This window comes from Haloferax marinum (assembly GCF_009674625.1).
In the GTDB taxonomy this organism is placed as follows: domain Archaea; phylum Halobacteriota; class Halobacteria; order Halobacteriales; family Haloferacaceae; genus Haloferax; species Haloferax marinum.
Window position 1 is genome coordinate 1,728,761 of sequence record NZ_WKJQ01000001.1, and the last position, 57,671, is coordinate 1,786,431.

Annotated in this window: 55 protein-coding genes (2 of these 55 running past the window's edge); 37 read left to right on the plus strand and 18 right to left on the minus strand. The window is 62.7% G+C overall.

The features are described from left to right. The 5 genes from GJR99_RS08920 to GJR99_RS08940 form a co-directional block, all read left to right on the plus strand. On the plus strand, positions 1 to 616 hold the 3' portion of the coding sequence (locus GJR99_RS08920) for a uroporphyrinogen-III synthase (RefSeq protein WP_151111316.1). The gene continues 128 nt to the left of window position 1, outside the view; the window shows 616 of its 744 coding nt (coding positions 129–744); its start codon lies off the left edge, out of view; its stop codon occupies positions 614 to 616. Beyond that, positions 613 to 1,836 (plus strand): MFS transporter, encoded by a 1,224-nt coding sequence (locus GJR99_RS08925; RefSeq protein WP_151111318.1) that lies wholly within the window; start codon positions 613 to 615, stop codon positions 1,834 to 1,836. Before GJR99_RS08920 ends, GJR99_RS08925 begins: the two co-directional genes overlap by 4 nt. Positions 1,837 to 1,922: 86 nt before the next feature. Beyond that, positions 1,923 to 2,654: an enoyl-CoA hydratase/isomerase family protein gene (locus GJR99_RS08930; RefSeq protein ID WP_151111320.1), complete on the plus strand. Its 732-nt coding sequence runs from the start codon at positions 1,923 to 1,925 to the stop codon at positions 2,652 to 2,654. A gap of 133 nt (positions 2,655 to 2,787) precedes the next feature. Then, positions 2,788 to 3,813 (plus strand): PstS family phosphate ABC transporter substrate-binding protein, encoded by a 1,026-nt coding sequence (locus GJR99_RS08935; RefSeq protein ID WP_151111322.1) that lies wholly within the window; start codon positions 2,788 to 2,790, stop codon positions 3,811 to 3,813. A 183-nt stretch (positions 3,814 to 3,996) separates the two neighbouring features. Next, positions 3,997 to 5,415, plus strand: coding sequence for a DHHA1 domain-containing protein (locus GJR99_RS08940; protein ID WP_151111324.1), 1,419 nt, complete (start codon positions 3,997 to 3,999; stop codon positions 5,413 to 5,415). Positions 5,416 to 5,447: 32 nt separating this feature from the next. Here GJR99_RS08940 and ppk2 read toward each other — a convergent pair whose 3' ends face one another. Continuing rightward, positions 5,448 to 6,275: a polyphosphate kinase 2 gene (gene ppk2 / locus GJR99_RS08945; protein ID WP_151111326.1), complete on the minus strand. Its 828-nt coding sequence runs from the start codon at positions 6,273 to 6,275 to the stop codon at positions 5,448 to 5,450. A gap of 325 nt (positions 6,276 to 6,600) precedes the next feature. On the opposite strand from ppk2, the gene GJR99_RS17965 reads away from it, so the two are divergent. The 4 genes from GJR99_RS17965 to GJR99_RS08965 all read left to right on the plus strand — a co-directional run bounded on the left by GJR99_RS17965 (position 6,601) and on the right by GJR99_RS08965 (position 9,392). Beyond that, a complete protein-coding gene (locus GJR99_RS17965) occupies positions 6,601 to 6,741 on the plus strand; it encodes a DUF7557 family protein (RefSeq protein WP_449405223.1) in 141 nt (46 codons plus the stop codon). 299 nt (positions 6,742 to 7,040) lie between these two features. Further along, a complete protein-coding gene (locus GJR99_RS08955) occupies positions 7,041 to 7,358 on the plus strand; it encodes a DUF5783 family protein (RefSeq protein WP_151111330.1) in 318 nt (105 codons plus the stop codon). Between the two features lie 42 nt (positions 7,359 to 7,400). Beyond that, positions 7,401 to 7,772: a NifU family protein gene (locus tag GJR99_RS08960; protein WP_151111332.1), complete on the plus strand. Its 372-nt coding sequence runs from the start codon at positions 7,401 to 7,403 to the stop codon at positions 7,770 to 7,772. 78 nt (positions 7,773 to 7,850) lie between these two features. Beyond that, entirely contained in the window at positions 7,851 to 9,392 is a 1,542-nt protein-coding gene (locus tag GJR99_RS08965) for a sulfatase (protein WP_151111334.1), read from the plus strand. A 71-nt stretch (positions 9,393 to 9,463) separates the two neighbouring features. On the opposite strand, the gene GJR99_RS08970 is transcribed toward GJR99_RS08965, so the two are convergent. The 5 genes from GJR99_RS08970 to GJR99_RS17445 all read right to left on the minus strand — a co-directional run bounded on the left by GJR99_RS08970 (position 9,464) and on the right by GJR99_RS17445 (position 15,998). Continuing rightward, on the minus strand, positions 9,464 to 10,360 hold the full coding sequence (locus GJR99_RS08970; protein ID WP_151111336.1) for a ketopantoate reductase family protein: 897 nt from the start codon (positions 10,358 to 10,360) through the stop codon (positions 9,464 to 9,466). A gap of 51 nt (positions 10,361 to 10,411) precedes the next feature. Next, a complete protein-coding gene (locus GJR99_RS08975) occupies positions 10,412 to 10,699 on the minus strand; it encodes a DUF7130 family rubredoxin-like protein (protein WP_151111338.1) in 288 nt (95 codons plus the stop codon). A 471-nt stretch (positions 10,700 to 11,170) separates the two neighbouring features. Then, positions 11,171 to 15,316, minus strand: a complete 4,146-nt coding sequence (locus GJR99_RS08980) for a DNA-directed DNA polymerase II large subunit (RefSeq protein WP_151111340.1) — start codon at positions 15,314 to 15,316, stop codon at positions 11,171 to 11,173. 3 nt (positions 15,317 to 15,319) lie between these two features. Then, entirely contained in the window at positions 15,320 to 15,739 is a 420-nt protein-coding gene (locus tag GJR99_RS08985; protein WP_151111342.1) for a PPC domain-containing DNA-binding protein, read from the minus strand. Between the two features lie 91 nt (positions 15,740 to 15,830). Continuing rightward, positions 15,831 to 15,998: a DUF7556 family protein gene (locus GJR99_RS17445; RefSeq protein WP_191967096.1), complete on the minus strand. Its 168-nt coding sequence runs from the start codon at positions 15,996 to 15,998 to the stop codon at positions 15,831 to 15,833. 234 nt (positions 15,999 to 16,232) lie between these two features. Here GJR99_RS17445 and GJR99_RS08990 point away from each other — a divergent pair, with 234 nt between their 5' ends. The 21 genes from GJR99_RS08990 (at position 16,233) to argF (ending at position 39,057) form a co-directional block, all read left to right on the plus strand. Continuing rightward, entirely contained in the window at positions 16,233 to 18,080 is a 1,848-nt protein-coding gene (locus GJR99_RS08990) for an ABC transporter substrate-binding protein (protein ID WP_151111344.1), read from the plus strand. A 214-nt stretch (positions 18,081 to 18,294) separates the two neighbouring features. Beyond that, positions 18,295 to 19,344 (plus strand): ABC transporter permease, encoded by a 1,050-nt coding sequence (locus tag GJR99_RS08995; protein ID WP_151111346.1) that lies wholly within the window; start codon positions 18,295 to 18,297, stop codon positions 19,342 to 19,344. A 6-nt stretch (positions 19,345 to 19,350) separates the two neighbouring features. Continuing rightward, the gene (locus tag GJR99_RS09000; protein ID WP_151111348.1) at positions 19,351 to 20,790 is read left to right on the plus strand and encodes an ABC transporter permease; all 1,440 of its coding nucleotides are present in this window, start codon (positions 19,351 to 19,353) and stop codon (positions 20,788 to 20,790) included. Next, positions 20,787 to 21,866 carry an ABC transporter ATP-binding protein gene (locus GJR99_RS09005; RefSeq protein WP_151111350.1) on the plus strand — a complete coding sequence of 360 codons (1,080 nt, stop codon included), beginning with the start codon at positions 20,787 to 20,789 and terminating at the stop codon, positions 21,864 to 21,866. Before GJR99_RS09000 ends, GJR99_RS09005 begins: the two co-directional genes overlap by 4 nt. Further along, a complete protein-coding gene (locus tag GJR99_RS09010) occupies positions 21,863 to 23,197 on the plus strand; it encodes an ABC transporter ATP-binding protein (protein ID WP_151111352.1) in 1,335 nt (444 codons plus the stop codon). The genes GJR99_RS09005 and GJR99_RS09010 overlap by 4 nt, the downstream gene beginning before the upstream one ends. A gap of 3 nt (positions 23,198 to 23,200) precedes the next feature. Beyond that, positions 23,201 to 23,623 (plus strand): DUF7555 family protein, encoded by a 423-nt coding sequence (locus GJR99_RS09015; protein WP_151111354.1) that lies wholly within the window; start codon positions 23,201 to 23,203, stop codon positions 23,621 to 23,623. Between the two features lie 55 nt (positions 23,624 to 23,678). Beyond that, positions 23,679 to 24,290: a DUF7529 family protein gene (locus tag GJR99_RS09020; RefSeq protein ID WP_151111356.1), complete on the plus strand. Its 612-nt coding sequence runs from the start codon at positions 23,679 to 23,681 to the stop codon at positions 24,288 to 24,290. Positions 24,291 to 24,392: 102 nt separating this feature from the next. Further along, positions 24,393 to 25,247, plus strand: coding sequence for a CBS domain-containing protein (locus tag GJR99_RS09025; protein WP_151111357.1), 855 nt, complete (start codon positions 24,393 to 24,395; stop codon positions 25,245 to 25,247). Continuing rightward, positions 25,240 to 27,024: a glycine--tRNA ligase gene (gene glyS / locus GJR99_RS09030; protein ID WP_151111359.1), complete on the plus strand. Its 1,785-nt coding sequence runs from the start codon at positions 25,240 to 25,242 to the stop codon at positions 27,022 to 27,024. The genes GJR99_RS09025 and glyS overlap by 8 nt, the downstream gene beginning before the upstream one ends. 7 nt (positions 27,025 to 27,031) lie before the next feature. Next, entirely contained in the window at positions 27,032 to 27,634 is a 603-nt protein-coding gene (locus GJR99_RS09035; protein WP_151111361.1) for a diacylglycerol/polyprenol kinase family protein, read from the plus strand. 83 nt (positions 27,635 to 27,717) lie between these two features. Further along, entirely contained in the window at positions 27,718 to 28,203 is a 486-nt protein-coding gene (locus tag GJR99_RS09040) for a cation:proton antiporter regulatory subunit (RefSeq protein WP_151111363.1), read from the plus strand. Continuing rightward, positions 28,203 to 29,402, plus strand: coding sequence for a cation:proton antiporter (locus GJR99_RS09045; protein ID WP_151111365.1), 1,200 nt, complete (start codon positions 28,203 to 28,205; stop codon positions 29,400 to 29,402). The genes GJR99_RS09040 and GJR99_RS09045 overlap by 1 nt, the downstream gene beginning before the upstream one ends. Positions 29,403 to 29,733: 331 nt before the next feature. After that, positions 29,734 to 30,951 (plus strand): argininosuccinate synthase, encoded by a 1,218-nt coding sequence (locus GJR99_RS09050; protein ID WP_151111367.1) that lies wholly within the window; start codon positions 29,734 to 29,736, stop codon positions 30,949 to 30,951. 1 nt (position 30,952) lies between these two features. Then, positions 30,953 to 32,419: an argininosuccinate lyase gene (gene argH, locus GJR99_RS09055; RefSeq protein WP_151111369.1), complete on the plus strand. Its 1,467-nt coding sequence runs from the start codon at positions 30,953 to 30,955 to the stop codon at positions 32,417 to 32,419. 326 nt (positions 32,420 to 32,745) lie between these two features. Beyond that, on the plus strand, positions 32,746 to 32,925 hold the full coding sequence (gene lysW, locus GJR99_RS09060; protein WP_151113920.1) for a lysine biosynthesis protein LysW: 180 nt from the start codon (positions 32,746 to 32,748) through the stop codon (positions 32,923 to 32,925). A 2-nt stretch (positions 32,926 to 32,927) separates the two neighbouring features. Further along, complete coding sequence (gene lysX / locus GJR99_RS09065) at positions 32,928 to 33,803, plus strand: lysine biosynthesis protein LysX (RefSeq protein ID WP_151111371.1); 876 nt, start codon at positions 32,928 to 32,930, stop codon at positions 33,801 to 33,803. After that, positions 33,800 to 34,843, plus strand: coding sequence for an N-acetyl-gamma-glutamyl-phosphate reductase (gene argC, locus GJR99_RS09070; RefSeq protein ID WP_151111373.1), 1,044 nt, complete (start codon positions 33,800 to 33,802; stop codon positions 34,841 to 34,843). The genes lysX and argC overlap by 4 nt, the downstream gene beginning before the upstream one ends. A 71-nt stretch (positions 34,844 to 34,914) precedes the next feature. Further along, a complete protein-coding gene (locus GJR99_RS09075; protein ID WP_151111375.1) occupies positions 34,915 to 35,844 on the plus strand; it encodes an acetylglutamate/acetylaminoadipate kinase in 930 nt (309 codons plus the stop codon). 58 nt (positions 35,845 to 35,902) lie between these two features. Next, on the plus strand, positions 35,903 to 37,042 hold the full coding sequence (locus GJR99_RS09080; RefSeq protein WP_151111377.1) for an aspartate aminotransferase family protein: 1,140 nt from the start codon (positions 35,903 to 35,905) through the stop codon (positions 37,040 to 37,042). Continuing rightward, on the plus strand, positions 37,039 to 38,121 hold the full coding sequence (locus GJR99_RS09085) for a [LysW]-lysine hydrolase (RefSeq protein WP_151111379.1): 1,083 nt from the start codon (positions 37,039 to 37,041) through the stop codon (positions 38,119 to 38,121). The genes GJR99_RS09080 and GJR99_RS09085 overlap by 4 nt, the downstream gene beginning before the upstream one ends. A gap of 36 nt (positions 38,122 to 38,157) precedes the next feature. Next, on the plus strand, positions 38,158 to 39,057 hold the full coding sequence (gene argF / locus GJR99_RS09090) for an ornithine carbamoyltransferase (protein ID WP_151111381.1): 900 nt from the start codon (positions 38,158 to 38,160) through the stop codon (positions 39,055 to 39,057). Positions 39,058 to 39,078: 21 nt separating this feature from the next. Here argF and GJR99_RS09095 read toward each other — a convergent pair whose 3' ends face one another. Further along, positions 39,079 to 39,543: an ester cyclase gene (locus GJR99_RS09095; RefSeq protein ID WP_151111383.1), complete on the minus strand. Its 465-nt coding sequence runs from the start codon at positions 39,541 to 39,543 to the stop codon at positions 39,079 to 39,081. Positions 39,544 to 39,661: 118 nt separating this feature from the next. Beyond that, complete coding sequence (locus tag GJR99_RS09100; protein WP_151111385.1) at positions 39,662 to 40,126, minus strand: histidine kinase; 465 nt, start codon at positions 40,124 to 40,126, stop codon at positions 39,662 to 39,664. Between the two features lie 178 nt (positions 40,127 to 40,304). Here GJR99_RS09100 and GJR99_RS09105 point away from each other — a divergent pair, with 178 nt between their 5' ends. Both GJR99_RS09105 and GJR99_RS09110 read left to right on the plus strand, forming a co-directional pair. Continuing rightward, on the plus strand, positions 40,305 to 42,509 hold the full coding sequence (locus GJR99_RS09105) for an ATP-dependent DNA helicase (protein WP_151111387.1): 2,205 nt from the start codon (positions 40,305 to 40,307) through the stop codon (positions 42,507 to 42,509). Between the two features lie 75 nt (positions 42,510 to 42,584). Next, entirely contained in the window at positions 42,585 to 43,961 is a 1,377-nt protein-coding gene (locus GJR99_RS09110; RefSeq protein ID WP_151111389.1) for a cytochrome P450, read from the plus strand. Between the two features lie 33 nt (positions 43,962 to 43,994). Here the strand turns inward: GJR99_RS09110 and GJR99_RS09115 are convergent, their stop codons facing one another. Continuing rightward, positions 43,995 to 44,492 carry a 2'-5' RNA ligase family protein gene (locus GJR99_RS09115; RefSeq protein WP_151111391.1) on the minus strand — a complete coding sequence of 166 codons (498 nt, stop codon included), beginning with the start codon at positions 44,490 to 44,492 and terminating at the stop codon, positions 43,995 to 43,997. A gap of 121 nt (positions 44,493 to 44,613) precedes the next feature. Further along, positions 44,614 to 44,808, minus strand: coding sequence for a DUF7554 family protein (locus GJR99_RS09120; protein ID WP_151111393.1), 195 nt, complete (start codon positions 44,806 to 44,808; stop codon positions 44,614 to 44,616). A gap of 153 nt (positions 44,809 to 44,961) precedes the next feature. Between GJR99_RS09120 and GJR99_RS09125 the strand changes: the two genes are divergently transcribed. After that, on the plus strand, positions 44,962 to 46,176 hold the full coding sequence (locus tag GJR99_RS09125; protein ID WP_151111395.1) for an SPFH domain-containing protein: 1,215 nt from the start codon (positions 44,962 to 44,964) through the stop codon (positions 46,174 to 46,176). Between the two features lie 219 nt (positions 46,177 to 46,395). Here the strand turns inward: GJR99_RS09125 and GJR99_RS09130 are convergent, their stop codons facing one another. The 5 genes from GJR99_RS09130 to uvrB all read right to left on the minus strand — a co-directional run bounded on the left by GJR99_RS09130 (position 46,396) and on the right by uvrB (position 51,175). Next, positions 46,396 to 46,533, minus strand: a complete 138-nt coding sequence (locus GJR99_RS09130) for a hypothetical protein (protein WP_154325968.1) — start codon at positions 46,531 to 46,533, stop codon at positions 46,396 to 46,398. 145 nt (positions 46,534 to 46,678) lie between these two features. Beyond that, on the minus strand, positions 46,679 to 47,116 hold the full coding sequence (locus GJR99_RS09135) for a universal stress protein (protein WP_151111397.1): 438 nt from the start codon (positions 47,114 to 47,116) through the stop codon (positions 46,679 to 46,681). 54 nt (positions 47,117 to 47,170) lie between these two features. Continuing rightward, on the minus strand, positions 47,171 to 48,256 hold the full coding sequence (locus GJR99_RS09140) for a sulfite exporter TauE/SafE family protein (protein ID WP_151111399.1): 1,086 nt from the start codon (positions 48,254 to 48,256) through the stop codon (positions 47,171 to 47,173). A 410-nt stretch (positions 48,257 to 48,666) separates the two neighbouring features. Beyond that, positions 48,667 to 49,089 (minus strand): NUDIX hydrolase, encoded by a 423-nt coding sequence (locus tag GJR99_RS09145; protein WP_151111403.1) that lies wholly within the window; start codon positions 49,087 to 49,089, stop codon positions 48,667 to 48,669. Position 49,090: 1 nt separating this feature from the next. Next, a complete protein-coding gene (gene uvrB, locus GJR99_RS09150) occupies positions 49,091 to 51,175 on the minus strand; it encodes an excinuclease ABC subunit UvrB (protein WP_151111405.1) in 2,085 nt (694 codons plus the stop codon). 89 nt (positions 51,176 to 51,264) lie between these two features. On the opposite strand from uvrB, the gene GJR99_RS09155 reads away from it, so the two are divergent. Next, on the plus strand, positions 51,265 to 51,534 hold the full coding sequence (locus tag GJR99_RS09155) for a DUF7553 family protein (protein WP_151111407.1): 270 nt from the start codon (positions 51,265 to 51,267) through the stop codon (positions 51,532 to 51,534). 935 nt (positions 51,535 to 52,469) lie between these two features. Here the strand turns inward: GJR99_RS09155 and GJR99_RS09160 are convergent. Continuing rightward, positions 52,470 to 53,075 (minus strand): transcription antitermination protein, encoded by a 606-nt coding sequence (locus tag GJR99_RS09160; RefSeq protein ID WP_151111408.1) that lies wholly within the window; start codon positions 53,073 to 53,075, stop codon positions 52,470 to 52,472. A 163-nt stretch (positions 53,076 to 53,238) separates the two neighbouring features. Then, positions 53,239 to 54,099 (minus strand): sulfurtransferase, encoded by an 861-nt coding sequence (locus GJR99_RS09165; protein WP_151111410.1) that lies wholly within the window; start codon positions 54,097 to 54,099, stop codon positions 53,239 to 53,241. Between the two features lie 252 nt (positions 54,100 to 54,351). Between GJR99_RS09165 and GJR99_RS09170 the strand changes: the two genes are divergently transcribed. Next, complete coding sequence (locus tag GJR99_RS09170; RefSeq protein ID WP_151111412.1) at positions 54,352 to 55,128, plus strand: sulfurtransferase; 777 nt, start codon at positions 54,352 to 54,354, stop codon at positions 55,126 to 55,128. 84 nt (positions 55,129 to 55,212) lie between these two features. Here the strand turns inward: GJR99_RS09170 and GJR99_RS09175 are convergent, their stop codons facing one another. Then, on the minus strand, positions 55,213 to 56,244 hold the full coding sequence (locus tag GJR99_RS09175) for an AI-2E family transporter (protein WP_151111414.1): 1,032 nt from the start codon (positions 56,242 to 56,244) through the stop codon (positions 55,213 to 55,215). Positions 56,245 to 56,373: 129 nt separating this feature from the next. On the opposite strand from GJR99_RS09175, the gene GJR99_RS09180 reads away from it, so the two are divergent. After that, a complete protein-coding gene (locus GJR99_RS09180; RefSeq protein ID WP_151111416.1) occupies positions 56,374 to 57,513 on the plus strand; it encodes a thiamine ABC transporter substrate-binding protein in 1,140 nt (379 codons plus the stop codon). A gap of 69 nt (positions 57,514 to 57,582) precedes the next feature. Continuing rightward, positions 57,583 to 57,671 carry the beginning of an ABC transporter permease gene (locus GJR99_RS09185; protein ID WP_151113921.1) on the plus strand. Its footprint extends 1,645 nt past the window's final position, so only the first 89 of its 1,734 coding nucleotides appear in the window; the start codon lies at positions 57,583 to 57,585; the stop codon falls past the right edge of the window.

The following is a 57,671-nucleotide window of genomic DNA, read 5'->3' on the forward strand; positions in this document are numbered from 1 at the left end:
CTCCACGCCGGAACCGGCCGAGTTCGTCGTCCTCACGAGCAAGACGGGCGTCGAACTGCTCGACGAAGCAGGGTGGACCCCAGGCGACGCAGTGCTCTGCTGTATCGGCCCTGCGACTGCCGGTGCCGCCCGCGAGGCAGGGTGGACCGTCGACCGAGTTCCGGACGAATACACGTCCGCAGGGCTGGTCGAACACCTCGCACCCGACGTCGACGGCAAGACAGTCGAAGTGGCCCGAAGTGACCACGGGAGTCAGGTCCTCCTCGTCGGCCTCCGCGACGCCGGTGCCGACGTCCACGAGACGGTCCTCTACCGACTCGTGCGCCCCGAAGGGTCGGGGAAGTCGGCGGTCATGGCGGCCGACGGTGACCTCGAAGCGGCCCTGTTTACCTCGTCGCTGACGGTCGAACACTTCCTCGAGGCCGCCGCCGAACGCGGCATCCGCGAGGAAGCTATCGCCGGCCTGAATCGCGCCGTCGTCGGCGCAATCGGCGCACCGACCCGTGAGACGGCGGCGTCACACGGCATCGACGTGGACGTCGTCCCCGACGAGGCGACGTTCGAAGCGCTCGCCTGCGACGTGGTCGAGATGGCGGCACCAACCTACCACGAGTGACGCGAACCGGCCACAGTGAGGAGACGACGGGTGCGGCGAGCGCGAATGCGTCCGTAACCGACGGGTCGTGGCGGGCCGTCGCGACAGTCACCGGGTGGCAAACTGCGGCCAGTCTCTGTTACTACACCATCTTCGCCGCGACGGGATTCGTCCGCGACGCGTTCTCACTGTCGGAGTCGCTCGTCGGTGTCTTTCTGACCGCTGCTCTGCTCGGCTACACGTTCATGTTGTTCCCGACCGGTGCAGCAGTCGATGGCTTCGGCGAGAAACCGGTGATGGTCGTCGGCCTCCTCGCCCTCGCCGTCGCACTCGTCGGCGTCTCGTTCGCACCGCCGTCCTACGCGCTGTTGTTGGGGACTGCTGCCCTCCTCGGCGTGGCGTACTCGACGGCGATGCCGGGGTCGAATCGCGGTATCGTCGCCGCCGCACCCGCCGGAAGCAAGAACCTCGCGATGGGGTTGAAACAGGTCGGTGTGACGTTCGGAAGCGGTGCGTCGTCGCTCATCGTGACGGGTATCGCCGTCGTCGCGGCGTGGCAGGTCGGCTTTTGGGTAATCGCCGCCGTCGCAGTCGGGTACGCAGTCGTCTTCGCCGTTCAGTACGACGGAGTCCCCGGAACGGGCAGACTCGAGTGGCCGCAAGTCGGTGGACTGAGTGGGAACCGGGCCTACGTCGCTCTCGTCGGCGCAGGGTTGTTCATCGGTGCGTCCATCTTCTCGATGCTCGGCTACACCGTCCTCTACGTACAAGACGTGGCCGGTGCGGCCCCGGCAATCGCGGGAGGCGTTCTCGCGGCGACGCAGGTGACCGGGAGCATCGGTCGTATCGGTGCCGGAAGCATCGCCGACAGACTCGGTGGCGCACACGGTGCGGCGACTGTCGCACTCGTGCAACTCGCAGGGGCTGTCCTCTTGTTCGCCCTCCTGGCCATCGCGGGCGGGTCGCTCGCACTCACAGTCGTCGTGTTCGTCGCCCTCGGCCTCACTATCCACGGGTCGACGGGTGTGTTTTACTCCTGTCTGAGCGGCGTCGTCGCCGACGACGACATCGGTGCGGCGACTGCCGGCGGACAGACCGCAATCAACACCGGAGGACTGCTCGCACCGCCGATTTTCGGCATCATCGTCGAGTCAGTCGGGTACGGTGCTGGGTGGGCGTTCGTCGCGGTGGCGACGGTGGCGGCGGCGGGACTGCTGTTCGTCGTCACGCGCCGTCTGTAATCGAGACGGGACGCGCATCGAGACGGGACACGCGTTCCGATATGTGAACCCGCAGACTATTCGTGCTCGTGTACGCACTGTGAGCCATGTTACGATACGACACTCGCGGCGACGCCAGTTGGCTCACACTCGACCGGCCCGAGAAGAAGAACGCACTGCACCTCGATGGCTGGTACGAACTCCACGAAGGCCTCGAACGAGCGGCCGACGAGTCGCGCGTGGCCGTTCTCACTGGCGTCGAAGACGTGTTCTGCGCCGGTGACGACATCTCACTCATCGATGACGCGGAGACGGCAGCGGACGTCGAAGAACTGACCGACAGCCTCTACGACGTGCTGTTCGGCATCGAATCGTTGGACGTTCCCGTCATCGCGGCGGTCAACGGCCTCGCCTACGGTGGCGGGTGCGAACTCGTGGCCGCGTGTGACCTCGCCGTCGCCGTCGAGGACGCGACGTTCGCACTCCCCGAAACGAAAATCGGCGCGTATCCACCCTACGTGGTCGAGCGCGTGGCCGAGACAGTCGGGAAGAAACGGCTCATGGAACTCGCGCTGACGGGCGACCCGATTGGAGCGGAGACGGCGGCCGACTGGGGACTCGTCAATCGCGTCGTCTCGGCAGACCAACTGACCGAGTCTGTCACCCAGTTCGTCGAGTCGATTGCCGCGTCGCCGCGGCGGTCGACCGCTCTCACGAAGCAAAACGCGACAATCGGGGCGGCGAGTCCGGGGACGCGCGAACGAATCCGCGGGTCGTTCCAACAGATTCGCGCCGACGACGACTGCCGGGCGGCGACACGGCGGTTCTTCGAGCGATGAACGAGGTGTAAGTAGTCTAACGAGGTTCGTCTGGGAACGCTTCGATATCGCTATCCTCCGAGATATATACCAACAATACCCTATATATATCTAATAGCAGGGTACTTGAGTAAATCTGCAGTCGTCAACGATGATGACGCGAAAGACGGACGACGTCGTTTCACGCCGAAAGTTCTTGATTGCCACCGGCGCAGCCGGAGTCGCTGGTCTCGCTGGCTGTACAGAGGGCAACAGCGAGGCAGATTCCGAAGCCACCGACGCAGAGAACGCCGAGTCCAACACGGACACGCTCTCGGGAGCGATCGACATCGCGGGTTCGTCGACTGTCTTCCCTCTCGCGACGGCGATGGCCGAACGCTTCCAGAAGGAACACTCGGAAGTCAACATCAACATCCAGTCCACTGGCTCCGGTGGTGGCTTCGCGAACTACTTCTGTACCGGCCAGACGGACTTCAACAACGCGTCGCGTCCCATCAAATCCGAAGAAGAAGACCACTGTTCCAGTGAGGACGTCGAACCGGTCGAACTGAAGGTCGCGACCGACGCGCTGACGGTCATCGTCAACAACGACAACGACTTCATCGGCGAGGGACTCACCGTCGAACAGCTCGAGACCATCTTCTCCGCCGATTCGAAGCCGGCGACGTGGGCCGACGTCGACTCCGAGTGGCCCGACGAAGAGATAGAAATCTTTGGTCCCACTGACGCCTCCGGTACCTACGACTACTTCATCGAGGCAATCATCGGCGAGGACGGCCCAGGCCACCGCCAGGACTACTCTGCGACCGAACAGGACCGAACCATCATCCAGGGTGTCGAAGGCTCCGAGTTCGCCATCGGCTACATGGGTTACGCCTACTACAGCGAAAACACCGACGCTGTTCAGGCAGTCGCCATCGACGACGGTGATGGCTACGTCGAACCGTCGCTCGACACTGCGCTCTCTGGTGAGTACACGCCGCTGTCGCGCCCGCTGTTTACCTACCCGGCAAAGGGCGCGCTCGCGGATGACCACGTCGCCGCGTTCGCTCGCTACTGGATGGAGAGCTCTACGAACAAGGAAATCGTCGCCGACGAAGTCGGCTACGTCCCACTGGCCGAAGACGAGCAGTCCGAGATGCTCGACAAACTCGATTCGGCCATCGAAGCGGCTAACTAGCGTCTCTCTTCAGCACGTCGGCTGAACCCCCGCGCGCTTTGCGTCGCACAACAGGCCCACCGGCGAAGCTTTTTGTACCGAGACGGGACCACTGCACTCCATCGTGAACGACAGTCGAACCGATGGGGCCCCTGCCAAACTGCCAGTGTTTATGCCGGTGACGGCGTGAGTACCCAACAACTGATGGAAGGACCCGTCCCCGACCTCACCGAGCACGCCGCGGCGTGTGCAGACCGACTCCGCGACGCCGACCGAGTGCTCCTCGCTTCGCACATCGACGCCGACGGGTTGACCAGCGCCGGCATCGCCTCGACGGCGCTCGAACGCGCCGGGATTCCGTTCGAGACGGTGTTCTGTCGCCAACTCGACGAGGCCGCCATCGCCGACATCGCGGCGACCGACTACGACACCGTCCTGTTTACCGACTTCGGGAGCGGCCAACTCGACGTCATCGCCGACCACGAGTCGGCGGGCGACTTCCACCCAGTCATCGCAGACCACCACCAACCTGCCGAGGGAGTCGAGACCGAACACCACCTCAATCCACTGTTGTTCGGTCTCGACGGTGCGACCGAACTCTCCGGTGCGGGTGCGAGTTACGTCCTCGCGCGCGCACTCGAACCCGAAGGCGGAGACAATCGTGACCTCGCCGCCCTCGCGGTCGTCGGCGCCGTCGGCGACATGCAAGATACGAACGGGACGCTCACCGGTGCGAACGAAGGCATCGTCGAGGAAGGAATCGACGCGGGCGTCGTCGAAGAAGGGACAGACATCAGAATCTACGGCCGACAGACGCGTGCACTCCCGAAACTCCTCCAGTACGCGACGGACGTGCGCATCCCCGGTATCTCGAACAACGAGGCCGGTGCGATCGAGTTCCTGACCGAACTCGACGTGCCCGTCCGCGACGACGACGGCGAGTGGAAACGGTGGGTCGACCTCACGGGTGACCAACGGCAGGCACTCGCCAGCGCGCTGATTCGGCGGGCCATCGCCAGCGGCGTCCCCGCCCACCGAATCGACGACCTCGTGGGGACGACGTACGTCCTCTCACGGGAAGCAGAAGGAACCGAACTCCGTGACGTGAGCGAGTTTTCGACGCTCCTGAACGCGACCGCACGGTACGACCGGGGCGACGTCGGCCTCGCCGTCTGTCTGGGTGACCGGGACCGTGCCCTCGACAGAGCGCGCCGACTCCTCCGAAACCACCGCAAGAACCTCTCGAACGGGCTTCAGTGGGTGAAAGAACACGGCGTGGCCGTCGAAGAGAACCTCCAGTGGTTCGACGCCGGCGACGAGATTCGTGAGACCATCGTCGGCATCGTCGCCGGGATGGCCGTCGGAACCGACGCCACCCGAAACGGAATCCCCGTCTTGGCCTTCGCAGACGACGAAGACGGACAGGTGAAAGTCTCCTCGCGCGGGTCGTACGTGATGGTCAAAAACGGCCTCGACCTCTCGGTGGTCATGCGCGAGGCGTCACGAGCAGTCGGCGGCGACGGCGGTGGGCACAACGTCGCCGCGGGAGCGACGATTCCGAAGGGGTCGGTCGACGAGTTCATCGCCGAAGCCGACCGCATCGTCGGCGAGCAGTTAGCCTAACGAGTGCAGCCCCGACCGGTTCGTCCGGGCAGTCAGTCGTCTACCGGATTCGACCCGAACCTCGAAGGGACCCAGTTTTGGTCGTCGATAGGCGGTCGTTCGTAGTCGACGTCCTGTCTCGGTGGGAGTTCGATAGGGTCGGGCGTCAGGTCTTCGTACGGAATCTGGTCTAAGAGGTGTGAGATGCAGTTCAGTCGCGCGTGGCGTTTCACGTCCGCGTGGACGACGTTCCACGGTGCTTCGTCGATGTCGGTGTGTTCGAACATCGCGTCTTTGGCCTTCGAGTACTCGACCCACTTCGAGCGCGCTTGGAGGTCCATGGGACTGAGCTTCCAGCGACGCTTCGGGTCCTCGTTGCGTTTCTGGAAGCGCCGTTCTTGTTCTTCGTCGCTGATGGAGAACCAGTATTTGATGAGGACGATACCCGACCGAACGAGCATTCGCTCGAACTCGGGACAGGTTCGCAAGAACTCTTCGTACTCCTCGTCTGTGCAGAATCCCATCACGTGTTCGACGCCCGCCCGATTGTACCAACTGCGGTCGAACAGCACCATCTCGCCTTCGGTCGGGAGTTGCTCGACGTAGCGCTGGAAGTACCACTGGCCTTGCTCGCGTTCGGTCGGTTTTCCGAGTGCGACGACGCGCGCAACTCGCGGGTTGAGTCGGCGGGTGATTCGTTTGATGACCCCGCCTTTTCCTGCCGCGTCGCGCCCCTCGAAGACGACGCAGACGCGGAGGTTCTCCTCCGTAATCCAATGCTGGAGTTTGACGAGTTCTTCCTGCAAGTCGTTCAACTCGCGTTTGTACTGTTTCTTCTTCAGAACTCCCCGCTTGTTGTAGCGGTCCGCGTCACTCGTCATGCCACCAATATGTTCCTCGTGAACAAATACCAATAGGGAACGGTAGTGGTGGCCGTCGCAGAGCGTGGATCGAACACCGATTCGATATCGCAGCATGTAGTTTATCACCCGGACCAGACTTTGCGGAAAAACGGCTCCACAGTCACTCGAGAAGCGCCACGACATCCCAAATCCGCGAAATCCTCATATCATATGCTCGTGTATGTCATGGTACCGGCCCGCATGGCCGGCGAGGGGCAAGACGATGGCGACCGCGAGACCAAACCGCTTCGAATACGATTACCCGGTCGGCTACGAACCGGAGGTACAAACAGAGACGGTCGAGTTGGACCGTCGAACCGTCGAACGACTCGACGCAGTGCGCGAAGAAGACGAGTCGTACGACGAACTGATCAACGAACTCGTGTCCATCTTCACGGCGAGCGAACTATTCGCCGCCCGTGTGGACACGCCACTCATCGAGTGACGCACTGCCTCGTCACTCTATTTTCATCGCGGACTCACCCAGACCGATAGGTACCCACAGCGACTCACAGTTGCTCTCGGGGGCTCAGGTAATCGGACAATAGTAGACTAATTCTGCAACCCTCAGAGGGCCCAGACAGCTACGAGACAGGCTGAGAACCCCCGAATCGAGAGAAGAGAGGATTTGTCGAGCGTTCTGCGAAGCCGTTCGATAAATTGCCGGCCGCTATACGAAACGTCGAGATTCGGGGACACCGGCCAACCGTCCGATTTTTTGCCGGCAGCGAGGTAGGGCAGAGTATGACCGACTTCGACCCGGAGAAGTTCGAAGACAAGTACGTCCACTACTTCCCACAGCTCCAGCGCGCGTACAAGAACGCCTTCAACACGATGAACGACGAGTACGACTCGACGCTCATCCACGGCATCGACCAGCAGATTCTCAACGAGTCCGAACCGTTCTACGAGGACGGCGACTTCTACGTCGAACTCCCCGAAAACCCGGCCGAGCGACTCACTGCGGTCGTCGTCGACGACGACAAACTCGAGGCCGTCCTCGACCGGTATCTGGACGAGATTCACGCCGAACTCCGGCGTGTCTTCGGCGTCGAAGCGTAACCGAACCAAAGGCCTAAGCCCATTCACCCCGAACGCGCGGTTATGAGCACGGAGACGCAGGACGGCGAGGACGACCTCAAAGAGCGTGTCGTGAACTTCCTCCGTCGGAACTTCCCGCAGATTCAGATGCACGGTGGCAGCGCGGCCATCCGCGACCTGGACCGCGAGTCCGGCGAAGTCACGATTCTTCTCGGTGGCGCGTGTTCCGGGTGCGGTATCTCCCCGATGACCATCCAGGCCATCAAGACCCGTATGGTCAAGGAGATTCCCGAGATCAACGAAGTCCACGCCGACACCGGCATGGGCGGCGACATGGGTGGCGAGAGTCGCGGCGGGTCGCCGTCGTTCCCCGGCGAGACCAGCAGTGACACGACCGACATCGAAGACGACCAAGGCCCACAGGCCCCGTTCTAAGGCGGACTCGCTGGCGTTTCTTTTCGACCCGCGTTAGAGAACAGGAGTTTTATCGGCGACCACATCACACCCACGGGTATGACTGCCGAGTCGCCCGAGAACGTTCTCTTCGTCGTCATGGACACGGTCCGGAAAGACCATCTCACGCCGTACGGCTACGAGCGCCAGACGACGCCGGGCCTCGAACGATTTGCGGAGGAGGCGACCGTCTTCGAACAGGCCGTTGCGCCCGCACCGTGGACCCTCCCGGTTCACGCCTCGCTCTTTACTGGGATGTACCCGAGTCGACACGGGGCCGACCAGGAGAACCCCTATCTCGACGGTGCGACCACACTGGCCGAGACGCTCTCGGCGGCCGGATACGACACCGCGTGTTACTCCTCGAACGCGTGGATTACCCCGTACACACACCTGACAGACGGGTTCGCAGAACAGGACAACTTCTTCGAGGTCATGCCGGGAGACTTCCTCTCTGGCCCGTTGGCGAAAGCCTGGAAGACGATGAACGACAGCGAAACCCTCCGCGCGCTCGCCGACAAACTCGTCAGCCTCGGCAACACCGCCCACGAGTATCTCGCGGGCGGTGAGGGTGCCGACTCGAAGACGCCCGCAGTCGTCGACCAGACCATCGACTTCGTCGACGACTCCGACCAGTTCTTCGCGTTCGTCAACCTCATGGACGCCCACCTCCCGTACCACCCGCCCGAGGAGTACAAAGAGGAGTTCGCACCGGGTGTCGATTCGACCGACGTGTGCCAAAACTCCAAGGAGTACAACGCGGGCGCGTACGAGATAGACGACCAGGAGTGGGAAGACATCCGCGGCCTCTACGACGCCGAAATCGCCCACATCGACGACCAACTCACGCGACTGTTCGACTACCTGAAAGAGACCGGCCAGTGGGACGACACCATGGTCGTCGTCTGTGCTGACCACGGCGAACTTCACGGCGAACACGGCCTCTACGGCCACGAGTTCTGCCTGTACGACCCGCTCGTCAACGTCCCGCTCATGGTCAAACACCCGAAACTCGGCGCTGGCAGACGCGAAGACCAGGTCGAACTCGTCGACCTCTATCACACGGTCCTCGACGCACTGGGTGTCGAAGGTGGTGAACCCGCCAGCCCTGGTGACGACGTCGTCGCACTCGACCGAACCCGGTCGCTCCTCTCTGTAGATTACCGCGAGTTCGCCGGCGTGGACGACGCAGACCCCGGCCAACACCACGATGGCGAGTACGCGTTCGTCGAATACTCCCGCCCCGTGGTCGAACTCAAGCAGTTAGAAGAGAAGGCGTCCAGCGCCGGTATCGACCTCTCCGAAGACTCGCGGTTCTACTCGCGAATGCGGTCTGCTCGCCGCGTCGACGCCAAATACACGCGTATCGACCGCATTCCGGACGAAGCCCACCGACTCGACTCTGACCCTGACGAGACGGAGAACCTCGCCGATTCGGACGACGAAGCCATCGCCGAGACCGAGGCCGCACTCTCCGCGTTCGAAGACGCCATCGGCGGTGCGTGGACCGACGCGCTCGACACCGACGTGTCGGACGACTCGGTCGACCAGATGGACGACGAAGCACAAGAGCGACTCCGCGACCTGGGCTACCTCGAATAAGCGAAATCGGCCGTTTGACCCCGACTTGCCACGTTATCGAACTTACTGCGTTATCGCAGTCCCTTTCCCCGTTATCGCAGTCCCTTTCCGCGTTCCCACGCACGCAACAGCGCCGTGAGCGTCTGATTCGTCGGTACCTCGAATTGGTGTTTTACGGCCGTCTCGACGACTGCCCCGTTGATAGCGTCCACTTCGGTTCGCTTCCCCGAGTCGACGTCCTGGAGCATCGACGAGTGGTTTGCTGCTGTTTTCTCGACGACCCGGTCGATAGCCTCACGAGCCACACGGTTCGGGAGGCGAACACCCTCTAATCGGGCGATACGAGCAGTTTCACGGGCGGCACGATGGGCAACGTCGTGAGCCTCGTCGGTCGCCAACGCGCCGTTTTCCACCCTCGCGAGTGCAGTGACGGCGTTGATGCCGGCGTTGACGGCGAGTTTCTCCCATCGCCGACGGGGCATATCCGAGGCGACGAGTGTGTTGATATTCGCGTCGCGGAACGCCTTGCCAGCGCGCTCGGCGACCGGGGACGTCCCCCCGTCGAGCGCGCCGAGGACGACGCGACCGACGCCCGTACACTCGACACGACCAGGAGCGACGAGGCGCGCACCGTACGTGACCGTTCCCGCGAGAACGGGCACGTCGAGGTGGGATTCGAGGAGTTCCTCGGTGAGGCCGTTTTGCAGTGAGAGGACGGCATCGACGTCGCACGCCGCGAGTGCCTCGGCGGCCGCGAGCGTGTCGAACGATTTGACGGTCACCAGTGCGAGGTCGGCGTCGTGACCCGTTTCTGTAGTCGTTGCCGTGGGTGTGACGTGTCCAGACTCGGCACCGACGACGTCGAGGCCAGTCTTCGAGACGCGTGCGACGTGTCGGTCTCGGCCGACGAGCGTCACGTCGTGGACCGACGCGAGGAGGCCGCCGACGAGGGTTCCGAGGCTACCCGCGCCGAAGACGAGGATACGCATGGCTACAGGTTCTCGTCGGGCGATAAAAATCGATGAGTCTCGTGGGACGACTCAGTCTTCGGTCCAGTAGTAGATGTGTTCGCGTTTCGCGCCGCAGTTCGGGCAGGTGTCGGGCAACGCCTCGATGTCTCCCATCTCGCCGCAGTCGCTGCACCGCCACATCAACTCAGCCTCCCCGAACTCGTGGCCGGCGCGCTCGTGCTCGATAGACATTCCCGCGAGTCCCTCGCGAGTCGTGACGAAGAACCCGTCCTCGTCGAAGCCGCGGATGTGGCCGATTTTCGTCCCATCCTCTGTATATACCGCCATTCCGACGGTTGGCTGTGTCTCGGTAGCCATATGTGAACAATGGGCACGCACGTGGTAAAATTGAATGGCCAGCCACAGCCTCAGGCGGGCTTGCATCGTGCCCGGTATAAGTGATAAACCATATAGTGCGATATAAAATCGGTCGGCGGGCGCGAATCCGCTCTCGAATGTCTGGTAGAGCAGTCGCCCTCGCAACCGGGGTGGGGTTGTTCGCTCCCACGATGGGGCGATAGCTGTGTCTCATCTGCATCTCGTCAGGACGGACCCCAACACACCCCAACGCGACGGGAGTGGGGGATGTTCAGTGGTATCTCTTCACGCGCGCCGAACAAACACTAGAGGTCAGTGCACGAGAGTGGACACGAATGTACGACATTCAGAAAATCAGATAGATAGTGGAACATCAACGACCAGAAGTGAGGGCCGCGGACCAGATAGTGCACGTCGTCCGTGACGCTGGCAACGTGGCCTGTGACGTTGACAACGTCGTCCGACAGTTGGCTACATGAAGTCCGCGATGCCGGACTGTTTGTTTTTGTCGTTCTCGAAGATAGATTCGAGGCTCTTTTCGAGCACTTCGAGCCGCTGTTTGGTGTAGTCCCGGCAGTTGAACTCCTCTGCCACCTCGATAGCGACGTCCATGTACTTGTTCACAGACCCCTGGTGGACCGTGAGGTTCACCCGACCACCGCACTCGCGGCACTCCCCCGTGAGGGGCATCCGGCGGTACTTCTCGCCACAGTCGAGACAGCGCGTCTCCTGTCTGGAGAACGCGCGAAGGTTCCCGATGAGGTCGGGTAGGAAGTGCCCCTCGATGACGCGTTCTGCCACGTCAGTCTCGTCGACGGCGCGGAGTTTCCGCGCGAGGAAGAGCTGGGCGTCCATCTTGTCCATCATCGACCCGAGCGTCTTGTACGCAGAGAGGTCCGGGCCGGCGGCGATGTTCGTCGTGTCGTGGGTGTGGTCGAACCCGGTGTACTCGCGGTCGGTGCCGAGGAACTCCTCCGCGATGGTGACTTCGTCTTCCCAGTCGTCTGGGTCTTCCATCCGGAGGGTCGCTTCGTAGAAGTCGCGGGGGTACTGCCGGACGATGTCCATGTTGTGCGCCTCGTCGTCGATCTCCGAGGGGTCGATGCGCGAGGACATCACGAGTGGGGCGTCCATCTGCCCACCGCGTTTGTCCGGGAGGAATTCTTTCGAGAAGTTGAGAAGTCCGTCCATGAGGAGCATCACGCAGTCTTCGTCCCCGTCGCATTGCCCGACGTAGAGGTCGTGTGCGACGAGTGAGTTCGTCTCCTCGACAGTCAATGAGTAGGTGTGTTCGACATCGCTTTCGACGTATTCGACAGACACGACTTCGTCGAGCCACGTGTCACCGCCGTCAGCGAAGAGCGGTTCCGACTCTGAACCGACAGGTGCTGAGTCAGGGGCTTTCGGTGACGGAACAGCATCGCCCTCGTTGAGTTCGTGTGCAGAGATGCGTTCGAGCCGGTCGTCAGTCGCCCGAATCATCGTATGGTCCGGTGTGACCGTCAATTCCCTCCCAGCGCGAGTTTCGATTCGAACGAGTTGGTCCGGTGCGACGTGTTTAGACACCGCTTCGACTGGTTTGACAGTCTCTCTGCCGTCTCTGGTGAGCGATGGGACGTACACGTCACCATCGAGTTCCTGAACCAGCGTCCCGAAGTCGTCAGTTCTCGGTTCGTCAAGGCGTTCTTCGACCAGTGTCTGAACGTCGCCGAAATGCCAGTCACCAGTTTCGTCCTGGTACCAGACTTCAGTCTCGGGATGGAAACAATTCCTCCGTTTCGCGGCGTGGAAGTACGGATGCGCATATCCGACCGCTGCTGTCGTGAATCCGACGACGCGGCCGACGACTGCCGCGGACGTGTGCGGGGCCATCCCGAAGACGAGTTCGCCGATGAGGTCGTCGCGTTCGTCCATCTGATAGAACGGGTCGAGACCGTAGAACGTCTCTAAGAGGTCGTCGACGAAGTTCGCGGTCTGCATCATGTGCTTCGCCGCGCCGTTCGAGAGGACGATGTCCTGTACTTTGAGTTCGACCAGTTGGTCGTCGAACCGGAGCGGTTCGCCGTCGATGTCGGTCTCGTAGCCGAGTTCGCGGAAGTGACCGGCCGTCACGTCGAGTTCCTGTGGGCGAACCGCCGTCACGGGCAGGTCGGTCATGTCGTAGCGGACCGTTCCGTCTTTGAACGACGACACGTCGTGTTTCGCCCGGAGAACACCTTTCTCGATGGGTTCGGGCGTCTTGTTCGAGGAGGTGAGTCCCTTGACGCCTTTCAGAATCTTGAACGAGGATTCGCGTTCGCCGACGTTTTCGAGTGCGCTTCGGTACTCGGTGTTCAGGTCGATATCCTGCCACTCGACGCTCTCGACTTCCCACTCACAGCGGTCACAGTAGACGCGACCCGATTCGTCGGGTTGGACGACGGTTCCACAGTCGTCACACTCGTAGTGAGGGTCGGTGTGGGCACCACACGATTCGCACTTCGGTTTGAATCCGAACGCGCCGCAGTCGGGGCACGTCCGCTTGCCGACGCGAACCGAGATGTGGCCGCGTTTTCCGGAGTCGCCGAAGGTGCGGGCGGCATCGCCGACGTCGCGTTGACTGCCACCGGCCTCACCGATGGGAAAGAGCGTGTGGACTGCCGGCGAGAGGTCACGGCGCTCGGACTTCTCCGGACGACCCATCCGGTTGCCGATTCGAGTCGGTGCGCGCTCACGGACCGTGAAGGGAGCGACTTCGTTGACCGCCTCGATCGCGTTGGTTCCGTCGTCCCACTCGCGGGCGCGGGCCGACAGGTCGTCGAGTTCCCACGTCCGTTCTCGGTCGTCTGTGAGACCGAGGGTTCGCGCGAGCGGTCGCCAGACGGGGACGCGAAGCGTCTCGTCTGTCTGTCGGTGTGCGACGAGGAGATGTTCGAGTGCCTCTCGGATGTCGGGGGTGTTTTCGAGGACGAGCGTGCCGGCGTCGCCGTGTTCGGGTTCGTTGTCGGCACCGACACTCACACCGGCGCCGCCGTCTGTTTCGGCGGCGACGACGTCGCCGGCAGCGACAGTGTCGGCCAGGGCGTCGAATCGTTCGACCGAGATATCGTGCCAGAGATACGTGAACGCGGGATGGAGCGGTGCGTCGTACTCGGTCGCCCAATCGAGTGCCACGTCGACGTCCGGGTCTTCGAGGTCGATAGTCGGGTCGTCACGCAGTGCCTGGACGTTGGCGTCTGTGGCTTCGAAGTCCTGAATCCACCACTCGAAGACGTACGACGCGGGTGCCAGCGGGTGGTTGTTCTCGACGAACTCGCCGAAGTTGACGAGATACTCACCGAGGTCAAGAATCTTCTCGACCCCGTTTTGGAGCTCTTCGGCCTCTTCGGGGTCGTCGATACGGCGAACGTCGCCGTTGGCGAGTCTGACCGTCGGTCCCTCGATGGAGTCGACGGGGACGACACCACCTGCTTTCCCCGGTCGTTCGGTCTTTATCTGGGTTCCAGTCGCGATGAAGTCGTCGACGATGTGCATCGTCGCGGGGTGGACGCCCGCGGTTGCGAACCCGTGATTTCGGGCGCGGCCGTACCGGAGTCGGAACCCACCGGGTGCGGAAGGGTGGCCGAAGACCGGGCGGCCGGCGATGAGGTCACGCAGGAACTTCGTCGCGGGTTCGACGCGAACAGAGCCTTCCGGGTCGGCGTCGCCAGCGTCGTCAGCGACCGCCTCCTCCGGGGCGTCTGCGTCGTCTTCGTCACCGTCGTCTGCGTCGGCGGCCGCGTCGTCACCGTCGTCTTTGCCAATCGTGCCGTCGATGAGGTCCTGTAACCACGGCCAGTCGACTTCGTCGAGTTGGCGGGTGTAGCGCTGAATCTTCGGGGCCTTGAGTGCGATACCTTCGGCCATGACGAGACACATCCCACCGCGAGCGGAGTTGGTATCGACGCGTTCGAGGTCGCGATAGCCCGAGACTTCCTCGTCGCCCGTCGCCTCGCCGTCGAGCATGATGGGCATGTTCTCGGCGATGAAGCGCGTCTCTTTGTCCTTCGGCGAGTACTGCAGTCCGGTCTCTTTGTCGTAGAGATTTATCTCTTCGACGTAGCGTTCGGCCTCGTCGTTTCGCGTCTTGTACTCGTCGATGCCGAGGAGCGACCGGGCGTAGTCGGCCACGAGCACGGAGAGTGCCTGTGCAGTCCCACCCGCAGAGCGAATCGGGCCGGCGTAGTAGACGTTGACGAACTCGGTGCCGTCGTCGTTGTCGAGAATCTCGACGCGGTCGATTCCCTCGATTGGTGCGGCGACGACACCCTCGGTGAGGAGGGCGACGGCGGTGCGAACCGCACCCTCGACTTTGCCCTCGCGGGAGTCGTAATCACCGACGTTGCCGTCGACGAAGTCGGTCACGAGTTCGAGAGCGGCCTCTTCGCGGGACATCTGCCCTTCGAGTTCGCGGACACGCTCGGCGACGCCGTCGATGCCGAGGATGTTCTCGACACGGTCGGCCATGTCCTTGGCGACCGGAATCTCGACTTCGGTCTTCGGGTCGTGCCCTTGCGCCTTCGCGGCGCGTGCGAGGTCGAAGGCTTCGTCCAGGCGGTCTTCGATGCGCGCGAAGTAGCGCTCGTCCTCCTCTCGCACGGTTTAGAGCCAGAGGTCGAGGTCGGTCACGTCGTCGTGGGCGCGTTCGAGCGGTTCGTCGAACGCGCGGAGGTTCACCTCACCGGCGAAGACGGTTGCCGAATCGAGGTGGCCCGCGAGCGACTGGCCGCTCCGTCGAGAGAGCACCGCGTGGGTGTGCGCGAACGGTTCGCCGTCGAGCAACGAGACGTTGCCGACGCAGGCGGCGACTTCGAGCGGTTCGTCGAACGTGACAGATTGATACTCCTGGTCGTCCTGGTCGTAGAACCAGATTTCGGCGTCCTGTACCGCACCCATCGCGTTGAACCACGCGGACTCGATATCCTTCCGCGCGCAGAACTCCTCAATCTCTTCGCGCCAGTCCGCACCGTGTTCGAGGCGTGCGAGATACTCCTCGCTGACTGTCACCGCTCGAGCGTTCATGCTACGTACCACGAGCGAGTCGGACTAAAATGTAAATGGTCTCGCCTGCAACGTGGCAGACGAACCGAGTCGAGAACCGATGCCGAAGCGATTATCGCCAGTCGTCGAGTGCGACTGCGTCGGTTACGTCGGCCGCGAGCCAAGCGTCGTCGCGGGAGATATCCGCAATAATAAGACGCTGGCCCGTCTGGGTGCTGTCCACCGAGGCCATAACCTCAGCGCCCGAGTCGTCGACGGAAACCTTCGCATCCGGCGTCATGTATGATACGTAGTGACACCCCTATATAAGTTGCCCGAAACGGAAGGCACGGCATCGACTGACACACCATTCTGTCGTTCGAGAAACTAGTTTGGAAATCAAACTGTTCGTTTGAGCATTTCTCGTGGCAGAATTCGCCGTTTGGGCACGGAACTACACCCCGACGTACCCATCCTATTTCAAACGAATCGAATACGGTAAGTTTATCCACAAGGACTGGGAAGATTGGTCCGAATGCCAGACACTAACAAACTCTCGCGACGTCGTTTCCTGAAGGCAACGGGTGGGGCCGCTACGGCCGCTGCTCTCGCCGGGTGTACCGGCGGCGGTGACGGTGACGGAGATACGACCACCGAAGACACCGGTGGCGAAGAGACCACGACCGCAGCCGAGACGACGGAAGAAGAGCAGTCCGGCAACGAACTGTCCGGATCTATCTTCCAGAAGATCAGCAGTGGTACGATTACCACGTTCGACCCTGTCGCTGCGACTGACACTGCCTCCGGGCAGGTCATCCAGCAGATGTTCGACTGTCTGATGTCCTATCCGGACGGTCTCCCGACGGTCGAGAACGAACTCGCCGCGGACTACGAGGCGTCCGACGACTTCACGACGTACACGTTCCAGCTCGAAGACGCGACCTACCACGACGGTCGCTCGGTCAAGGCTGCTGACTTCGCCTACGCGTGGGAACGTCTCGCGTCGTCGTCGAACAGCCGTCGTGCGTACTTCATCCTCGACTCCATCGGTATGGAGCACGAGACTGACGGTGAGGGTAACTACGTCCCCGGTTCGCTCGGCGTCGAAGCCACGAGCGACACCGAACTCGTCGTCAACCTCAAAGAGCCGTTCCACGACACCCTCGAGATGCTCGCGTACACCTCGTTCGCCGCACTGCCGGAAGGCATCGTCGGCGACATCGAGGGCTACGACGGCGAGATGGAGTACACCGACTTCGCCAGCAAGAACCCGATTGGCTCCGGTCCGTTCGAGTTCGCATTCTGGGAGAAGGGTACCGCAGCAGCCGTCACCAAGTACGACGACTACTACGGCGACGTCGCACAGGTCGACAACGTCCGCTGGCAGGTCATCGAGGACGACACGGCACGGTACAACTACGCGATGAACGAGAACGCAGACTACTTCGGTCTGCCCACCGCGCAGTACGACCCTGGTAAGATCCAGGTGGACAATGTCGACGAGTTCGGTCGTGAGGTCGGTAAGTACGGCCCAGTCCGTAACGGCAAGACGGTCAACTACGTCGGCGTCCCGACCCTGTCCATCTTCTACGTTGGCTTCAACATGAAGAAGGTCCCGAAGCCGGTTCGCCAGGCGTTCGCGTACGTCATGAACCAGGACCAGATGGTCGAGGAAGTGTTCAAGGGACGCGGCTCCCCGGCGTACATCTTCACGCCGCCGACCATCTACCCAGGTGGCGCAACGGAAGCCCGCGACAAGATCGAGGCCGACTACCCGTACGGTGTCGGCGAGACCAACATCCAGGCAGCCCGCGAGGTCATGGAAGAAGCTGGCTACAGCGAGGACAACAAGTTCGAAGTCCAGTGGACCCAGTACAACTCCGACACGTGGGAGGAGATGGCGAAGATTCTGCGCGACCAGCTCGCGTCGGCTCACGTCAACATGAAGATCCAGAAGGCCGACTTCTCGACGCTCCTCGAGCGTGGCCGCAACGGTCAGCTCGAAGCGTACACCCTCGGCTGGATCGCCGACTGGCCAGCAGCGGACAACTTCCTCCAGCTGCTCAACCCGCCGCAAACTGACACGTCGCAGCCAGGCCCGATCTCGTACGTCAACTGGACGTCCGACAACGGCGACGCCTACCAGAAGGCGACCGACGCCTACCAGCGCGTCGTCAACAACCCGTCGCCGACCGACGACGCCCAGGCAGTCCGTGACGAAGCCTACGTCGAAATCGAGGAATCCAACTGGGAAGACGTCGCGATGCTCAACGTCTTCAACCGCAAGGACGAACGGTTCTGGTACGACACCCTCAACATCGAGCCGTTCGGTGGCATGGGCCCGAGCCGCCAGAAGCTCAACAAGGTTACCCTCAACCGGTAATCTTCCCCTTCCGCGGGGACGTTTCGGCGTCGACATCGAACAGAGAACGCTCAAAAATTTTTGACACGCGTACAGTTAGTTACTGGTATCCACCAGATTCATCTAAAACAACTGGGGAAAGTTCGATATTGGGACTGGGAAGCGCAAGACATATCCATCCCACTCATTAAACCCTTACAATAATGTCCGCTCGAACGGTCTGCGAGGTGATGCCATGAGTCGATGGCAGTACTTCCTTCGCAGGGTACTGATGTCGATTCCAGTCGTCATCTTCGGGACGACGATTACGTTCGCCCTCATCCGCTTAGGTCCACTCGACCCCGTATCAGCAATTCTGGGGACGCAGTACAACCCTCAAGCGGCCGAGCAAATCCGAACCAACCTCGGGTTGAACCAACCGCTCTGGAGTCAGTATTTCGACTTCATGTACCGGCTGTTTACCTTCCAGCTCGGTCAGTCGTGGGTCATCGCACCAGGGACCACGGCGTACGAACTCATCCAAGTGTACGCTCCCCGGACGATTTGGCTCGGCTTCTGGTCGGTCCTCATCGCCCTGTTCGTCGGGATTCCGCTCGGCTTCTACGCCGGGTTGAACCCGAACACGCTGTCGGACTACGTCGCGTCGTTCGGCGGAATCGTCTGGCGTGCGATGCCGAACTTCTGGTTGGCGATTATGCTCGTCACTGCACTCTCACAGACGGGGCAGTGGACGAACGGGTTCTTCACGTGGCAGACGTGGATCGTGAAGACGAACGTCGTCACGCCACCAGCGCTCGGCTTCTTCCAAGACCCGATACAAGGATTCCTCGCTGACCCTGGTGGGTGGTTCAACTCGTTCCTCAAAGCGACGAAGCAGATTGCACCCGCAGCGCTCGTTCTCGGGTCCGCATCGATGGGTAACGAGATGCGTATCGGTCGGACGGCAGTTCTCGAGACCATCAACTCGAACTACGTCGAGACCGCGCGTGCGAAGGGTGTCTCGGGCCGGTCGCTCGTCTGGAAGCACATCTTCCGGAACGCGCTCATCCCGCTCGTTCCCATCATCACGGGTGAGGCGTTCTTGCTCCTCGGCGGGTCCGTCTTCGTCGAGACTGTCTTCGCGATCAACGGCCTCGGATGGCTGTTCTTCAACGCCGCCATCAACGGTGACCTTCCGCTCATCGGGACGCTGATGTATATCTTCATCCTCATCTTGGTCGGAACGAACATTCTCCAGGACTTCCTGTACACGGTTATCGACCCGCGCGTCGGGTACGAGGGGTGAATCACAGTGAGCACACAAACTGAAACCGAAATTCCGCTTCGACAACGAGTCGCTGAGAATCCCCAACCCGCGCTGGTTTGGGCCGCAATCGGTGCGGTCCTCGTCGGCGTCGAACTTGGCGCAATCCTTCAGGTCGTCGTCGCCATCGGTGGCGTCATCGTCAACCTGGTCCCAGGCGACCCCGGTGCCGCACTGGTGACGTCGCTCCAAGAGTCACTCAAGGGAATCCCGACACTCGTCTCACGCGAGTTCATCCCGAACCAGGGCTACTGGAACGGGTCTGAGTGGGTCGGGACGTTCCTCGGCCTCTCACCCGGTCAGGCGTGGGCAGTTCGGTTCGTCGTCGTCTACGCGTACGCCTTCGCCGTCCTGGGCTGGCTCTGGGACGGGTACAAGCGCTACCGGCAGTACTACCGCCGCGCAGACTGGACACCGCGTGACGACGTCGTCAATCGGTTCCGCGGCCACACCTGGGGGCAGTTCGGTCTCGTCATCACCATCGCGTTCGTCGTCATGGCCGTGTTCGCGCCCGCACTCGGGCCGACCACGATGGAGCAGAACATCCTCCAACCGTACGACTACGAGATAAACTACTTCGACGAAGAGAGCCAGACCGTCGAGACGGCCCTCGTCGGTGAGGCGAACATCGGGTCCGGTTCACAGGGCGCCGGTGACGAGAACGTCGCACCGATGACCTACGACGACTACGGCAGATTCCATCCATTCGGCACAGCGACCAACGGGAAGGACTTGTTTACACAGGTGGTGTTCGGGGCGAGGATATCGCTCACCATCGCCACCGTCGCCATGGGTATCGCCGGCATCATCGGACTCTCGTTGGCGATGATTACGGCCTACTACAAGGGTCTCGCTGACCTCGCAATCGTGTTGGCGAGTGACTCGATTCAGGCACTGCCGGTCATCATGGTCCTCATCCTGATGCTCGTCATCTTCCAGAACACCTGGGTGAGAGACCTGTACGACGGTGCTGTGCTGATTATCCTCATCTTCAGCCTCGTCTACTGGCCGTTCATCTGGCGGTCGATACGTGGTCCCGCGTTCCAGGTCTCCGAGCAGGACTGGATCGACGCCGCGAAATCGTTCGGACAGACACCGGGACAGGTCATGCGCAAGCACATGGCCCCGTACGTGTTCAGCTACATGCTCATCTACGCGTCGCTCAGTCTCGGTGGCATCATCATCAGCGTCGCCGGCCTCTCGTACCTCGGTCTCGGCATCACGGCACCGACGCCCGAGTGGGGCCGCCTCATCGCCGACGGTCAGCAGTACGTCGCGAGTCCCTCGTGGCACATCTCGCTGATTCCGGGTGTGCTCATCACGCTCGTCGTGACGGGACTGAACGCCTTCGGTGACGGCATCCGCGACGCCATCGACCCGCAGGCCGACACCGGTGACGAGGCCGCGGCGACAGGAGGTGGCGCATGAGCACCGAACAGCCGACCGAGACACGCCAGAAGGGCGAACCGATTCTGTCGGTCGAGAACGTTCGAACCTCGTTCTACACCGACAAGGAAGTCATCCGCGCCGTCGACGGTGTCTCGTTCGACATCTACCGCGGTGAGACGGTCGGTATCGTCGGTGAGTCCGGGTCTGGGAAGTCCGTCACGGCGCGCTCTATCATGCGCCTCGTCGACAACCCCGGCCGCATCGAAAACGGCCGAATCATGTACGACGGCGAGAACCTGCTGGACAAGAAGCCAAAGCAGATGCGCGCCATCCGTGGCGGCAGCATCGCGATGGTGTTCCAGGACCCGCTGACGAGTCTGAACCCCGTCTACACCGTCGGTAACCAGATCAAAGAGTCGCTTCGCCTGCACCGTGGCATGAGCGGGAAGGAGGCGACGAAGGAGGCCATCGAACTGCTCGAAGCAGTCGGCATCCCCGACGCCCACCGTCGTATCCGCGAGTATCCGCACCAGTTCTCCGGTGGGATGCGCCAGCGTGCCGTCATCGCGATGGCGCTCGCGTGCGACCCCGAACTGCTCATCTGTGACGAACCGACGACGGCACTCGACGTGACCATCCAGGCGCAGATTCTGGAACTCCTCGAAGACATCCAGGAAGAACGCGACCTCGCGATCATGTTCATCACTCACGACATGGGTGTCATCGCAGAGATTGCAGACCGCGTCAACGTGATGTACGCGGGTGAAATCGTCGAGAGTGCGCCAGCCGTCGAACTGTTCGAATCACCGAAACATCCCTACACGCAAGGCCTGCTCAACTCCATCCCCGGACAGGGACTCGAAGAAGGAGGCCGTCTGTCGACCATCGAAGGCGACGTGCCGACGCCGAACGAAGAACCGACCTACTGCCGGTTCGCACCTCGGTGTCCCAAGGCGTTCGCAGAGTGTGACACGGTGCATCCGGTTCCGGTCGAAGTGGGCGACGACTCGACGCAACATCAGGCGTCGTGTCTCCTCTACCCGAAGAATCTCTCGAAGGAGGAGGCGCTCGACGTCCACCGCGAGCGCGGTGCGAAGGGAGGTGACCAGCGATGAGTACGACGTCTACTGAAGAATCGAAGATGACCCGTGAGACCCAAGAGACGCTCCTCGAAGTCGACGACCTCAAGACGTACTACGAGGACGGCGGCCTGCTCAACAGTAATCCAGTGAAGGCTGTCGACGGCGTATCGTTCGAAATCACCCGCGGCGAGACGCTGGGTCTCGTCGGTGAGTCTGGGTGTGGGAAGTCCACGCTCGGCCGGACGTTGATGCGCCTCGAAGAAGCGACCGCGGGCGAGGTGAAACTCAACGGGACGGACATCACGACGCTGTCGGGTGCGGACCTCAAGCAGTTCCGCAACGACGTGCAGATGGTGTTCCAGGACCCCGATTCGAGCCTCAACGAGCGGATGACCGTCGGTGAAATCATCCGCGAACCGCTCGACGTCCACGACTGGAAGACGCCGGACGAGCGCCGAGCGCGCGTCCGCGAACTCCTCGAGACGGTTGGCCTCCAAGAAGAGCACTACTACCGCTACCCCCACCAGTTCTCCGGTGGGCAGCGCCAGCGTATCGGTATCGCCCGTGCGCTCGCGCTCGAACCCGAGTTCATCATCCTCGACGAACCGGTGTCCGCGCTCGACGTGAGTGTCCAAGCGAAGATTCTCAACCTGCTCGAAGACCTGCAAAACGAGTTCGGCCTCACCTACCTCTTTATCGCCCACGACCTCGCGGTCGTCCGCCACATCTGTGACCGCGTCGCGGTGATGTATCTCGGCAACATCATGGAGATTGGCCCGGCGGACGAGATGTTCGAGTCGCCGGCCAACCCGTACACGCACGCGCTGTTGTCGTCGATTCCCGAACCGGACCCGACGGTCGCACGCGACCGAATCACTCTCCGTGGGACGCCGCCGAGTCCGCGCGACCCACCGGCAGGCTGTCCGTTCTCGACGCGGTGTCCGGTGAAGATTCGGCCCGACCAGTACACCGACCTCGACGACGACGTCTGGGAGCGCATCGAAGTGTTCCGCGAAGTCCTCCGCGAACGGTCGCGCGCCGAACTGTCGTTGTCCGACCGCGTCCGGAAACTGATTGGCCGCGAAACCGTGCAGGCGGGCATGGACGACACGCTCACCGAACTGTTCGGTGGACTCTCCGTGCCGGTGTCGGTCATGGACCACCTCAAGGAGGCCGCAGACTACGCCGAAAACGGCGACGAAGACGCCGCACGGGCGTATCTCCGCGAGGAGTTCGGCAGTGTCTGTGACAGTGAGCGTCCCGACCAACTCGGTGTCGGTGACCGTGGCCGACTGAGTCTCTGTCACCGCCACGACGAGCAGTACGACGAACCCGCGGCCGTCTTCGAAACGCTCGTCCAGTAATCGATGGAGTTCGACCCACGCCGAATCGGTGTCAAAACCATCGACGCAGTGGTCTACGCTGTCGTCCTCACCGGCGTGGTGTTCACCCTCACCGCAACCGTGAGCGTCGGGCTCGGCGGTGGGTTGCCGGGCGCGAAGTGGCTCATGTTCTTTCTCGGATTCACCATGCTCGCGTACGCGTCACTGAAACTTCGCCCGAAAGCCGCGTGGAAAGGCGGGCGCGACGACGGCGGACTGTTCTCCGGGAGCGACGAACCCGTCGGCGTCGAGAAACTCGTCGGTGGACTCCTCGATACGGTGCTGCCGGCGTCGCTCCGACCCGAACCGAACGAGCGACCGTCCAGCGGGGTGAAACTCTTCCTCGCGGCGGTCTGTATCCTCGCCACGTCGTTCCTGATGGAAGTCGTCTTCGGCATCAACTACTGACATCGCGTCCCCTGTTGTTCGATGCCTTTTACCATATCCGTCGTCCACCACAGGTATGGTCGAGACTGGAGACGAAGAGGTCGAAAACGCCGAACGCATCGCGGGCGAAGCAGACCGTCGCCGCGAAGCGTGGGGTGCGACCCTCGACGACATGACCGCGCTGGCCGACGAGTACGAAGCAGACGGATGGGAGACCGTCCGTATCGCCGCCGGGAGTACCGGCACGTTCGGTCCCGGTGACGCGAAAGCTGACGACGAGTCGTTCGGTATCGCCTACGTCGTCCCCGGAAACAAGGCCGAAGAAGTCTCCGAACTCTTCGAGAAGTCCTCGTTCCCCGAGTACGAAGTCTACCGCGCGGAGAACGACGGTCTCGTCTACATGGTGACCGCCCTACTCGCGCCCGACATCGAGACTGCCGTGTTCGTCGCCGGCGCGTGGGAGCAACGGACCGCACTCAACTGCGCAAAAGCCGCCATCGAACACGGGCGAATGTACAGTTATCTCCAGAAACTCGATGGAACCCTGGTCGGCGTCGTCGAACACGACGACCCAGAGAAGTTCTTCCCCAACCTCGACGCGATTCGCCGGTACGCTCCGAACGCTGGCGACGACGAATCGGCAGATGACGCCGATTCGACCGACGAAACCGACGACGCAGACGCCTAACACACCGGGCACAAACGGGGCTGGTTTCTCTCTCAGACGTGGTGTGTCAACTAGTCGAGAGCGTTCGCAGAGTACATTAGGCGTGGGGGTGAAAGCGGGGGTATGAAAGTAGCCGACGCGATGACGCCCGGTGAGAAGGTCGTGACCGTGTCCCTTCCGGGCACCCGCGACGACGTTCTGGAGTACCTCCAAGAGCGTGGCTTCTCCTCTGTTCCCGTCGTGAAAGAGAACGACGAGGGCGCGACGTACCGTGGTCTCATCTCCCGAGAAGACCTCATCAAGCACCCGGACGAAGACCAACTCGCAGTACTCGTCCGCGAAGTGCCGACCGTCAGCGCCGACGACGACCTGGAAGAAGCGGCGGCGACGATGGTCTCGGAAGGCGCACGCCGACTGCCCGTCGTCGATGGAGACACCATCGAGGGCATCCTCACCGTGACCGACGTGGTTCGTGCCATCGCCCGCGGCGACATCGACGGCGAGACCATCGTCGGTGACCTCGCCTCGCGCGACGTGAACACCACGTACATCGAGACGCCCCTCCCAGTCGTCGAGCGCGAGATTTACTACGCGAACGTCCCCTACGCAGTCGTCCTCGACAAAGAGGCCTCGCTGGCTGGCATCGTCACCGAAGTCGACATCATCGAAGTCGCCCGCGTCGTCGAAGGCGAGGCAGGCACCGGTGACTCCGTCGCCAACCAGGACGACGAGTGGATGTGGGAAGGAATCAAGGCCGTCGGCAACCGGTACATCCCGACGCGGAACGTCGAGATTCCGGCCGAACCGGTCTCGAAGTTCATGACCGAGAACCTCGAAACCGTCTCGACGAGCGTCAACGCCAAAGACGCCGCGCAGATGATGATTCGCGAGGACATCGAGCAGATTCCGATGGTGACCGGCGACGAACTCGTCGGCATCGTCCGCGACATCAACCTGCTGGAGGCACTGTATGAGTGAGGGTGCTGAATCGGCCGCACTCGCCGAACTGGCGAAGCGTCGTGGCTTCTTCTTCGGCTCTTCGGAGGCCTACGGCGGTGTCGGCGGCTTTTACACCTACGGCCCACAGGGTGCGGCGCTGAAGTCGAACGTCGAAGAGGCGTGGCGCGAGCGCTTCGCCGTCCAGGAGGGCAACCTCGAGATAGAGGCTCCGACCATCATGCCCGAACCGGTCTTCGAGGCGTCGGGTCACCTCGACGGCTTCGACGACATGCTCGTCGAGTGTGCCGAGTGTGGCGAATCCCACCGTGCAGACCACCTCATCGAGGACAACTCCGAGTTAGAAGACGCGGAGACGCTCTCGCCCGAAGAGGCCGCCGAGAAGATTTCGGACCTCGGACTCGTCTGTCCGAACTGCGGTGCCGAACTCGCCGGCCAGTCCGTCGAGGAGTTCAACCTGATGTTCGCGACGAACATCGGCCCCGGTTCGAAGACGCCCGGCTATCTCCGCCCAGAGACGGCACAGGGTATCTTCGTGGAGTTCCCGCGCATCAAAGAGTACGCGCGCAACAGTCTGCCGTTCGGCGTGACCCAGATTGGCCGCGCCTACCGCAACGAGATTAGCCCGCGGAAGAACATCGTCCGCACCCGCGAGTTCACGCAAGCGGAGTTAGAACACTTCGTCGACCCCGAACGCGACGAACCCGACCTCTCGTCGGTCGAAGACGTGGAGGTTTGTCTCTACCCAGCGACCGAACAGGAGAGAGACGACGGCGAATACGTCGAGACGACCATCGGCGCGGCAGTCGACGAGGGCATCGTCGCCAACGGTTGGATTGGCTACTTCCTCGGCATCGCCCAAGAGTGGTACGAAGACATCGGCGTGGACATGGACCGCTTCCGCTTCCGCCAGCACCTCGCCGGTGAGCGTGCCCACTACGCCGCCGACTGTTGGGACGCAGAGAGCGAAGTCGACGGCGACTGGATAGAGATCGCTGGCTTCGCCTACCGCGGCGACTACGACCTGTCGAAACACGGCGAGCACGCCGACGACGACTTCACCGTCTTCCAGCAGTACGACGAACCCAAGACGGTCGAACGCGCCGTCGTCGACCCCGACATGGCGACGCTCGGCCCGGAGTTCGGTGCACAGGCCGCCGACGTATCCGACGCACTGGAGACGCTCGCCCAGCGTGACCCCGACGCCTTCGACGCCGACGAAGTGACCCTCGACGTCGACGGCGAGGAAGTCACCGTCGACACCGACGTGGCGAACTTCTCGGTCGAGACGCAGACCGAAGCGGGCGAACACATCACCCCGCACGTCGTCGAACCGTCGTTCGGTGTGGACCGCACAGTGTACACGCTCCTCGCGCACGCGCACGAGAAAGACGAAGTCGACGGCGAAGAGCGAACGTTCCTCTCGCTGTCGCCCACCGTCGCACCGACGAACGTCGGTGTCTTCCCGCTCGTCAGCAACGTCGAGGAACTCGTCGAACTCGCAGACGACGTGGCCGACGAACTCCGTGCGGCCGGGTTCGCCGTCGCCCACGACGACTCCGGCAGCATCGGTCGTCGCTACCGGCGACAGGACGAAGTCGGCACGCCGTTCTGTATCACCATCGACCGCGACGGCATCGAAGGCGAGGGCCCGACGACGGTGACGATTCGCGAGCGTGACTCCGGCCGGCAGGTTCGTCTCTCGGTCTCCGACCTCGTCGAGACGTTCGTCGGTCTCCGCGCTGGTACCACGTCGTTCGACGACGTGCTCGACGCGAACGAAGTCGTCGAGGCCTGATGCATCCGTGGGCCGCCTGGGTACCGCCGAGATAAAACGGCGACTGGTCCACGCCAGCGGGTCGGGGGTGCCGCTGTTGTACATCCTCGGCATCGTCGACTGGCAGACGCTGGGCTATCTGTTCGTCGTCGCGTCGGTCGCCGTGACGGTCCTCGAACTGTTCCGTCTCTACGGAGACCTCGAGTGGCGTATCTTCGACGAACTCACTCGCGAGTACGAACAGGACAACGTCGCCGGCTACGCACTCTACACGTACAGTCAGGCGTTCGTCGCACTCGTCTTCGCGCCACACGTCGCCGTTCCGGGGATGCTCATGCTCACCATCGGCGACCCGATAAGCGGCCTGCTGGGGTCTGCGCCGGTCGGTGAGATGAAGTCGTTCAGCACGCTCGCGGTGATGTTCACCGTCTGTTTCGCCCTCACCGCACCGTTCGTGATTCCGGTGGCGGGCGTCGTCGGTGGCAGCGTCGCGGCGGCAGCAGGTGCGCTTGGCGCGACGGCCGCCGACGGCGTAAAGCCCGTCGTCGCAGGCTACGTCGTCGACGACAACCTGTCGATTCCGCCGGTTTCCTGTACGGCCATCGCGGTGGCGCTGTTCGTCGTCGCCTGAGCGTCGGGCAGTTCGCTCGCTGCGGCGGGTGGTCGTCGTGGGAGAACGCGATTTTATTTCGTCGGGTCGCTAACGTTCCGGTCGTGACTGTCTACGAGAGTGACCTTCCGGGCGTCGGAAAGAAGCACGAGGTCGAACTCGATGACGGGTCCCGACTCGTCATCGTGACGCACAACACCGGGAAACGAGAGGTCTTCCGTCGTGAGAGCGCCGACAGCGACTCCGAGAGGCTGTTCGAACTCAGCGACGACCTCGCCCGACAGGTCGGGACGCTCCTCGAAGGGGCGTACTTCCAACCCGTCAAGACGACCGACATCGAGACGCTCCTCGGGGGCAACACACTTCTCGAGTGGGTCGAAGTCGGGACAGAGTCCGACGTCGCGGGCAAGACACTCGGTGAGAGTGACCTCCGACAGGTGACCGGCGCGTCGGTCATCGCAATCGAGCGCGGCGACGAGGTCATCACCTCTCCCGGTGGTGATGCCGTCATCGAAGCGGGGGACATGCTCGTCGTTATCGGGCCGCGTGATGCCTGCCGCGACTTCGTTTCACTCGTGAAAGGAGTCTGATGGCGGCGGAACTCCTCGAATTCGGCTATCTGTTCGTCGTCCTCGCGCTCACCGGCGCGGTCGCACTCAAACTCGGCCTGTCGGTCATCCCGCTGTACGTCGTCGGCGGGGTCGTCGTCGGCCCCTACGTCGCCGGCCGGTTCGGACTGCCCTACGTCGCCAACGGCGAGGTGGTGGCGCTCCTCGCAGAGGTCGGAATCGTCCTCTTGTTGTTCTTCCTCGGACTGGAGTTCAGTCTCGACAGACTGCGTGCCGCACAGAGCAACATCGGCCGCGCAGGCGCAATCGATTTAGTGGTCAATCTGCCACTCGGCGTCGCCATCGGCCTCGCACTCGGGTGGACGCTCGTGGAGGCGTTCCTCCTCGGTGGCATCGTCTACATCTCGTCGTCTGCCATCGTGACGAAGACGCTCATCGACCTCGGATGGATTGCCGACCCCGAGTCGGAACCAATCTTGGGGACACTCGTCTTCGAGGACCTCGCCATCGCCGTCTACCTCGCCGTCGTCACCTCGCTCGTACTCGGCGGTGAGGGCGGACTCGTCGTAATCGGGCGCTCGCTCGCCATCGCCTTCGGCTTTCTCGGGGTGCTCCTGGTTGCCGTCCAGTACGGAACGGGGTTGTTCACGCGCGTCCTCGACGTGGAGAACGAGGAGGCGTTCGTCCTGCGGACGCTCGCAGTCGTCATCCCCATCGCTGGGGCGGCGCTGGCACTCGGCGTGAGCGAGGCCGTCGCGGCGTTCTTCGTCGGGATGGGCTTTTCGACGAGCGGACACCGCGAGACCATCGAACGTCGGCTCACGTCCGTCCGCGACGTGTTCGCGGCGATATTCTTCTTCTGGATTGGCCTCGGGACAGACCCGACACTGCTCGCCGCCGCCGCGGTTCCGCTCGTCGTCGCCGTCGTGTTGACGACGCCCGCGAAGGTTTTCTCGGGGTATCTCGGCGGCCGGGTCTACGACCTCTCGACGCACCGGTCGCTCCGCGTCGGCGTCGGGCTGGTTCCGCGCGGTGAGTTCTCGCTGGTCATCGCGGCGCTGGCCGCGTCGGGGTCCACACAGGTGATGCGCGAGGTCATCCCGGCGTTCGCCGTCGGATACGTCCTCGTGATGAGCGCGCTCGGAACGGTGTTGATGCAGCGGTCGGACCTCGTCGAGCGACTGGTCTTCCGCGGTGGGTCGGCAGGGCCGGACACCTGACCCACACGAGTTTTCGGCCCTCGGCGCTCCCGGTGTGCGATTGCGGCGCGACTGAGGCGAACGTTGCGACGCCGAAAGGGTTTAATATGGACGATACTGTATGCTCTCACAACTATGGCGACTCGCAGCACGCTCGCCACTTTTGCCCCGCTGCGAGCCGCTGGCATCCGACGACGACGACCGGCCCTTTAGGGCCACACTCATCATATCCTTCGGGACACGTCGAAATTGCTAATCTCCAGTTTTCTTGGGTATAGGTATCTCTATCCTTTAATTTCACAGAACAAATGCAAAGAATTTATTTAGCTATCCCTGCCACAGACGAGTATACATGAAAAAAGTCGCACTCGCATTCTCGGGCGGACTCGACACGACAATCTGCGTCCCGATCCTCAAAGAGGAGTACGGATACGACGAAGTCATCGGCGTCACCGTCGACGTCGGTCAACCTGAAGAGGAGTTCGACGAGGCCTACGAGACCGCAGAGGCACTCGGACTCGAACACTACGTCATCGACGCGAAAGAGGAGTTCGCTCAGCTCTGTCTCGACTCCGTAACGGCGAACGCGGACTATCAGGGCTATCCGCTCGGAACCGCACTCGCACGCCCGGTCATCGCGAACGCGATTCTCGACCTCGCACTCGACGAAGACTGCGACGGCATCGCACACGGTTGTACGGGCAAAGGTAACGACCAACTCCGCTTCGAGGCAGTCTGGCGCGCCTCGGACCTCGAAGTCATCGCCCCCGTCCGCGAGATGGGCATGACCCGCGAGTGGGAGATCGAGTACGCCGCCGAGAAGGACCTCCCAGTGCAGGGCGGCAACGAAGGTGTCTGGTCTATCGACACGAACCTCTGGAGCCGTTCCATCGAGGGTGGTAACCTCGAAGACCCCAGCTACGTCCCGCCGGAAGACATCTACGAGTGGACCGACCAGCCCTCGGGCGAGACGGAACTCGTCGAGATTACGTTCGAAGACGGCTACCCCGTCGCCATCGACGGCGAAGAGATGGAGGCGCTCGAACTCATCTCGTACCTCAACGAGAAGGCAGGCGCGTACGGCGTCGGCCGCACGGACATGATGGAAGACCGCATGCTCGGCCTGAAGGTGCGCGAGAACTACGAGCACCCCGCGGCGACGACGCTCCTCAACGCGCACGAGGCGCTCGAAGGCCTCGTCCTCACGAAAGAAGAGCGTGACTTCAAGGCCACCGTCGACAACGAGTGGTCCCAGAAGGCCTACGAAGGCCTCATCGACGCCCCGCTCGTGGGCGCGCTGAACGCCTTCCTTGAGAAGACCCAAGAGCGCGTCACGGGCACCGTGACCATCAAGTTCGAGGGCGGGCAGGCCCGCGCAGTTGGCCGCGAGTCCGAGTACGCCGCCTACTCCGAGTCCGCCGCCTCCTTCAACACGGAGACGGTCGACGGCATCGAGCAGGCAGACGCCACGGGCGTCGCCAAGTACCACGGCTTCCAGGCGCGTCTCGCCAACCAGAGCACGAAGACGAAAGAGAAGCCCGAACTGGCCGCAGACGGCGGCAGCGAATAAGATGACAGGCGAGGACGGCGACTCCGAGGGCGTCATTCGCCGGGACCGCTTCAGCGGCGGCCCCGCCCGCGGGTTCATGTCGAGCCTCGCGGCCGACGAACGCATCTTCGAGGCCGACCTCGCCGTCGACCGGGCACACGTGGTGATGCTCGACGCACAGGACATCGTCGAGTCCGACGTCGCGGGCGACATCTTAGCCGCGCTGGACGACGTCGAGGCCGCCGGTCACGACGCACTCTCTGGCGGCGAGGACGTCCACGAAGCAATCGAAGCGGCCGTCATCGACATCGTCGGCCCCGACGGCGGAAAGATGCACACCGCACGCTCGCGCAACGACGAAGTGGCGACCTGTATTCGCTATCGCCTGCGCGAAGACGTTCTCGGCGCACTCGACGCCGCCCTCGCCCTGCGCGAGTCGCTCGTCGAGACGGCCGCAGAACACACCGAGACGGTGATGCCCGGATACACACACCTGCAACCCGCCCAACCGACGACGGTCGCACACTTCTTACTCTCGTACGAACGGGCAGTCGCCCGCGACTGCGCTCGCCTCATGTGCGCGTACGAGCGTATCAATCAGTCACCCCTCGGGTCGGCCGCGTTCGCCGGGACGCCCTTCGACGTGAACCGCGAACTCGTCGCCGACCTGCTCGGATTCGACAGCGTGATGGAGAACTCGATGGACGCCTCTGCGACCCGCGACTTCCTCGCAGAGACGCTCGGGGCGCTGGCGACCCACGCCATCACGCTCTCGGGACTCGCCGAGGACCTCGTCGTCTTCTCGAACAAAGGGTTGGTCGAACTCTCGGACGACTACTCTTCGACCTCCTCCATCATGCCCCAGAAGAAGAACCCCGACACGATGGAACTCGTCCGCGCCGTCGCGGGCGACGCCGTCGGGGAACTCACCGGGTTGTTGACGACGCTGAAGGGACTCCCGCGTGCGTACAACCGCGACTTACAACGCGCGCACAAGCACGCCTTCCGTGCCGTCGACGACGTCTCCGAAGCGGCCGCAGTCGCCGCCGGTGCAGTCGCCTCGGCGACGTGGCCCGAAGACGAACTCGCCGCCGCCGCTGGCGACGGCTTTTCCACGGCGACAGGCGTCGCAGACCTGCTCGCGATGGCGGGCCTGCCGTTCCGTACCGCCCACGAAGTGGTCGCCGAGGCCGCCGCGCAGTCCTCGGGAACGCCCGACGTGGCAACACTTGACGCCGTCGCTACGGACGTATTAGGGGAGTCTCTCTTTACGCACGTGACAGAGGCGGCCGTCGAAGCGGCGCTCGACCCGACCGAGAGCGTCGCGAGTCGCGATTCCGTCGGTGGGCCCGCGCCCGCCGCCGTCGAATCGACACTCTCGACGGCCCGTGACGAACTCTCGGCGGACTATGCTGCCGTCGCAGATGCCCGCGACACGCTCGCGGCCGCTGCCGAGGAACTCGACGAAGAGGTCTCCAGTTATGTTTGAACGAGCAACCCCTGCCGCCGGTCTGCCGCGACGACCGCGAGCGGTTGCTCCGCGACGACCACGACGACCGGTTTCGGTTCCGCGACGACCGCGAACCGAACCGCGACCACGACCACGCCCGACGGCGGGGACGGCCCGACCGGTTCCGCGACCGGTTCCGTCCCCGGTGTCGGGTGAGGGTGGCAACCGAGCTCGACACGTCGTTCGACCGGCCGCCAAGGCTGGCCGATTCGTCCGATAACGTCCGAGAGAGACTTCTTTACGCTGTTTTTTGCTACGTAATTTTCGACGGATTTAATACCATCCGTGGTCCAGCCATGGATGTAATGAGCGACACCATCACTGCAGAAGACCCACTGAGCGGAGAAGAAATCGAGCTGCCGGCCGACGTCGAAGTCGGTGAGATTATCGACAGCCCTGCCACGGGCGCGGAGCTCGAAGTCGTCTCGCTCGACCCCGTTATTTTGGAAGAAGCACCTGAACTCGAAGAGGACTGGGGAGAGTAAGCGTGCAGGTTGGACTGCTCTACTCCCGGATTCGCCGCGACGAGAAGTTGCTCCTCAACGAGCTTCGTGAGCGCGGACACGAGGTGACGAAGATAGACGTTCGGAAAGAGCAGTTCGACCTCACGGAGCCGCCAGCGGCGTTCGACGGCCTCGACATCGTCGTCGACCGCTGTCTGGCGACGAGCAGGAGCCTCTACATCACGCGCTTCCTGCAGTCGTACGGCATCCCGGTCGTCAACTCCCACGAGACGGCAGACGTCTGCGCCGACAAGGCGAAGAACAGTCTCGCGCTCGCAGACGCCGGCGTCCCCACGCCGAACACGAAAGTCGCCTTCACCGTCGAATCGGCGATGGAAATCGTCGAAGAGTTCGGCTACCCGTGCGTCCTCAAGCCCGTCGTCGGGTCGTGGGGGCGCCTGATGGCCAAAATCGACTCCGAGGCGGCCGCCGAGGCCATCTTAGAACACAAGGCGACGCTCGGAAACTACGAGCACAAGGTGTTCTACATCCAGGAGTTCGTCGAGAAACCCGGCCGCGACATCCGCGTGCTCGCCGTCGACGGCGAACCCATCGCCGCGATGACGCGCAGTTCGGACCACTGGCTGACGAACGCCGCGAAAGGCGCGAACGCCGAGGCGTTCGAACTCGACGCCCGCGCGAAAGAACTCGTGAAGCAAGCGTCCGACGCAGTCGGCGGCGGCCTGCTCGGCGTGGACCTCATGGAGACGGGAGATGACTATACGGTCCACGAGGTCAACCACACCGTCGAGTTCAAGGCGCTCAACGACGCCGTGGACGTGGACGTTCCCGCGAAAGTCGTCGATTGGCTGGAGGCGAAAGTCGACAGCGAAAAGACACTCGCGGAGGTTTCGGCGTGAGCGAGGTACTCACAGCGGGCGTCGTCGGCGGGTCCGGATTCACCGGCGGCGAACTGCTTCGCTTGCTCGATGGCCACCCGAACTTCGACATCGAACAGGCCACGAGTCGCTCCTACGAGCGCAAGACCGTCGGCCACGTCCACCCGAACCTTCGTCACCTCGACCTGCGTTTTACCTCTCCTGAGGACCTCGAATCCGTGGACGTCCTCTTTACGGCGACGCCCCACGGCGTCTCGATGGAACACATCGACGCGTTTCAGGAGGCCGCAGATACGGTCGTCGACCTCTCGGCCGACTTCCGTCTCTCCGAAGAAGCACAGTACGACCAGTGGTACGACGGGCACGTCTGCCCCGAGTATCTCGAGAAGTCGGAGTACGCGCTCCCCGAACTCAATCGGGAAAATCTGCCCGGCGCGGACCTCATCGCGGCGGGTGGATGTAACGCGACGGCGACGATTCTCGGTCTCAAACCCCTCTTCGACGCCGACATCCTCTCGGGCGACGAGCAGGTCGTCGTCGACGTGAAAGTCGGGTCGTCGGAGGGCGGCGCGGGCGCGAGTAAGGCGTCCTCACACGCCGAGCGCTCCGGTATCGTCCGCCCCTACGCGCCGACCGGTCACCGCCACGAGGCGGAAATCGAGGAGTATCTCGGCCTCTCTGTCTCCTTTACCGTCCACGCGGTGGACATGGTCCGCGGTGCGGCGGCGACCTGTCACGTCTTCCCCGACGGACCAGTGTCGAAAGGCGACATGTGGAAGGCCTTCCGTGGCTCGTACGGCGACGAACCCTTCATGCGTACCGTCGCGGGCGGCGGTGGCGTCTACCGCTACCCCGAACCGAAGTCGGTCGCAGGAACGAACTTCGGCGAGGTCGGCTTCGAAATCGACCCCACGAACCGCCGACTGGTCGTCTTCTCGGCCATCGACAACATGATGAAAGGCTCGGCCGGGCAGGCGGTCCACGCCGCCAACATCGCCCTCGACCTGGAGGAGACGGCCGGCCTCGACTTCACCGGCTTCCACCCGATTGGCTCTCCCTAAACCACCGTCCCCGAACACACCATTTCCAGACTATCGACCATACCCAGACTGACCACCGTACCACACTGACTATGACAGGATACACACGCGAGGAACTACTCGCGGCACACGAACAGCTCGTCGACAACGACGCGAATCTCATCGCAGATGGTGGCAAAGAACCACCAGTCGTCGTCAAAATCGGCGGCGCGAAAGCTGTCGACCCCGAGGGTGCCGTCGCAGACGTCGCACACCTCGTCGCCAACGGAACCGACGTCGTCGTCGTCCACGGCGGGTCGACCGCCGTCGACGAGACGCTCGAAGAACTCGGCGAGGAACCGACCTACGTCGAGTCACCCTCTGGTATCACCGGCCGTTTCACCGACGAGCGCACCATGGAGGTGTTCTCGATGGTGATGCCGGGCAAACTCAACACCGACCTCACGGCGCTGTTCCGCGAGGCTGGCGTCGATGCGCTCGGCCTCTCCGGCGTCGACGGTGGTCTCCTCACCGGCCCGCGCAAGTCGGCAGTTCGCGTCGTCGAGAACGGCAAGAAGAAGATAAAACGCGGCGACCACTCCGGGAAGATTACCTCGGTGAACGCGTCGCTCCTCGAAACCCTTCTCGACGGTGGCTACACGCCAATTGTCACCGTCCCGATGCTCGCCGACGACGGCGTCCCTGTCAACGCCGACGCCGACCGTGCCGCCGCGGCAGTCGCGGGCGCACTCGGCGCGAAACTCGTCGTCCTCACCGACGTGAAGGGCGTCTACGCCGACCCCGACGACGAGTCGACGCTCATCGAGACGGCCGACACGCCCGACGAGTTCGACGCACTCGAAGCGGCCGCAGAAGGCTTCATGACGAAGAAAGTCATGGCCGCGAAAGAGGCGCTCGACGGCGGGGCCGCAGAGGTCATCGTCTCGGACGCGAACCTGAACGACCCCATCGTGACGGCGCTCAACGGCGGCGGCACGCACGTGACGCCCGGCGCGCTGGTCGAAGCGGAGGAGGCAAAATGACTTCTGTCTCACGCTCCGCGCGCGACAACGTCACAGCGTTCACCGGAGGTGAGCCACTGTGACTGGTGGCTTCGTCTTCTCCGAGAAACCCATCACCATCGAATCCGGTGAGGGACCGTATCTCTACTCGGACGACGGAACCGAGTATCTCGACTTCGGCGCGAGTTACGCCGTCGCGGCGCTCGGCCACTCACACCCCGCGGTTACCTCCGCGATTCAAGAACAGGCCGCGAAGCTGACCTACGTGCAGGCGTCGTATCCCGTCGAGGTTCGCACCGAGTTGTACGAAAAGCTCGCGGCGCTCGCGCCCGGCGACATCGAGAACGTCTGGCTCTGTAACTCCGGCACCGAAGCGAACGAAGCGGCGATGAAGTTCGCGCGGTCGGCGACCGGTCGCCAGAAGATTATCGCTACGAAGCGCGCGTTCCACGGCCGTACCCTCGGTTCGCTCGCGCTCACGTGGAAACAGAAGTACAAGAAACCGTACGAACCAGTCGCTGGCGGCGTGGAGTTCGTCACCTACGGCGACGAGGAGGAGTTGGCCGAGGCTATCGACGACGAGACGGCCGCCGTCTTCCTCGAACCGATTCAGGGCGAAGGTGGCATCAACCCCGCCACCGCCGAGTATCTCCAGACCGCGCGCGACCTGACCGAAGACGCGGGCGCGGCGCTCGTCTTCGACGAGATTCAGACCGGTATCGGTCGCACTGGGTCACTCTGGGCGTGCGAGAACGTCGGCGTCGTCCCCGACATCCTCACGAGCGCGAAAGGCATCGCCAACGGCCTGCCCCTCGGTGCGACGCTCTGTTCCGACTGGATTGCCGACGGTGCGGCCTCTCACGGGTCGACGTTCTCCGGCGGCCCAGTGGTCTGTGCGGCGGCCAACGCCACCCTCGACACCATCGTCGAACAGGACATCCCCGGACACGCTGCTGAGATTGGCGACTATCTCACGAGCGAACTCGAAGCAGCAGTCGAAACGCACGACCTGCCAGTCCGCGAGGTTCGCGGTGACGGCCTGATGATTGGCGTCGAGGTCAAGCGCGGTGCGAATCGGACGCTGAAGCACCTCGCACTGTCCGAGCAACTGCTCGCACTTCCGGCGGGTCGGACCGTCGTTCGGTTCCTCCCGCCGCTCGTCATCGACGAGGAACACGCGGACCGCGCGGTGGATGCGATGACGAACGTGTTGTCATGAACGCTGGAACCGAACACGACGGCTACTCGGAGACGGACGCCGACCTCATCGCCGGAAGCGACTGGCCCGAAGCGCGTCGCCTCCTCTACGATATGGTCTCGACGCCCTCGGTGTCGGGTGAGGAGACGAACGCCGCCGAAGTGCTGAAAGCGTTCTTCGAAGCCCACGACCGCGAGGTGTGGATAGACGACGTCGGCAACGTCAGGGCACCTGCCGACGACTCGGTGTTGCTCACGTCGCACATCGACACCGTCCCCGGACACATCCCCGTCAGAGTCGAAGACGGCGTCCTCTGGGGTCGCGGGAGCGTCGACGCGACCGGGCCGCTCTGTTCGATGGCCGCAGCAGCAATCGAGACGGGCGTCTCGTTCGTCGGCGTCGTCGGCGAGGAAACCTCTTCGCGCGGCGCGTGGCACCTCGTCGAGGACCGCGACGAACCCGACGCCGTCGTCAACGGCGAACCCTCTGGTTGGGACGGCGTCACCCTCGGCTACCGCGGGTTCCTCGACGGGACCTACGTCTCGACCAGTGAGTTGGGCCACTCCTCGCGTCCCGAAGACAACGCCATCCAGTCGGCCGTCGCGTGGTGGTCACGCGTCGCCGACTTCTTCGACGAAGAGTACGACGGCGTCTTCGACACGGTGACGACCAAGCCCGTCAACTTCGACGGCGGCCCCTCCGACGACGGACTCGCCGTCGAGGCGACGGTGGACGTGCAGTTCCGCGTCCCGCCGCGTCTCACTATCGACGACGTGCGCGAAGTCGCCGAAGGCGAACTCACTCGTGGCAGCGTCCACTGGAACAAGCCCATCCCGCCGGTGATGATGAGTCCGCGCACAGAAGTCGCGCGGGCGTTCCGCGTCGCCATCCGCGGTGCGGGCGCGAAACCTCGGTTACTTCGCAAGACCGGAACCAGCGACATGAACATCTTCGCCGGGACGTGGGACTGCCCGATGGCGACCTACGGCCCCGGCGACTCGGACCTCGACCACGCACCCGACGAACGCCTCGAACTCACCGAGTTCGACAGCTCAATCGACGTCCTGGTCGACGTCTGCGAGACGCTCGCCGAGGACTGAGAGACAGAACGAACAGGAGACACGACACACGACACAATGCTCGAAACGACACACTTCACCGACATCGACGACATCAGCGCATCGGAGTTAGACCGCGTCCTCACCCGCGCCGCCGACCTCAAATCCGGCGCCGACGAGACGCGACTGTCCCGAGCGACGCTGGCGATGCTCTTCGAGAAACCGAGTACGCGGACGCGTGTCTCCTTCGAGACGGGTATGACACAGTTGGGCGGCCACGCCCTGTTCCTCGGCCCCGAAGACATCCAACTCGGCCACGGCGAACCGCTCTCAGACACGGCCCGAGTGCTCGGCCGCTACGGCGACGCCATCATGGTTCGCCTGTTCGAACACGCCGACCTGCTGGAAATCGCCGAACACTCCGACGCTCCGGTCATCAACGGCCTGACCGACGACGCCCACCCCTGCCAGACGCTCGCCGACCTGCTCACCATCCAGGAACACGTCGGCCCGTTCGACGAGGTACAGGCGGCGTGGGTCGGCGACGGCAACAACGTCGGCCAGTCGTTCGTCAAAGGCTGTGCGATGGCCGGCGTCGACCTGACGGTTGCGACGCCCGAAGGCTACGCGATGGACGACGAGGTCATCGCGCAGGCCGCCGAACTCGGCCAGGCACCGACAGTGACGACTGACCCCCACGAAGCAATCGACGGGGCCGACGTCGTCTACACCGACGTCTGGATATCGATGGGCCAAGAGAGCCAGCGTCACGAGAAACTCCAGGCGTTCGAAGGGTTCCAACTCAACGAGAGCCTGCTCGAAGGCAGCGACGCGAAGGTGATGCACTGTCTGCCCGCCCACCGCGGCGAAGAGATTACCGGCGACGTGCTCGAAGGCGACCGGTCTATCGTCTGGGACCAAGCGGAGAACCGCCTGCACGCCCAGAAAGGTCTCATCGTCGAGTTACTCGAAAACTGAGGCCGAACGTCCGCGTTCGGGCTACACTTCTGCGCCGGTTCCACCTTCCGCCTCGGTCGGGGCCGCAGACGGAATGAGACCGAGTTGCCGCATCGTTCCGTAGTAGTCGAAAGCGTCCCACTGTTCTGCGATTTTGTCACCCTCGAATCGGTAGATGCTGATACCGCTCGAGCGCCAGTGGTTCCCCGTCGGTTCCGTGGTGAGGTACGACGGCGCCTCGTTCGTCCCTTCGAGCGTGTACCGAACGGCGACTCGGTCGCCGGCAGCGAACATATCGTCGATGGTAAATTCGAGGTCCGGGGCCCCGTCGAGGGCCGCCTGAACGATTCCTTTGAAACCTTCGAGGTCGTGGTCACCCATCGGGTCGTGCATGGCGTAGTCCTCGGTCGCCATTTCGTCGAAGGCCGCCGGGTCGCGGTTGTTCCACATCTTCTCTTCGACGTGTCTAATCGTCGCCTTCATCTCGGGTGTTGGAATTGGCTCCATCTCGGTTCACCAAGTGCTAGAACCACGCGAAATAACATAGAATATTTGTCACGTTCTGTGGTTATTCACGACGGGCAGACAGTTTCGTCGAAAAAGACGGGCCGTCCGGTCGATGTCCTTACAGAGTGCGTTCGAGCGTCGGGTACACGAGTCCGAGGACGGCACCGAAGACGAGGTGGCCGACGAGACTCGTCGTGTTGATATTCGGGAGTGGCGGGTTCGCTGGCGACCCGACGGCACCGAGCCAGACGGGCATGACGAGGACGGCGAGGGCGACCCAGAGGACGACACCGTAGGCGACGCCGACGCCGACCGATTTGATCGTCGAGTCGAGGGTGACGACGCCCGCGAGAGCGGCGAAGCCGACACCGAGTATCGCACCGTGGGCGACGTGAATCGTGAATCCAGCGGCACCGCCCGTGAGCGCGTACATCGACGGGATGGCGACTTCGAGGACGGGTCGCATCTGGACCACCATCAGCGCCCCCATGACGACGGCGGCGAGGGCACCGGCGACGACGCCTGCTTGCCACGATTGGGTTGTTGTCGACTCGATTCGTGCGGAGACTGTTTCTGACGCCATGTCTCTGCGGACATCGGCAACCCAAATAATGGTCTCTCGGGCGGGTGTGACTGCCGCATAGCGGGGATACGATTATATCAGAAGACTCGCGTCTGGCGAAACGGTCCACGCTCGCGCCTCGAATCAGACCGGGGTATCCCTCCGAGACTTTTAATCAGATGGCGGCCGAGAACCGTTCGTGGCCCACGCCAACGACGCAAGCGACGACAGCGACTCGGAGAGAGCGTGGCGCTTCTTCCCGTACGACGACCCCTACCCGAACCAGGAGGCGGCGATGTCGGGCATCGCCGACGCCCTCGACGACGAACGCAACGTCCTCCTCGAAGGCGCGACGGGGACGGGAAAGACGATTTCGGCGCTCGTGCCGGCGCTCGAATACGCCCGCGAGCACGACAAGACGGTGGTCATCACGACCAACGTCCACCAGCAGATGCGGCAGTTCATCGAAGACGCACGGGCGATTACCCGCCGCGAACCCATCCGAGCGGTGGTGTTCCGTGGGAAGTCCTCGATGTGCCACATCGAAGTTGGGTTCCAAGAGTGCCAGACCCTCCGCGATACGACGCGAAGCATCGTCGAAAAGGAGTCCGACAAGGCGGAACTCTCGGAACAGGCCGAGACGCTCCTCGACCGGATGCGCGACGGCGAGTCCGGCGCAGGGGAGGCCCGAACCGCCGTCACGAACGAACTCGACACCATCGACGACGAGTTAGACCAGTTGAAAGAGGGCAACTACTGCGAACACTACTACAACAACCTCACGCAGAACACCGACGACTTCTTCCAGTGGTTGTTCGACGACGTGCGGACGCCCGACGAAATCTTCGAACACGCCGGCCGGCAGAAGCTCTGTGGCTACGAACTGCTGAAAGAGGGGATGGAAGGCGTCGACCTCGTGGTCTGTAACTACCACCACCTGCTCGACCCGATGATTCGCGAGCAGTTCTTCCGCTGGTTAGACCGCGACGCCGACGACATCATCACCGTCTTCGACGAGGCGCACAACATCGAGGGGGCGGCCCGTGACCACGCGAGTCGCGCCCTCACCGAGAACACCCTCGAGAGTGCGATGAACGAGTTAGAAGAGGTCGACGACTCACGGGCAGAGAGCGCCCGCAACGTCGTCGGGACGTTTCTCGACGCCCTCCGAGAGAGCTACGACGAGGCGTTCGGGTTCGGTGAGCGCGAGCAGGTGGGCGAGAACTGGTACGACCTCTCTATCGCCAGTCAGGGCCGCCGCGACGACCTGACGATGCAGTTCCTCCGGTCGTACGAAGGCCGAGGTATCGACGTGGAAGCCGAACTCGCACTCCAGTTGGGCAAACGCCTCGACGAACAGTACGAAGACGAGTACAAGAACGGCGACGCGACGACGCGAAAGGAGTGTCAAACCCTGCAGGCGGCCGGATTCATCGCCGACTGGATGGAGATGGGTGACGAACTCGGTCGGCACCCGATGCTGTCGGTGCGGCGTGACGGCGGCACCGAAGAGATATACGGCCGTGCCGAACTCTACACTTGCATCCCCCGCGACGTCACCCGCGAGTTGTTCGAGGAAGTCCACGCGAGCATCCTGATGTCGGCGACGTTGCGGCCGTTCGACGTGACAGAAGAGACGCTCGGCCTCGAAAAGCCGGTGACGATGGCCTACGGCCTCGAATATCCCGAGCAGAACCGCCGGACGTTCGCCGTCTCGCTCCCGGCACTGTTCTCTTCCGAACGCGACGACCCAGCGACACAGGAGACCATCGAGCAGTTGCTCGTGGACGCAGCACGCTTCACACCGGGCAACACGCTCGTGTTCTTCCCGTCGTACGCCGAGGCCGAACGCTACCACGAACGACTGCGAGGCAACCCCGCGGCCGACTTCGACTTCTTCTTGGACGAACCGGGTGTCCGGGCCGAAGAAGCACGACAGGAGTTCGTCGGCAAGGACAACGCAGTGCTCCTCACGTCGCTGTGGGGGACGCTCGCCGAGGGCGTGAGTTTCGACGGCGACGACGCACGAACCGTCGTCGTCGTGGGCGTCCCGTACCCACACCTCTCGGAGCGCCTCGAAGCAGTCCAAGACGCGTACGACCGCATCTACCGCGGCAAGAAGGAGGCAGGATGGCGCTACGCCGTCGAGATTCCGACCATCCGCAAGACCAGACAGGCGCTCGGCCGGGTCATTCGCTCGCCCGACGACTTCGGGGTGCGCATCCTCGCGGACAAACGCTACACGCGTGAGAGTTCGTCGATGGGGAAGTACGGCGTTCGCGGGTCGTTCCCCGTCGAAGAGCGGGCCGAGATGGTCGATATCTCACCGACGAAACTCAAGTTCGCGATGCTGAACTTCTACAACGACCACGACGCCTACGACGGCGACCCACCGCGCCCGTAATCGTCGCCACGAGGCGTCTTCCCTCCGACTCACCTCGCCGAGAGATTCTTCCCTCTCCGAACCAACACATAGCCGATGAGTTCGACCCCTCCAGGACCGAAGGGAATCCCCGTCTTCGGTGCCAGTCGGCAGTACGCCCGTGACCCGTTTAGCTTCCTGACGGCAGTCGCGGACGCCTACGGCGACGTGATTCACTTCGACCTCGGCCCGTTGGACACCTACATGCTGACGAACCCCGCAGACATCGAACGCGTCCTCGTGAGCGAGGCGTCGAAGTTCCGTAAGCCGCAGTTCCAAGACCAGGCTATCGGTGACTTGCTCGGTGAGGGACTGCTGATGAGCGAGGGTTCGACGTGGCAGAAACAGCGACAACTCGCCCAACCCGCCTTCGACGTGCGTCGCATCTCGACGATGGCGGGGATGATGACGAATCGAACAGAGACGATGCTCTCGGAGTGGCACGACGGCGACGTCGTCGACGTCCAACTGGAGATGACGCGGCTGACCGTCGAGATAATCGTCGACGCGATGTTCGGAGCGGAACTCGACGACGAACGCATCGGACTCATTCAGGAGAACCTCGAACCACTCGGGTCACGGTTCGAACCCGACCCGATTCGATTTCTCACGCCCGACTGGGTGCCGACGCGAGAGAACCGCGAGTACAAACAGTCGCTGTCGGTGCTCGAAGACCTCATCTGGGACATCGTCGAGGAACGCCGTGGGACCGAGTACGGACAGACACCGGCGTCCTCCGTGTCGGCCGCGGATTCTGTCGAGGAGAAACCGATGGACCTCCTCTCGATTCTCCTTCGTGCCTACGACGCGGGCGAACAGACCGACGAGAACCTCCGCGACGAACTGATGACGATGCTCCTCGCGGGCCACGACACGACGGCGCTGACACTCACCTATGCGTGGTATCTGCTGTCCCAACACCCCGAGGCCAAAGAGAGACTCCACCGTGAGTTGAACGACGTACTCGGTGGCCGAACGCCGACGGCCGAAGACGTCCGGCAGTTGGAGTACACCGAACGCGTGCTGAACGAGTCGATGCGCCTGTATCCGCCGGTGTACGTGATGTTCCGCGAACCCAAAGTCGACGTCCGTCTCGGGGGCTATCGCGTCCCGGAAGGGTCGGCTATCATGCTCCCCCAGTGGGTCGTCCACCGGTCGGAACGGTGGTGGGACAACCCGCTCGAGTTCGACCCCGACAGATGGAGTCCCGAGCGAATGGCCGACCGCCCGCGGTTCGCGTACTTCCCGTTCGGCGGCGGGCCTCGACACTGCATCGGAAAGCATCTCTCGTTGCTGGAAGGCCGCCTCATCCTCGGAACGGTGGCCCAACAGTACGAACTCGACTACGTCAGAGACGAACCGTTTTCGTTGCGCGGGTCGCTGACGATGCACCCGCGCGAACCGATGGAGATGCGACTCCGCGCTCGAGAGTAGCGACTGCCCGGCAGGGCCGACCGACAGTCTCGGTCAGGCGGGAAGCGAGATAGACGCCACAGACTCGCGGAAGTTCCCGTCGTAGAGGTCGACGTGCGAGACGGCCCACTCGACCGGTTCGACGTGCTGACTCGCCACTGCACGGGCGTCTGCGACCGACCCGCCGCGAGCGAGCGTGACGTGCGGTGCGTAGTCGTCGCCTTCGAGGTCGTCGATAGCACCGAACTCGTCGACGAGTCGCCAGTGTAACTCCTCGAGTCCAGGGCTCTCGACTTCGAGGTAGACGACCGGCGCAGACCCACGTGGTGGGCGTTCGAAGAAGTCGATGCCAGTGACACGGGCCTCGAACGCCGGCGCACCGCGGAGCGTCTGCCGAAGTTGCTCGCGGAGTCGGTCGAGGTCGGTCTCTTCGAATCGCTTGCAGACGAGCGTGTGCCGGTCGCGGACCCGGTCGAACGGGGCGAGATACGGAAACAGGTCGGACGCGAGACGGGCGACCCGCCCCGGTACCGGGACGTTCAGACTGTACACGCCCGTGACTCACGGGTGAGATACAAAGACGTGTCGCCGTCGGGCCGGGAGAAGAGCGCTGTCGAACCGAAAGCGGGGCGCAACCAGCACGACGGGCAGTCCAAACCAGAAGAGACCGGCGTCAGATACGGTCGAGTAACCAGAGGACGATGAGCGCGGCGACGACGAGACCCAGGAGTGGCCAGAACGGCCCCAAGAGCATCGTGAAGAGACCGAGAACCTCGCCGAGGATTTCGAGTACCAACCAGATGAGGACGAGGACCAACACCAGTTTCAGGAGGTCCTCGACTTCGATACCGCCACGGTTCAGTTTCATACCCAGCGGGTCAGGGAGTGTGAAGTAAATACTTGGTGGCCCGTGTGAGAGTGGTTGACTCGGTTGTTTTCGGCGTCTGTGGCCGGTTCGTCGTCGGTGTCGACCCCACAGCTGGCCGGGTAGGTTTATTCGTCCACGGTGTCACTCTCTTGCATGGACAGTGTGTTCTACCAACTCGGACGCCTCTCCCGACCAGACTCCGGAGCAGAGTCATCGGCGAAAGTCGGTGGGTCGTCGCGCGTCCCACGTTGGCTTGGTCCCCTCGCACTCGCCGTGGTGGTGTTCGGAATCGCCGTCGTCGTCTTCCCCGTCACGCCGCTGACGCTCGCCGGATACGTCCTCCTCGCACTCGCAATCGCGGCGGTGTACGACGCCGTCGAAATCGTGCAGGCGTACGAAAAACGGACGCTCTCGGTGTTCGGAGAGTACAAAGGTATCCTCGAACCCGGCATCAACTTCATCCCGCCGTTCGTCTCGAAGACCTACCGCTTCGATATGCGGACGCAGACGCTCGACGTGCCCTCACAGGAAGCAATCACCGAAGACAACTCGCCGGTGACCGCCGACGCCGTCGTCTACATCCGTGTGATGGACCCCGAGCGCGCCTTCCTCGAAGTCGACAACTACCGACGGGCCGTCTCGCTGCTCGCCCAGACGACGCTCCGTGCCGCACTCGGTGACATGGAACTCGACGAGACGCTCGCACGACGTGACCACATCAACGCGCGCATCCGAGAGGAACTCGACGAACCGACCGACGAGTGGGGCGTCCGCGTCGAATCCGTCGAAGTCCGCGAGGTGAAACCCTCTGCAGACGTCGAAAACGCGATGGAACAACAGACCTCCGCCGAGCGCCGTCGCCGCGCCATGATTCTCGAAGCGCAGGGTGAACGCCGCTCTGCGGTCGAGAAGGCAGAAGGTGACAAGCAGTCGAACATCATCAGCGCACAAGGGAAGAAAGAGGCCGCGATCCTCCGTGCACAGGGTGACGCGATTTCGACGGTCCTCCGTGCGCGGGCCGCCGAGTCGATGGGCGAACGTGCCATCATCGACAAGGGCATGGAGACGCTCGAGCGCATCGGCACGTCGCCATCGACTACGTACGTCTTGCCGCAGGAACTCACCTCACTGCTCGGACGATACGGGAAGGGCTTGACCGACTCAGACGTCCAGACGGCCACGAGTCTCGACAGTCTGGAGTTCGACGAAGAGACGCGCGAACTCCTCGGCCTCGACAACATCGAGGGGATACTCGGAGAGATAGACGCCGAACTCGACGAACTCGACACCGAGTTCAACGAGGTAGATACCGACGCAATCGATATCGAAATCGAAGACGGCGGCGTCGAGATGGAATCACAGAAATAGTCGGGACAGTCCGAAGAGTGCGGAAACTCGACTCCCCTCCGACCGGGAGTTTCTCCGCGCCGTCGTGGGAGTCGAGCATCGCCTGGTCAGCGGGTCCAGCGGCGTCGTCTTTCTCTGTTTGGACAGTCCGGGCGCGGCAAGACGCCGGGCAGTTCCCGCGCGCACGGCCGCTTCGAAGGTGTCGGCCTCGAGTGCGGTGATTCCCCAAGTGGTCACCGGTCAGGTTCCAGCGGACGAGTTCGACACCGTCTGGCGGCCACGACTCCGGTTCCACCAGTTTCCTTCCCACTCCGGAGATTCGACCGGGCAGGGTGGGTTCGTTCCCCCTCCGAGTCGACCAGCATCGTCGTTCCCCATCACGTCTGCGATATTCGCAGACGAATGAACGTCCAACTCGTGAACGCTTAATGGCGTGAGACGGTTCTCAACCGACGAGAGTGTGTGGCATTGGCACGGTATACACTCGTGGAGAGAACGAAACGAAAACCGCGACTGCCGGCCGCTACTCGTCTGCAGCGCGAACCGTCAGAACGGGGACCGACGACTGTCTGACGACGCGTTCGGTGACGCTTCCGATGAGGTAGTGGTCGAGACCGGTTCGGCCGTGGGTCGCCATCACGACGACGTCGATGTCGGCGTCGTTCGCGTGTTCGGTGATGACCGAATCCGGAACGCCTTCTTCGACGATTCGCTCCGTGGCGACGTCGTCCGGCAGGGCCTCGATAGCGACGTCGACTGCGTGCTCGGCGCGTTCGAGTTCGGACTCCTCCCAGACGTCGGGTGCGATGCCGGCAGAGGGCGTCTCGAACCGGTTGCGCGAGTCAGCGACCGAGAGGACGTGGACCGTCGCACCGTACGTCTGTGCGAGCGTCGTCACGTGTTCGATGGTCGCTTCGGTTGCGTCGCTGCCGTCGGTCGGTAACAGGATGTTGTCGTACATGGGTTGGGTGAAGAACGGGTGTGTTGTGAGGTGAGCGGTGCGTGAGAGCGTCGGTTAGATTCCGGCGGCCATCAGGAACAGCGCGACAGAGATGACCGCGAAGAGTCCACCGACGAAGGTCTTGATAGTTTCAGTCTCCAGTGCGTTGGACACGTACGGCGCGATTTGGCCGCCGAGAACCGTCGCGGGGACGGTGAAGACGACCATGTTCCACGGCGTCGACGCCAGACTCAGCGTGTGACCGCCGACGAGGCCGCCACCGAAGACGTGGACGAGCGACGCGAGGATGGCGGTGAGTGCGACGACGATGTGGTTCGTGCCGATGGCGACGCGGACGGGGACTTTCGTGCTGAGCATCGAGATGATGCCGAGTTCGCCGACACCGAAGCCAGCGAGTCCCTGGAACGTCCCGCCGATGCTGTAGTTGGCGAAGCGCCGGAGGTAGCCACCGCGCGTGTACGTGTAGTCGTCACCCTCACGGTCGACACGGGTGACGATGCCGTCGTCGTCGGTGCGGACGCCTGCCGGGCCGAGTTTGCCGGGGTCGTTCGGGAGACTCGACGTGACGGTTCCGCCGTCGGTCGCAGCAGCGTGTCCGGAATCCGAACTTCCTGGCTCGTCGTGGGCGAGGTCGGCCTTGAACAGCAGGTACGACGCCGCCAAGAGCGCGAGGCCGAGCAGCGCGTGGAAGACGACTTCCGGGATGACGAACGACAGCAGTGCGCCGCCGACGACGAACGGAATCGACCCGGCGACGAGGCTCAGCGCCAGTCGCCGGTCGACGAGACCGTACTGGATGAACGCCACGGCCGAACTGGACAGGCCGAACGCCTCGCTGATGAGGCCCACCTTCACGATGGTCGCGGGTTCGAGCGGGTGTGCGAACACCGGGAAGATGAAGATGAGGAACGGGACGAACAGTGCCGACCCGCTGATTCCGACCGTGTTCACAGTGGTCGCACCGAGGACGAACACCGGGAACAACCACCAGTAGTTGAGCCAGTAGTCCATGCCGGCGTCGGTGGGCGTCGGCGCCACGGTGAAGACGGCGGCGATGAACAGCACGGGTGCGGTGAACACGAGGATGTGTTGATACTTCAGGAACGACTTCTGGACGTGACTGAGAGACTGAGAGCTCATTGTTCTCGTTGTTTTCAGTACGTAGTGACGTGCGCGTTCACTCCGTGGGAGTGACGCGACCAAAACAGGTTGTCTGCCGAAACGTCAGCGGATTCGCACCGCGTGCAAAGTTCATCCACCGCAGACGGTGTGACCGTCCCACACACCGGCGTCGCCGGCCGCGGGTGGTCACCCGACGAGTCGAACGACTGGGACTCGACTGACGAAGGCATCTAAGTGATACCCCCGTTCGGGAAAGCGTGGTGAACTGTGTGTCCTGCAGACTCGTCCGCAGAGATGCGGGTCACGGTGAAACGGGCATAGCGAGGATGGGGTAATAAGTCTTAATCACTGTCTATATTTTGGGTACTGACCACACACCGACGGGTGTCGAAGAAGCGGAAACATGTGTCTCAACCCCTAGTCTGTACTCACACAGAGGGGTCGAGCACACGTTGAATGAGTGCCCGTTCGTTCTGATACGAAAGCTGGTCGAGGGTTTCGGCGGGGGTGACCCACTCCCGCGCGTCCACCTCGGTGTCGGGGTCGAACGGGTGTGCTTCGACGAGTCGCATGTGCCAGACGAACACTGCTTTCGGGCCACTCGCAGTGTCTTCGTCGGCGTCGACGTGGTAGTCGTACCGCCCGGCGAAGCGCCCACATTCGACCGAGCAGCGAGTCTCTTCTTGGACTTCTCGAATGGCAGTCTCGACCAGCGTCTCGCCCTGTTCGACCTTTCCTTTGGGGAGTGACCAGTCGTCGTAGCGAGGGCGGTGAACGAGACAGAGTCGCCCGTCGTCGCGGCGGAGGAGGCCGCCAGCAGCGAACGTGCGTGTGCTATCTTGGGCGGGCACGTCAGAACTCGTCCGGCGGGGCGAGACTGTCGTCGTCTTCGTCCGGGACTTCGGGTTCGATACCGTCGTCGAGGTGGTCGACGTCGTACTCGCGGCGGAGTTTCTGGATTCGGTCTCGGATGTCGGCCGCGAGTTCGAACTCGAGGTTATCTGCCGCCTCTTGCATCCGGTCCTGCAAGAAGAGAATCTGTTCGGCCGCCTCGTCGGCGTCCGCAGGTGCGTCGCCCGAGACGCCTCGCGTGTCGGTCTTGCTGCCGGGGAGGTTGGTCTCGCCAACTTCCTTCTCGATGGTCTTCGGCGTGTGGCCGTGTGCTTCGTTGAACTCCCGTTGGATGCGACGACGGCGTTGTGTCTCCGAAATCGCGGCCTCCATCGCGTCGGTCCGGTCGTCTGCGTAGAGGACGACTTCGCCGTTGACGTTGCGGGCGGCACGACCCATCGTCTGGACGAGCGTCGTCTCAGAGCGCAAGAACCCTTGCTGGTCGGCGTCGAGGATGGCGACGAGCGACACTTCTGGGATGTCGAGTCCCTCTCGAAGGAGGTTGATGCCGACGAGGACGTCGATGTCGCCGAGACGAAGCGACCGAATGAGTTCGTGGCGTTCGAGCGTGTCCGTCTCGTCGTGCATGTAGGCCACGTCCACACCCGCTTCTTCGAGGTACTCGGTCAGGTCTTCTGCCATCCGTTTCGTGAGTGTGGTCACGAGGACGCGTTCCTCGCGGTCGATTCGGTCGTCGATGCGGGCCATCAGGTCGTCTATCTGTCCCGACGCCTCCGCGACGTCGACCTTCGGGTCGACGAGGTGGGTCGGCCGAACGATTTGCTCGACGATTTGCTCGGAGTGTTCGCGTTCGTAGTCGCCGGGCGTCGCGGAGACGAAGAGCAGTTTCCCGGTCTTCTCTTCGAACTCCTCGAACGTCAGCGGGCGGTTGTCGTAGGCCGTCGGGAGGCGGAACCCGTTTTCGACGAGTGAATCTTTCCGGGATTTGTCGCCGGCGTACTGCCCCTTTATCTGCGGGAGCGTGACGTGCGATTCGTCCACGACGGTGAGGAAGTCGTCTGGGAAGTAGTCGAGTAACGTGTAGGGGGCGTCGCCGGGTTCGCGGTCCGAGAGGTGGACCGAGTAGTTCTCGATACCGGAGCAGTGGCCCGTCTCGCGCATCATCTCGATGTCGAAGGTGGTTCGTTCTTCGATACGCTGGGCCGCGACGAGGTCGCCCTGTCGCTGGAAGTAGTTGACCCGGTCTTCCATCAGTTCCTCGATTTCGGAGATTGCCTGTTCGAGTTGTTCTTCGGGAATCGAGTAGTGTTCTGCCGGGTGGACCAAGACGGCGGGTTCGGAGGATTTGACGTCGCCGTCGAGTGGGTCGAGTTTCAGCATCCGGTCGATTTCGTCGCCCCAGAACTCGATGCGGACGGCGTAGCGGCCGTACATCGGAAACACTTCGACGGTGTCGCCGCGGACCCGGAACGTGCCGTGGTGGAAGTCCACGTCGTTGCGTTCGTAGTTCAGGTCGACGAGTTGGCGCAGTAGTTCGTCGCGGTCGAGTTCGTCACCGACTTCGAGACGCAGGGACATGTCGGTGTAGTTCTTCGGGTCACCGAGGCCGTAGATGGCCGAGACAGACGCCACGACGATGACGTCGTCGCGGGTGAGAAGCGACCGGGTCGCCGAGTGGCGGAGTCGGTCTATCTCCTCGTTGATGGACATGTCCTTGTCGATGTAGGTGTCCGTTTGTTCGATGTAAGCCTCAGGTTGATAATAATCATAATATGACACAAAATATTCTACTGCGTTGTCAGGAAAGAGATTCTTGAACTCCTCGTACAACTGGGCGGCGAGCGTCTTGTTGTGTGCGAGGACGAGCGTCGGTTTCTGAATCTCTTCGACGACCCACGAGACGGTGTTGGTTTTGCCGGAACCGGTGACGCCCAGAAGCGTCTGGATATCCGCACCATCGCCGTACGCACTGGCCAACGCTTCGATAGCTTCGGGTTGGTCTCCCGCCGGTTCGAAGGGGGCATCGACGCGGAATTCGCGTTCTGCCTCTGGTCTGTCGGCAGACAGGGGACCGGACTCGCTCATTGCACCTCGCTTGGGTTTCAGCGTACTTGAGCGAGGCGGTGCTTTCCGTCGTGAGAATGGTTTTCCGGCGAGACGCTGTATGAGACAGCATGACACGAACGGAACTGCAGAACGCGAGCAAACTACTCGAAGAGGCCGCCGAAGCGACCGACGGAGAAGTTCGAGAACGCCTCTCCAACCAGTCCGACCAGTTGGCGAAACTCGCCGACCGAACGCAGGGACCGGACCACGGACGACTCGCCCGCCACATGACGGTCCTCCACGAACTCGCAGAGAGCCTCGACGGCGACGTGGCCGAGAAAGTCCGCGAGGCCCGACAGCAGGTGCTCGAATACAGAAAGACCGTTCCTGGCGTCTGACGCACGGCAGACAGACCCCTTCGTTTCCACTGGAACGTGAAGGGTTGACAAGCACGGAAAATGGTGGATTTGGCTTAAGCGACCCTTCGCTTAAGTTGTCTCAGCTTGGTGCGTCTTAAGCGACCCTGATAGAATTATTGAGCAGTCTTAAGCGACCCCGGCAGAACGAAATACAGCGACGGACCCCTCTTTTAAGCCATTGTAGGCAGTCATGTCAAATTGCCGTGTCAATTAGAGCACAATATTGCGATGACAGATGGCCGGCAGTGTATACGATGAGCAGATTGTCTATCTACCCCGATATAACCACTCCAGGGTTAATCGGGCTTGGAGGCGTTGCTTCCCTCCACTACGGAAACCGCTACGGGCTCTTAGTTGTTGCACTGGCGCTCGGTACGTTTCTAATGTGGAAGCGAATGACTGCTGAGTAACCTACTCGACTCGGCAGCCCACCATCTCACGGTGGGTTTTGTTGAAAGTGTATACGATGCGCAGTGCCTACCTACTCGTTAGCTGCTCAACCCCGGGTGAACCGTGGTTGCTCCAGTTGCAGCCTTCTGAGGCACATATTGCATTTAGTTGTCGACTGTGCTAACCACCTGCCGACACATGTACCTCATACAGGCCGGACAAAAAGTCTTGTTGTCCATCTGTCTCGTTGTCCATCTGTCTAACAGTCATTTCAAGGTGTGAATCGGCAATCATCGCTATTAGAAACTAGTAGCTATCAATTTCTCTCCGCCCGCTGCAGTGACCCAACCGACACGACAAGCACACTGTACCGCGACCGAGGCCGAAGGCCGAGAGTCGCGGCCTTTTTTCCTCCACCGTGAGACGCACAGCGTCTCACGAGCCTTCGTTCGCTGACGCTCACGAAGACAGGTTTTTGCACCGAGAGGGTCGCCGGAGGCGACCCCGAGGTGTAAAAAAGTGGCTTAGCAAACGTTCTTCGGCTTGATTCCCATCCCCTCCAACGTCTCCACGTATTCGTCGTAGGCCGCTTCGACAACCGCGTCGGCGGCGTCGCGGGCGGCGTCTTCGTCGCCTGCGAGTTCGTCGACGGCGTCTTCGAGCGTGTCGAGTTGTGCTTGCAGATCCGTCTTGAGCGTCCGGAACGTGTTGGCGGCCTTCGGGTCGGCGTCGCCGATGAAGAAGCCGACCATCTGTTCGACCGCTTTGAGTGAGACGAGCGCACGCGCGAGCGCGCCACCGAGTCGTTCGTCAGTCGTCTCGAACTCGTCGAGGACGGCGTAGATAGCCGGTGCGTCGGCGTCGGTGTCGGCGTCGGCAGCGACAGTCTCGGCGTGTTCGCGGGCGGTATCAGCGAGGTCCGAAAAGAGGTCGGCCGCGTCGTCGTTCGACTCGGTGGCGACCCACGAGTCGAAGAGGTCGGTTGCGGCGGCAGCCTCTGCCGCGGCGGCGGACCGAACTGCGTCGCCGTTCATATCGCCGCCGGTGACGGCGAACAGGGCCTTCGAAGACCCGAGTCGTGAGAGCGGTGTCTCGTGGTCGTCGCGGAGGGAATCGAGGAAGTCGGACATGTGGGTGTGTAGGGTCGAATCGGGTTTGTAGCCATCGGCGGCGGCGAGTTCGGGTGGGAGTCTACGACGCTGGCGACTCGATTCTCTGGTCGGACACACCTGCCGCTATCGGTAGTTGCGTCTTCCCGAGTAGCGCACTAAAAGAACCGAAAGCGAGACTCGATTACTTCCCTTTCTCGACGGGCGCGCCCACGAGGTTGCCCCACTCGGTCCACGACCCGTCGTAGTTGGCGACGTTGTCGTAGCCGAGCAGTTCGTGCAGGGCGAACCACGCGATAGACGAGCGCTCGCCGATGCGGCAGTAGGCGATGGTGGACTCGTCGCCTTCGATGCCCTCGGTGGCGTAGAGGTCACGGAGTTCGTCGGCGGACTTGAACGTGCCGTCGTCGGTGACCGTCGCGGCCCACGAGATGTTGCTGGCACCGGGGACGTGGCCACCGCGCTGGGCGGTCTCTTGGAGTCCCGGCGGAGCGAGAATCTCGCCAGTGAACTCTTCGGGCGAGCGGACGTCGACGAGCGGCAGGCCCTTGTCGACCGCCTTCTGGACGTCGTCGCGGTAGGCGCGAATCTCCTCGTAGGGGCCTCGCGCCGTGTACTCGGTGTCGGGGTAAGACGGTACTTCGTCGGTAGTCGGGTAGTCGTTGTCCACCCAGTAGTCGCGGCCACCGTTCATCAGGCGGACGTCCTCGTGGCCGTAGTACTTGAACTGCCAGTAGGTGTAGGCGGCGAACCAGTTCGAGTTGTCACCGTAGAGGACGACAGTCGAGTCCTCGGAGATGCCGTGCGACCCGAGGAGGTCCTCGAAGTCCTCTTTCGTCAGGACGTCGCGCGTCGTCTGGTCCTGCAGTTGGGACTCCCAGTTGAACCCGATGGCACCGGGAGCGTGGCTTTCGTCGTACGCCTCGGTGTCGACGTCGACTTCGACGAGTCGATACGCCGGGTCGTCGCTCTGGAACTCGTCTAAGTGGGACTCCACCCAGTCCGCAGAGACGAGTACGTCCTTCGCGTAATCGGAGCTTGACATTGCATCGAGGAGTACGCCCGCGATGGGGATAACTCTCTCAGCGACGGCATGTACGGCCTGTCCTCGGGTGATGGAGTAAATATTGCCTCGATACTGCGGGGTGGTCGCTCGATTTCACGCTGCAACTCGACTGATATCCCCGTCTCTCGGCCGGAGAATGGTCGTTGCGGTAAGAAGTTCCGGTATTTCGGACACGTGGCGAGGGGTGCATCGAGCCACGAACCTAAACCCGCCGGCACGGAACGTACGAGTATGGTAGACGTGGTCTCTGCGGCGTGGGTGTCAGAACGACTCGGTGACGTTCGCGTCGTCGACGTGCGCGACGAGTGGGAGTTCGACGGTATCGGACATCTCCCGACTGCCGCGTCGGTCCCGTTCGACGAGTTTCGAAGCACCGAGGGAGACGTAGGGATGCTCCCCGGCCGGGACGCGTGGGCCGAGTTGCTGTCGGACGCGGGTATCACGGCCGACGACGATGTCGTCGCCTACGACGACACCCACGGCGTCTTCGCGGCCCGGTTCCTCGTGACGGCACTGCTGTACGGTCACGACCCGGCGAAACTCCACCTCCTCGATGGCGACTTCAGTTCGTGGAACCGCGAGTACGAGACGACGACCGACGCGAGTGAACTGCCCGACGTGACCTACGAGGTGACGACGGCCGAGGAGACGCCACTGGTCGGTTTCGAGGCGGTCGAAGCGGCGCTGGACGACCCCGAGGCAGTCATCGTCGATACGCGCGACCCCGAGGAGTTCGACGAGGGGCATCTCCCCGGCGCGGTCAACCTCGACTGGCGCGAGCTCGTCGACGACGAAACACGCGGCCTGAAACCCCGCGACGAACTCGAATCGGTCCTCGAATCAGTGGAAATCACACCCGACCACCGAATCGTCCTCTACTGTAACACCGCCCGCCGAATCAGTCACACGTACGTCGTGCTCTCGCACCTCGGCTACGACGGCGTGGAGTTCTACGAAGGAAGCCTCACGGAGTGGGAAGCACGAGACGGTGCTATCGTCAGGGAGTAGCAGCGTTTGTACCCGTACGGTGTCGGGGCGAGCGAGTCTGTCCGGCGAGTTCAGTGGCTATTCAGCTACCGGCGAGTTCAGTGACTATTCAGATACCGGTGAGTCCGACGTGTCGGGTGTTGGGTCGTCGTCTTCGACGTGTAGTTCGTCACCCAAGAGCGCCACAGACTCGACGAGTAAGGCGACGACGAGTGGCCCAGCGATGATGCCGACGGGACCGAGGCTGAGCAGTCCGCCGACGAACCCAACGAAGTAGAGACTTCCGGGTAGGTGTGCCGTCTCTCGGGCGAGGCGCGGACGAATGAGGATGTCCGGAAGCCACGCGATGGCGAACCCACCGACGACGACGATGAGTACGGCAGCCACGAACTGGCCGACTGCGGCCTGATACAGTGCTAGCGCGGCGAGGAGGAAACTCGGGCCCACGATGGGGATAAACTGGAGGATAGCGGCCACAGTCGCGAGCGTGATGGCGTACTCGTATCCGAGTGCCGAGAACACCACGAACGCGATGAAGAACGTGCCGACCGCAGTGGCCGCCTGCAAGACGTAGATGGCGAACAACGTCTCGCGTGCCCGTGATTCGAGGGCTCTGACGGCGTCGTGGTACTCCGTCGGGACCAGTGCGAGGAGCGTTCGGCCGGCCGAACCACCACCGAGGACCAGCGAGAACACCAGAAAGCTGAACAACGTGAGTTTGATGAAGACGACGGGTGCGGTCGTCGCCACCGACCGACCAATCGACCGAATCAGCGAGAAGATAACTGCGAGCACCTCGGCGAGCGTCACTTCGTAGAACATGCCGAGGAGTTCGAACGAGACTGCGTCGGGGATGAGTGACGCGAGTGCCAGCAGGTCGTTCAAGCGGAGAAAGAAGATGACGAAGAGCGGTGCGAGCACGACGAAGACGCCGACTGCGGCGACGACTGTCGTGGCAGCACTCGCCATCCACCGTGACACACCGCGTACTTCGAGACGCCGTCTGAGCGGAACGAGCAAGTACGCGACGGTGATAGCGAAGAACACCGTTCCCAGAACGTCCACGAGGATGACCGCCGCGAGGAGCGCGAACAGCGCCAGAACCCCGCCGAGAACGTACGGGCGCGAACCTTTCATCTGCGTGAATTCTCTCGCAGAGTGCAAAATCGTTCCGCCGACGAGAGCGGAGGAGACCGGTTTCGACGTCGAACACCGGGAGGGTACACACCACCGCGATTAAATACCACCGAGTACAACAACCGAGTAATGAAACGTCGAACGTATCTGAAGGCGGCCGGCGCGAGTGGAGTTGCCGCACTCCTCGCGGGGTGTACCGGAACGACGGGCGACGAGACGACGACGACGACCGAGTCGACGGGTGGGGCGGAGACGACGACCACACAGGGAACGACCACTGGCGGCGACGAGCAGACACTCACCGTCGGAACCTACGGGTCGTTCGTCGACGCACCGAGTTCGAGTCCCGGCGTCTGGTTGAAAGACCAGTTCGAGTCCGAGTTCGACGCGACGCTGGAGTGGCAGACCCCAGACGCGGGCGTGAACCACTACATCGAACGCGCACTACGCGGTGTCGAGTCGGGCGCAGACCTCTACGTCGGACTCGACGCGCAGATGCTCGTCCGCATCGACGACAAACTCGACGACCCACTGTTCGCACCGGCAGAGGACCTCTCGCGGCGCGGTGACGTGAACGAGCAGTTAGAGTTCGACCCACAGGGCCGTGCGATTCCCTACGACACGGGTTACATCTCGCTCGTCTACGACGAGACGCAGGGTGAGGGTGAGAAGTTCGTCGCGCCGGAGACGTTCGATGGCTTGCTCGACCCCGAATACTCGGGCGCACTGCTCGCACAGAACCCCACGTCGTCGGCGACGGGCCAAGCGTTCTTGCTCCACACCATCGACGCGAAGGGCGAAGACGGCTATCTCGACTACTGGGCACAGTTGAAGGAGAACGACGTGCGCGTCCTCGGCAACTGGGCGGACTCGTACACGGCGTACTCCAACGGCGAAGCGCCGATGGTCGTCTCGTACTCGACCGACCAGGTCTACGCCAAGGAGTCCGGTGCCGACATGGCCAAACACCAGATTCGCTTCCTGAACGACCAAGGCTACGCTAACCCCGAGGGGATGGCGACGTTCGCCGACGCGGCCGAACCCGGCCTCGCATCGGCGTTCATGGACTTCGTCCTCCGACCCGAGGTGCAAGCCGAAATCGCCGTGCGCAACGTTCAGTTCCCGGCGACGACGACGGCAGAGCTCCCCGAAGAGTTCGCCAAATACGCGCAGGAACCCCCGGAAGCCGTCACCTTCTCGTACGACCGTCTCAAGGACAACTTGAGTGACTGGACCGACGCGTGGGCCCGCGAGTTCGCCAGCAAGTAACCACGCGGGAACCGAGTTCCACCACGCTCAGTTCTGGCAGTACACGTCGGGTGAGATTCTGTGAGTACCATCGAGACACTCTCTGAAGCGACCAAGGGGCCAGTTCGGTCGGCCTTCCACGCCCTCGAACAGCGACTGCTTTCGGTCGTTGCGGTACT

Bases quoted from the DNA above. Each gene is read 5' to 3' on its own strand.
- GJR99_RS08930 (WP_151111320.1), top strand. From the start codon at position 1,923: ATGTTACGATACGACACTCGCGGCGACGCCAGTTGGCTCACACTCGAC.
- GJR99_RS08935 (WP_151111322.1), top strand. From the start codon at position 2,788: ATGACGCGAAAGACGGACGACGTCGTTTCACGCCGAAAGTTCTTGATT.
- GJR99_RS08940 (WP_151111324.1), top strand. From the start codon at position 3,997: ATGGAAGGACCCGTCCCCGACCTCACCGAGCACGCCGCGGCGTGTGCA.
- ppk2 (WP_151111326.1), bottom strand. From the start codon at position 6,275: ATGACGAGTGACGCGGACCGCTACAACAAGCGGGGAGTTCTGAAGAAG.
- GJR99_RS08955 (WP_151111330.1), top strand. From the start codon at position 7,041: ATGACCGACTTCGACCCGGAGAAGTTCGAAGACAAGTACGTCCACTAC.
- GJR99_RS08960 (WP_151111332.1), top strand. From the start codon at position 7,401: ATGAGCACGGAGACGCAGGACGGCGAGGACGACCTCAAAGAGCGTGTC.
- GJR99_RS08965 (WP_151111334.1), top strand. From the start codon at position 7,851: ATGACTGCCGAGTCGCCCGAGAACGTTCTCTTCGTCGTCATGGACACG.
- GJR99_RS08970 (WP_151111336.1), bottom strand. From the start codon at position 10,360: ATGCGTATCCTCGTCTTCGGCGCGGGTAGCCTCGGAACCCTCGTCGGC.
- GJR99_RS08975 (WP_151111338.1), bottom strand. From the start codon at position 10,699: ATGGCTACCGAGACACAGCCAACCGTCGGAATGGCGGTATATACAGAG.
- GJR99_RS08985 (WP_151111342.1), bottom strand. From the start codon at position 15,739: ATGAACGCTCGAGCGGTGACAGTCAGCGAGGAGTATCTCGCACGCCTC.
- GJR99_RS17445 (WP_191967096.1), bottom strand. From the start codon at position 15,998: ATGACGCCGGATGCGAAGGTTTCCGTCGACGACTCGGGCGCTGAGGTT.
- GJR99_RS08990 (WP_151111344.1), top strand. From the start codon at position 16,233: ATGCCAGACACTAACAAACTCTCGCGACGTCGTTTCCTGAAGGCAACG.
- GJR99_RS08995 (WP_151111346.1), top strand. From the start codon at position 18,295: ATGAGTCGATGGCAGTACTTCCTTCGCAGGGTACTGATGTCGATTCCA.
- GJR99_RS09005 (WP_151111350.1), top strand. From the start codon at position 20,787: ATGAGCACCGAACAGCCGACCGAGACACGCCAGAAGGGCGAACCGATT.
- GJR99_RS09010 (WP_151111352.1), top strand. From the start codon at position 21,863: ATGAGTACGACGTCTACTGAAGAATCGAAGATGACCCGTGAGACCCAA.
- GJR99_RS09015 (WP_151111354.1), top strand. From the start codon at position 23,201: ATGGAGTTCGACCCACGCCGAATCGGTGTCAAAACCATCGACGCAGTG.
- GJR99_RS09020 (WP_151111356.1), top strand. From the start codon at position 23,679: ATGGTCGAGACTGGAGACGAAGAGGTCGAAAACGCCGAACGCATCGCG.
- GJR99_RS09025 (WP_151111357.1), top strand. From the start codon at position 24,393: ATGAAAGTAGCCGACGCGATGACGCCCGGTGAGAAGGTCGTGACCGTG.
- glyS (WP_151111359.1), top strand. From the start codon at position 25,240: ATGAGTGAGGGTGCTGAATCGGCCGCACTCGCCGAACTGGCGAAGCGT.
- GJR99_RS09045 (WP_151111365.1), top strand. From the start codon at position 28,203: ATGGCGGCGGAACTCCTCGAATTCGGCTATCTGTTCGTCGTCCTCGCG.
- GJR99_RS09050 (WP_151111367.1), top strand. From the start codon at position 29,734: ATGAAAAAAGTCGCACTCGCATTCTCGGGCGGACTCGACACGACAATC.
- argH (WP_151111369.1), top strand. From the start codon at position 30,953: ATGACAGGCGAGGACGGCGACTCCGAGGGCGTCATTCGCCGGGACCGC.
- lysW (WP_151113920.1), top strand. From the start codon at position 32,746: ATGAGCGACACCATCACTGCAGAAGACCCACTGAGCGGAGAAGAAATC.
- GJR99_RS09075 (WP_151111375.1), top strand. From the start codon at position 34,915: ATGACAGGATACACACGCGAGGAACTACTCGCGGCACACGAACAGCTC.
- GJR99_RS09085 (WP_151111379.1), top strand. From the start codon at position 37,039: ATGAACGCTGGAACCGAACACGACGGCTACTCGGAGACGGACGCCGAC.
- argF (WP_151111381.1), top strand. From the start codon at position 38,158: ATGCTCGAAACGACACACTTCACCGACATCGACGACATCAGCGCATCG.
- GJR99_RS09095 (WP_151111383.1), bottom strand. From the start codon at position 39,543: ATGGAGCCAATTCCAACACCCGAGATGAAGGCGACGATTAGACACGTC.
- GJR99_RS09100 (WP_151111385.1), bottom strand. From the start codon at position 40,126: ATGGCGTCAGAAACAGTCTCCGCACGAATCGAGTCGACAACAACCCAA.
- GJR99_RS09110 (WP_151111389.1), top strand. From the start codon at position 42,585: ATGAGTTCGACCCCTCCAGGACCGAAGGGAATCCCCGTCTTCGGTGCC.
- GJR99_RS09120 (WP_151111393.1), bottom strand. From the start codon at position 44,808: ATGAAACTGAACCGTGGCGGTATCGAAGTCGAGGACCTCCTGAAACTG.
- GJR99_RS09125 (WP_151111395.1), top strand. From the start codon at position 44,962: ATGGACAGTGTGTTCTACCAACTCGGACGCCTCTCCCGACCAGACTCC.
- GJR99_RS09130 (WP_154325968.1), bottom strand. From the start codon at position 46,533: ATGGGGAACGACGATGCTGGTCGACTCGGAGGGGGAACGAACCCACCC.
- GJR99_RS09135 (WP_151111397.1), bottom strand. From the start codon at position 47,116: ATGTACGACAACATCCTGTTACCGACCGACGGCAGCGACGCAACCGAA.
- GJR99_RS09140 (WP_151111399.1), bottom strand. From the start codon at position 48,256: ATGAGCTCTCAGTCTCTCAGTCACGTCCAGAAGTCGTTCCTGAAGTAT.
- uvrB (WP_151111405.1), bottom strand. From the start codon at position 51,175: ATGAGCGAGTCCGGTCCCCTGTCTGCCGACAGACCAGAGGCAGAACGC.
- GJR99_RS09155 (WP_151111407.1), top strand. From the start codon at position 51,265: ATGACACGAACGGAACTGCAGAACGCGAGCAAACTACTCGAAGAGGCC.
- GJR99_RS09160 (WP_151111408.1), bottom strand. From the start codon at position 53,075: ATGTCCGACTTCCTCGATTCCCTCCGCGACGACCACGAGACACCGCTC.
- GJR99_RS09165 (WP_151111410.1), bottom strand. From the start codon at position 54,099: ATGTCAAGCTCCGATTACGCGAAGGACGTACTCGTCTCTGCGGACTGG.
- GJR99_RS09170 (WP_151111412.1), top strand. From the start codon at position 54,352: ATGGTAGACGTGGTCTCTGCGGCGTGGGTGTCAGAACGACTCGGTGAC.
- GJR99_RS09175 (WP_151111414.1), bottom strand. From the start codon at position 56,244: ATGAAAGGTTCGCGCCCGTACGTTCTCGGCGGGGTTCTGGCGCTGTTC.
- GJR99_RS09180 (WP_151111416.1), top strand. From the start codon at position 56,374: ATGAAACGTCGAACGTATCTGAAGGCGGCCGGCGCGAGTGGAGTTGCC.